Genomic DNA, 57,671 nt, shown 5'->3' on the forward strand with positions numbered 1-57,671 from the left:
CTTGGGATAGCCCGCCGCCGCGATCGCCGCTGTGATCGCCGGGTTGCCCGCCTTCGCGTCGGGATAGGCGATGTCCTTGCCGTTGACCATGACCTTTACGCCGGAGCCGGCCGCGCCGGCGCTCGTCGAATACTTGACAGACGAAGCGGCGAGGAAGGCGCGGGCAGTGTCGCAAGGCGCGGTGAACACACGGGTGCCGACCGGATTGAACAGGTCGCCGCAGCCCGCGGGATCGGCCACCACCTCGACCTTCGTGGCCTCGATCGCCTTTTCCAGCGCGGGGTTGGCGTTGCTGGAGATCATCTTGAAGATCGGGAAGAAGGTCAGCGCCGCGATCAAGCAGCCGCCGAGGATGATCGGCTTTCGGCCGATCTTGTCGGACAGGGCGCCGAACACGACGAAGAAGCCGGTGCCGAACAGCAGCGACCACGCGATCAGCAGGTTGGCGGTATAGCCGTCGACCTTGAGGATCGATTGCAGGAAGAACAGTGCGTAGAACTGGCCCGTGTACCAGACCACGCCCTGGCCCATGGTGCCGCCGAGCAGCGCCAGCAGCACGAGCTTGCCGTTCTGCCAGTTGGCAAAGGCTTCGGTCAGCGGCGCCTTGGAGCTCTTGCCCTCATCCTTCATCTTCTGGAAGATCGGCGATTCATTGAGGCGCAACCGAATCCAGACCGACACGCCGAGCAGCAGCACCGAAACCAGGAACGGGATGCGCCAGCCCCAGGCCGCGAAGTCCGGCTCGCCGGTCGCGGTGCGGGTGAACAGGATCACCAGCAGCGACAGGAAGAGACCCATGGTCGCCGTGGTTTGGATGAAGGAGGTGTAATAGCCGCGCTTGCCATTCGGGGCATGCTCGGCGACGTAGGTCGCAGCACCGCCATACTCACCGCCGAGGGCCAGGCCCTGCAACAGGCGCAAGGCGATCAGGATCACCGGAGCGGCAAAGCCGATGGTTGCCGCACTGGGCAGCAGGCCGACGATGAAGGTCGAGAGACCCATGATCAGGATGGTCACGAGGAAGGTATATTTGCGGCCGACGATGTCGCCGACGCGGCCGAACACGATTGCGCCGAAGGGGCGAACCAGGAAGCCTGCGGCAAAGGCCAGCAATGCGAAGATGTCGCGGGTTGCCGGCGGATAGGCCGAGAAGAACTGCGCGCCGATGATCGGGGCCAGCGATCCGTACAGATAGAAGTCGTACCACTCGAAGACGGTGCCGAGCGACGACGCGAGGATGACGAACCGCTCATCCTTTGTCATGCCGGTCGACCGAGCCGACGTTGCAGCCATTGTGGACATCGTGAATGCGCTCCCCGTATCTCGTTTCCTCGCGTCCCAGCTGTCCGGGCATGCCGGATCAACCCAGGTCTTGCGCCAAGGTAACATCGGCGTGAAACTGCCCCCAATACGACTTTCGGCCGTGCGCACTGACACGCAACTGACGATGCTGACCTATAGTGCAGCGTGGCTTCATATGGCTTGCGGATTAACCCCTTTCCGGCAAAGGAATAATGTGCCCTTGCATGCCACGGCCGGTCGGGGAAGAATTGACCATCGCGCCCGTCCGGATTACTGGCGCTGATGTGAACCACAGCAAGAGATCGATGAACGCTCCCTCCACCCATCTCGTCATTGCCGATGACCATCCGCTGTTCCGTGATGCGCTGCGGCAGGCGGTGGCGGGCGTCCTCTCCACGGCGAAGATCGACGAGGCCGGATCGTTCGAGGATCTGACGAAGCTCCTGGAACAGACCTCCGACGTCGACCTGGTCCTGCTCGACCTTTCGATGCCCGGCATCTCCGGCTTCTCCGGCCTGATCTATCTTCGCGCGCAATATCCGGCGATCCCGGTGGTGATCGTCTCGGCCTCCGACGACAGCGCCACGATCCGCCGCTCGCTCGATTTCGGCGCCTCCGGCTTCATCCCGAAGCGATTCGGCGTCGAGACGCTGCGCGATGCCATCCTCAAGGTGATGGAGGGCGACGTCTGGGTTCCCGCCGACACCGACCTGACGGCCGCCGCCGACCCCGACATGACCAAGCTGCGCGACCGCCTCGTGACGCTGACGCCGCAGCAGGTGCGGGTGCTGATGATGCTGTCGGAGGGGCTCCTCAACAAGCAGATCGCCTACGAGCTCGGCGTCTCCGAGGCGACCATCAAGGCGCATGTCTCGGCGATCCTGCAAAAGCTCGGCGTCGAAAGCCGCACCCAGGCCGTGATCGCCGCCGCCAAGATCGCCGGCGGTCAGTGGAAGCAGGGGACGCCTGCGGGGTAGGCCACCAGTGCCGGCGCTGGTCGACGGGCAAAGCACCCAAGCACTGGGTCAACCGGCATAGCTCAAAATATTCCACTTTACCGAAATTCGGATTTGTCGTGTTTTTCGCCCATCCTGATCCGGCGAAAAGGGGCGGTCGTACGTCGTCACGAGACGCGGATCGGGCTGCGGTGGACGCTGGGCGGCGCCGTCGCAGATGTGAGCGCAGGGCGATGTGTTTGCGGTTGAGAGGACCTTGCAGATTCCGCAATCGGATTTCCGCCAGCCTCACAACTTCTCACAAGTCCAAACGGGCTTTCGGCCGCTGGCGCTGCTAGGCAGTCGCGTGATCGCAAGGCTGCCGCCGATCCGATCGGATGGGGCCAACAACCATCAAGAAGGTACCCGACCATGACAGAGTTGATCGACCCGCATCGCCGCCAGTTCCTCGGCATCGCAGCCGGCACCGCCGCCGTCGGCCTCGGTATGATCGACCTGGCGCGCGCTGCAACGGAAGCGCCGCAGTCCTCGGCAACATCAGCATCTTTCGACACGATCAAGCAGATCAATGCTGGCGTCCTCAACGTCGGCTACGCCGAAGCAGGCCCTGCGACCGGCCCGGTCGCGATCCTGCTCCACGGCTGGCCCTACGACATTCACAGCTTCGTCGATGTGGCGCCGATCCTGGCGCAGGCTGGCTATCGTGTCATCATCCCCTATCTGCGCGGCTACGGCTCGACGAACTTCCTCTCCAGCGAGACGCCGCGCAACGGCGAGCCGGGCGCGCTGGCCTCCGACATCATCGCTTTGATGGATGCGCTCGACATCAAGAAGGCCGTCCTTGCCGGCTTCGACTGGGGCGCGCGTACCTGCGATATCATTGCCGCGCTGTGGCCGGAGCGTTGCCGTGCGCTGGTGTCGGTCAGCGGCTATCTGATCTCGAGCCAGGCGTCGGGAAGCGCGCCGCTGCCGCCGGCGGCCGAGCTGCAATGGTGGTACCAGTTCTATTTCGCTACCGAGCGCGGCCGCGCCGGCTACGAGAAGTACACCCATGACTTCGCCAAGCTGATCTGGAAGCTCGCTTCGCCGCAATGGAAGTTCGACGACGCCACCTTCGATCGCAGCGCGAAGGCATTCGAGAACAAGGATCACGTCGCGATCTCGATCCACAATTACCGCTGGCGCCTCGGGCTCGCCCAAGGCGAGGCGAAGTACGAGGAGATCGAAAAGAAGCTCGCTTCTGCTCCCATGATCAACGTGCCGACGATCACGATGGAAGGTGACGCCAATGGCGCGCCGCACCCGGAGCCCAGCGCATACGCCAAGATGTTCTCGGGTCGCTACGACTTTCGCCTGATCACCGGTGGCATCGGTCACAATCTGCCTCAGGAGGCACCGACGGCCTTTGCCAAGGCCGTCATCGACGTGGACGGGGCCGCCTGAGAATTGAGACCTGCCTTACTCCGCCGCCACCATCTGCTGCGTGCGCCACTGTCCGAGCAGGGCGCGCAGCGAAGCCGGCTTCACAGGCTTGTTCAGCACCGCGATCTTCTCGTCGCGCGCCGCGCTTTGCACGGCCGGGCTGCGATCGGCGGTGATCAGGATCGCGGGGATAGAGTCGCCGAAGCGGCGGCGGATCTCGCGGATGGCGGCGATGCCGTTGCCGCGGTCGAGGTGATAGTCGACGAGCAGCCCCGTCACACGCTTGCCGGCGGCCTCGATCGCAGCGATCGCGCCTTCGGGATCGGCGACCGCGATCACCTCGGCGTCCCAGGCTTTCAGCAGCGTCCGCATGCCGTCGAGGATCGCCGCGTCGTTCTCGATGCAGACGATCAGGGCGCCGGAGATCGGCGTGCGCGCCAGCGGCGTTGCGCTGGTCACCGCCGCGGTGAGCGTCACGGCTTTCGCCGTCGGCACCGTCACGGAGAACAGCGAGCCGCCGCTCGTGTTGGCGTCGATGGCGATGCTGTGGCCCAGCACGCGCGCCAGCCGCTCGACGATCGAGAGTCCCAGTCCGAGGCCGCGCGCGATCCGCGCGCCCTGCTCGAGGCGGTGGAACTCCTTGAAGATCTCGCTGCGCTTCGCCGCGGGGATACCGACGCCGGTGTCGTAGACGTTGATCGCGAGCGAGGCGCCGCGGCGGCGGCAGCCGACCAGCACCCGCCCGCGCGGGGTGTATTTGATCGCGTTCGAGATCAGGTTCTGCAACAGCCGCCGCAGCAGCAGCCGGTCCGACTCGACCGGCAGCGAGCAGGGCACGAAGGTGAGATCGAGGCCCTTGGCGCGGGCGATCGGGGCGAACTCGATCTCCAGCGAGCGCATCAGGTCGGCCATCTTGAAGCTCGAGATCGAGGTTGCCATTGCGCCGGCATCGAGGCGGGAGATGTCGAGCAGCGCGCCGAGGATCTCCTCGATCGCTTGCAACGATTCATCGATATTCTCGACCAGCCGCGTCTCCTCGCCATTGTGCTGGCGCTCGACCAGGCTCGTGACATAGAGCCGCGCCGCGTTCAGTGGCTGGAGAATGTCGTGGCTGGCGGCCGCGAGGAAGCGCGTCTTGGAGATGCTGGCGTCCTCCGCCGCGCTCTTGGCCAGCGCCAGCTCCGAGTTCAATCGCGTCAGCTCCTCGGTGCGGTCGCGCACGCGCTTTTCCAGCGTCGCATTGGCGCGCTCCAGCGCTTCCGCCGCCTCGAAGGTCGGCGTGACGTCGGTGAAGGTGATGACGAAGCCGCCGCCGGGCATGCGGTTGGTGAGCACCTCGATCACCATGTGGCGTTCCGGCAGGCGTTCGAGATAGGGTTCGCCGTCGGTGGTGTAGGCCAAAAGTCGCTGCTCGATCATCGCCTCGCGGTCAGACTGATCGGCGGGATCGCTCACGCCCATGAATTCCAGGATCTCGCGGAGCGGCGTGCCGAACTGGATGAAATGCGGCGGCACGTTGAGCAGGTCGCCGAACTGCCTGTTGGAGCAGATCAGCTGCAGATCGGCATCGAACACCGCGATGCCCTGGCGCACATGGTTGAGCGCGGTCTGCAGGATCTCGCGGTTGAAATGCAGGGCCGCGTGGGAATCGTCGAGCAGCTTCAATGCGGCCTTCGCGGAGACCGTGCGCTTGCGCAGCAGCAGCGACATCACGAGGCGGGAGGACGCGGCTCCGATCGAGGAGGCGATCAGGTGCTCGGCGTGCTGCAGCAGCTCGAAATCGGCGGGCGCCCCCGACTCCAGCCGCATATTGCGCCGCGCCGAGAAAGCTTCGAACGAGTGCTGGGCTCGTTCGGGCCCGAGATATTGCGCGACCGTGGCCTGGATGTCCTGCACCGTGATCGTGGTGCGCCAGCGGCGGAAGTTCGGGGCGATCGGGGCGAGCGTATTGGGCACGAACAGGTCGGCCTGCACCAGCTCGATGGACGAAGGCTGCCGCGCCAGCGACAGCAGCACATAGGTGAGGATGTTGAGCGAGAGCGACCAGACCACGCCATGCATCAGCGGCGACAGGTCGGCGCCGAACAGCGCCTGCGGCCGCAGCGCCTCGATGCCGAAGGGGCCGTGCTGGAGCAGCAACAGGCCTGATGTCGACGTGTCCATGAAGCTCGGCAGGAACAACGTGTAGAACCACACCGCGAAGCCGACCAGCATGCCGCCGATGGCGCCGCGCGCGGTCGCCCGCCGCCACAACAGTCCCCCGAAAAAGGCGGGTGCGAGTTGCGCAATGGCGGCAAAGGACAAGAGGCCGATCGCGGCGAGCTGGGCGTTGCCGAGCGCGCGATAGTAGAAATAGGCCATCACCATGATGGCGAAGATGGCAAGCCGCCGCGAGCGCAGCAGGAAGTCGCCGAAGTCGGTGCCGCCCGCGCGCCCCTCGGGTCGACGTTGCAGCACCAATGGCACCACGAGGTCGTTCGAAACCATGATCGAAAGCGCGACGCATTCGACGATCACCATCGCGGTAGCCGCCGACAGGCCGCCGACGAAGACGGCGACGCTGAGAAGTCCCGCGCCGCCCTCCATCGGCAAGGCCAGCACGTACATGTCAGGGTCGACCGCGCCGAACGGGAAGGTGATGAGGCCGGCGAGCGCGATCGGGATCACGAACACATTGATGGCGACGAGATAGAGCGGGAACAGCCAGCGCGCGCGGCTGACTTCGGCGTCGCTGGAGTTCTCGACCACGCTGACGTGAAACTGCCGCGGCAGCAGCATGATCGCGCACAGCGACAGCAGCGTCATCGTGAGGAAATTGCCGATCGACGGCGTATAGTCGATGGCGCGCACCGCCTCCGGCGTCTTCATCGCGCGCTCGATCAATTCGTGCGGCGAGAACATCCAGAAAGTGACGAAGATGCCGGCGGTGAGGAAGGCCGCCAGCTTGATGGTGGATTCGGTCGCAACCGCCAGCATCAGGCCGTGCTGATGCTCGGTGGCGTCGGTCTGCCGCGTGCCGAACAGCACCGCGAATGCCGCCATCGCCAGCGTCACCATCAGCGCGATGTCACCGAGGATCGGGATGTGGGAGAACGCCTGGTCCTCGCTCAGGATGACTTCGAGCGAGGAGGCGACCGCCTTGAGCTGCAGCGCGATGTAGGGCACCGAGCCGATGATCGCGATCAGCGCCACCGTTGCCGCCACGGCCTGGCTCTTGCCGTAGCGCGCGCCGATGAAGTCGGCGATCGAGGTGATGTTATGCGCTTTCGCGAGCTGGATCACGCGGCGCAGGACGCCGGCGCCGAGGCCGATCATCAGGATCGGGCCGACATAGATCGCAAGGAAGTCGGTCGAGGTGCGGGTGGCGAAGCCGACCGAGCCGAAGAAGGTCCAGGAGGTGCAGTAGATCGCCAGCGACAGCGGATAGATCAGTCCGGACGCGCGGCCGGGCTTGGCTGACGAGCGGCGGTCGCCATGGCTCGCCACCAGGAACAGGAAACCGATATAGCCGAAGGCGGCGGCAATCACGCCCCAATCGTGCAGCATGGCGAGCGTGCGTCTCCCTGGGCGCAAGGGCGCCCGATCTCATTTTCCCTGCAAATCTAGCGCGTTGGCGGGGTGGAGGCGACAGCGAAATGGCCGGCGAGGGCAGGAACTGGGGTTGTCGTTAAGCCAGGGGTGAGCTGCCTGCTCTCCCGCGCCCCGCAAGCGGGGAGAGGCGAAGGGAAACGCCTACTCCGCCGCCAGCGACTTCTCGCTCAGGGGCAGGCCGAGCCGGTCCCACACCTGCAACAGGGCCTCGGCAAGCTGATCGATCAGGCCGTCGTCGTGATAGGGCGAGGGCGTGATGCGCAGGCGCTCGGTGCCCTTGGCGACCGTGGGATAGTTGATCGGCTGGATGTAGATGCCGTGATCCTCGAGCAGCATGTCCGAGGCCTGCTTGCACTTCTCTGGATCGCCGACGAATAGCGGTACGATGTGGGTGTCGTTCGACATCACGGGAAGGCCCGCGGCATTGAGGATCGCCTTGACGCGGGCAGCGCGGTCCTGGTGACGCTCGCGCTCCCAGCTCGAGGTCTTCAGGTGCTTGATCGCGGCTGTCGCGGCCGAGCAGATCGCCGGCGGCAGCGCGGTGGTGAAGATGAAGCCCGGCGCATAGGAGCGCACGGCGTCGATGATGTGGCCGTTGCCGGCGATGTAGCCGCCGAGGCAGCCGAACGCTTTCGCCAGCGTGCCCTCGAGAATGTCGATGCGATGCATGACGCCATCACGCTCGGCAATGCCGCCGCCGCGCGGGCCGTACATGCCGACGGCGTGAACCTCGTCGACATAGGTCATCGCATTATACTTCTCGGCGAGATCGCAGATCTTGGCGAGCGGGGCGACGTCGCCGTCCATCGAATAGAGGCTCTCGCAGGCGATCAGCTTCGGCCGGTTCGGGCCCGCGGCCTTCAACTTCGCTTCGAGATCGGCGAGATCGTTGTGGCGGAAGACCACCCGCTCGCAGCCGGACTGACGGATGCCCTCGATCATCGAATTGTGGTTGAGCTCGTCCGACACGATCAGGCAGTTCGGAATGAGCTTGGCGATGGTGGCGATGCCGGTCTGGTTCGAGACATAGCCCGAGGTGAACAGCAGCGCGGCTTCCTTGCCGTGGAGGTCGGCGAGCTCGGCCTCGAGCTGCACCAGCGGATGATGCGTGCCGGCGATGTTGCGGGTACCGCCTGCGCCGGTTCCGACGCGGGTCGCGGTCTCGACCATGGCGCCGACCACTTTCGGGTGCTGGCCCATGCCGAGGTAATCATTGGAGCACCAGATCACGACGTCGCGCTTGCCCTTCGGCGAGTGCCAGACCGCGTGCGGGAACCGGCCGGCTGTCCGCTCCAGATCGGCGAACACGCGATAGCGGCGCTCGGTATGGAGACGGTCGAGGGCGGAATTGAAGAATTCAGCGTAATCCATCGGTGCAACCTGAGACGGAACTGACCAAAAGAGCGGATATCCTTAGAGCTTTTCCAGCTCTAATGTCTATGCGCTATCCCACATTTGGCCGTGAGGGGCATTTGGGCAAAATGCCCTATCGTGCGATCTGAAACTTGATCCCGATCAAGTTCGCGTCAGCGTCCAATGCTGCTCTGCAATATCGGCTGCTCTTCCAGGTGGTTCGGCCGGAATCCCGTCACCGGCCCGGCCAAGCGCCTTGGCGGTTAACCCCTAAAAGGACGTGTCCATGAAGCGCGTGATGATCCTCAACGGTCCCAACCTCAATATGCTCGGCATTCGCGAGCCGCACATCTACGGCGCGACGACGCTCGAGCAGGTCAATGCGAGTTGCGAAGAAGTGGCCACCAGGCTCGGGCTCAAGCTTGCCTTCCACCAATCCAACCACGAAGGCGTGCTGGTCGATCTGATCCAATCGGCGCGGCAGGATGCCGATGCCATCGTCATCAATCCAGCCGGCCTCTCCTTCACTTCGGTCTCGATCATGGACGCGATCAAGACGTTCGAGGGCCCGGTGCTGGAAGTCCACATCTCCAACATTCACGCCCGCGACGAATATCATCGCCACTCGAAGATCTCGTTCGTGGCGACCGGCGTGATCTGCGGCTTGGGCCCGTTCGGCTACATCGCGGCGTTACATGCGATCGCGAATATGAAGTGAGCCGGCTGGGCTTTGGCTCTCACGTCGTCCTGAACTGCAGCACGCCATCCTTGGTCTCGGCTGTCAGCCGGCCCTCGACGATCATGTAGTTGACGTGGGCGACGAGCTCGCCGGCGGCAAAGCCCATCTGGTGCTCGTCGAGCACGTGCTTGTTGAACACCACGGGCACCAGGGCGCGCGAGGTCTGCGGCACCTCGCGGCAGGCTTCCGCGATCAGGCGGCAGCGCTCCTCATGATGGTCGGCGAGCTGCTTGATGCGGGTCTTCAATCCATAAAACGGCACGCCGTGGCCTGGCAGCACCAGGAGGTCATAGGGCAGGGTGGTGGTGAGGCTCGCAAGCGAAGCCAGATATTCGCCGAGCGAGTTCTGGTCGGGCTCGACCGCCCACACGCTGACATTCGGCGAGATCTTGCTCAGCACCTGGTCGGCGGAGAGGAAAAGCTTGTCGTCGGCGCAATACAGCATCACCTGGTCGAGCGCATGGCCGCCGCCGGTGATGACCTTGAAGCGGCGTGTGCCGATCACGACCTCGTCGCCGTGCGAGATGCGGCGGTAGGACGGCGGCAGCACCGAGACGCGCTTGAGATAATCCTGGCCGCGGCCGAGCAGCTTCTCGGTCAGCGACTCGTCCATGCCATGGCGGCGGAAGAACAGCCGCTGCGCCTCGCGCCGCTCCTCGGTGCCGCGGTTCTGGTGATAGACCGATTGTAGATATTCGACCTGCGACATCACCAGCGGGCATTTGAACCGCTCGACGATCCAGCCCGCGAGGCCGACATGGTCGGGGTGCGAGTGCGTGACGATCAGGCGGGTGATGTTGACGCCCTTCAGCGGGCCCTCGAACAGCTTGGTCCAGGCCTCGATCGTCTCTTCGTTGCCGAAGCCGGCGTCGACCATCGCATAGCCGTCGCCGTCGGCGAGCAGGTAGATGTTCACATGGTTGAGGCGGAACGGCAGTTTCAGCCGCGCCCACAACACGCCGGGCCGGACCTCGACGACTTCGTCGTGGCCGGGATGCTGGTCCCAGGGATAGCGCAGGGCCTCGGCCGAGGACTGCACGGTGTCGGTTTTTGCGTTCATGCTACCGGCTTAAACCCAGCGCGGCCGCGGCGCCAGCCGAAAAAGGGCACGCAATAGTCTCCGCATGGCGGTCATACCGTGGCTTTTTTTCCGCAGCCCGGATTACTCGCTCCGGACTGGGCTACAGGTCGCTATCGCGGCTAAGCGGCGGTCGGGGCCGAACTTCACTGATCTCGCCCGCGATGATCGATCCAGAATTACGGTGACAGAGAATTACGGTGACAGTGCACTAAATTGGAATTACGGTGACAGTGCACTAAATTGACATTCCGCACATTCGCGAGCAGCATGCTGCCATGGCTCGTCTCGCTCGCGTCGTCATCCCCGGCCATCCCCACCACGTCACTCAACGCGGCAATGGCCGCGCACGCACATTCTTCGAGGATGGCGACTACGCGCACTATCGCGATCTGCTCGCTGCGAATTGTCGGGCCGCCGGGAATTACGGTGACAGTGCACTAAATTGACGCCGCCCGCATTCGCTGCCATGATGCGGCATGGCTCGCCTCGCCCGTGTCGTCATCCCCGGCCATCCCCACCATGTCACCCAGCGCGGCAATGGCCGGGCCCGCACGTTCTTCGGCGATGACGACTATGCGCTGTATCGCGACCTGCTCGCGGCGAATTGCAAGGCCGCCGGGGTCGAGGTGTGGGCCTGGTGCCTGATGCCCAACCACGTGCACCTCATCCTGGTGCCGTCCGATCCCGACGGGCTGCGCCATGCGCTCGCACGCGTTCACCGCAGCTACGCCGGGACCATCCAGGCGCGGCGCAAGCGCACCGGTCATTTCTGGCAAGGTCGGTTCGGCGCCGTCGTCATGGACGAACAGCATCTTGCGGCGGCGCTGCGCTACGTGTCGCTCAACCCTGTGCGGGCGCGCCGGGTGCAGCGCGCGCAAGATTGGCGCTGGTCGAGCACGCGTGCGCATTTGCGCGGCAAGGACGATGGCCTGACCGCGTTGGCGCCGATCCGCGATCGTTTTCCGGCGTTCGCCGACTTGCTGGCAACCGAGCCCGAGACCGATCTGTTCGACGCACTGCGGTCTGCGGAAAGCATCGGCCGGCCGCTCGGAGATAACCGATTTCTCGCCCGTATCGAACGCCAGACCGGGCGCGTCCTGAAGCCAGCCAAGCGCGGGCCCAAGCCGTCCGTGGAGGAAGACGGATGATCTATTTAGTGTACTGTCACCGTAATACGGTGCGGCCCCGAATGGGCATGATGGCATAATGCCACTGTTTTGCCCGACAGGTCAAACGATATTCGAAAAATACGAAATTGTATCAGCCCGAATCGCGCCCGACCTGACAGCGCGGCCGGTCACGAAAACGAATCCGCGCCGCCGATGTGGCGATCTTTGCCGGTTTGCTGCCGATTTGCTCGATGCTGCAATGACCTGACCGAGCAGCCCCCATACCGGCGAGCAATCGCGCTTCTACTGTGCATGGGGTTGTTTTGCAGTTTTTGCAGCAAGGCGGCTCGGCAAGGAGAGGGAGGGGGTGCAAGGCCAGAAGGCTCGTCATTCCGGGGCGCGCGAAAGCGCGAACCCGGAATCTGGAGATTGTTGCGCGAGATTCCGGGTTCGCCCCTTCGAGGCGCCCCGGAATGACAGCGAAATCTTACGCCGCCCGCATGTTGTTGAGGAACGCGTCGATCTCTCCGCGCAGCATGTCGGCCTCGCGGCGGAGCGCGTCCGATGCACTCAGCACTTCGGTCGCCGCGGCGCCGGCCTCGGCCGAGGCCGTGGAGACGCCGACGATGTTGCTGGAGACTTCGCTGGTGCCGCCGGCCGCATGCTGGATGTTGCGGGCGATCTCGCGGGTGGCTGCACCTTGCTCCTCGACTGCGGCCGCGATCGTCGTGGTGACGTCGTTGATCTCGCCGATGATCCGGCCGATGCCCTGGATGGCGCCGACGGCCGAGGTCGTGACCTGCTGCATGCTGGCGATCTGGGTGCGGATCTCCTCCGTCGCCTTCGCGGTCTGGCTCGCAAGGCTCTTCACCTCGGAAGCGACCACGGCGAAGCCGCGGCCGGCCTCGCCTGCGCGCGCGGCCTCGATGGTGGCGTTGAGTGCGAGCAGATTGGTCTGCGACGCAATCGTCTGGATCAGGTCGACCACGACACTGATGCGGCTTGCGCTGTCGGCCAGGCTCTGCACGGTGGCGTCGGTGGCGCCGGCCTCGTCGACCGCCTTCTTGGCGATCGCAGCCGAGGTGACGACCTGCTTGCTGATCTCCTCGATCGAGGACGACAGCTGCTCGGTGCCCGACGACACGGTCTGCACGTTGACCGAGGTCTCCTCCGCGGCGGACGCGACTGCGTTCACCAGCGCATTGGACTGGTCTGCGGTGGTCGACATGCTCTGTGCGGTGGCCTGCATCGAATTGGCCGATTGCGCGAGATTGTCGAGCGCGGAGCGCACCGTGCCCTCGAACTCGGCGATCTTCGCCTCCAGGTGCGCGGCACGCTCGGCCTTGACGACGCGATCCTTGTCCTGCTCGCTCGCAAGCGAGCGGGCTTCGATCATGCTGTCGCGGAACACCGTCAGCGTTTCCTTCATCGCGCCGATCTCGTCGTCCTGACGGGAGCGGACGATCTCGGTATCGAGGTCGCCGGCGGAGAGCAGTTGCATGGCGCGCTGCAGCTCACGGATGCGGCGCAGGATGTTGCGGCCGACATAGAGCCAGACGAACAGCGCCGAGCCGACCAGCGTCAGCCCGCCCAGCGCCAGCATTGCGGTGGTGGCAAGCGAGATCTCCTGGCGGGCCTGGAAGGTCGACGCGTTGGTCTCTTTCTGCACGCCGTCGACGAGTGCCTGCACGCTGATGCCGAGACCGACATTGAGCTTGCGGGTCTCGTCCAGGATGGTCTGGCCGTAGTCGATGGAGTCGAGCTCCTTCTGGCGGATCTTGAACACGCCGGTCTTGCCTTCGCCGAAGGCGAACAGCCTCTCCACCGCGCCGCGCACCGCCTGCATCGAGGGGATGTTCGGGAGGTCCTCGAGGTTGGACTTGACGCGGTCGCGGGTGGTCTTGAATTCCTTCTCGATCGCTTCGAGCGTGTCACTGCTGTTGGCCGAGAGCGCCGCCATCATGTCGGCGGCCATCAGATTGCCATTGGCGGAGATGGTCGAGACCTGGGCGACGGTGCGCGCGGCCTCGGTCGCGTCATCGGCCGACACTTCCGCCGAACCGAGGATCGCGTTCAGGCGTGTCTGAGTATCGAGCATCGCGGGGCCGGCGGCGCCGACGAACGCGATCTGCGCCTTGCGCAGCGCTTCATACTGCTTCTCGTGCAGCGCGCCAGTGTCGAGCCGTTCGCGCGCCGCCGAGACGAGGCTCTGCGTGGCGTCATCGATGCTCTTGGCGGTGTCGCGGAGCGCGTTCGCGGTCTGCTGGTCGGCGCCGAGCTCGATGATCTCGCCGAGCTTGGCCATCGCTTGCTGCTGGATGTCCTTCACGTTCTTGGTGCGGTCGTTCAGGGCGTCGTCGCTGGGAGAGGCGAGCAGGCCGGGGCCTTGTGCCGCGAGCGTCGCGCTTTGCGAGGCGAGCTGAAGGCTGGCGGCGAGGCGCGGGATGTCGCGGCCGCTCAAATCCATCATGGTCGAGCCGAGATGGTTGAACACGAAGCCGGCGCCGGCTGCGATCACGAGGCCCATGCCCGCGATCACGGCGAACGCCGCAATCAGGCTGCCACGCAATCCCCATTTCGGCATTTTGAAGCGCGGCTTGAAACGGCCCAAGCTCAGACGGATTGCCATCGAAAATTCCCCCACACCCGTGATCTCTTATTTTCGCCGCGCAGTATCCTCGGCCCGGGTTAAAAAATCGCAAGTTGCACAAATGCTTGGCAGTTCCGCAGGGCAAAAAATGAAAGGGCCGGCAGCGATGCCGGCCCTTGATAGCGGGAAGCGTTTATGAGGCGCGATCAGTAGCGCGCAACGACCGGGCTTGCCCAGTTGAAGCGGTAGTTAACGCCGGCCTTGAAGGTGTGGTCGTCGGTGGTGAAGTTGCCGGTGCCGACCAGCGGACCCGCGGTGAAGTGCGCGTCGCCGAAATTGTAATACTGGTACTCGGCCTTGGCCGACCAGCTCGGTGCGAACATGTATTCGAGACCGGCACCAACGGTGTAGCCGTTGCTGTGACCGCCAGAGATGATGAAGCCGGTCGGCACGCCGCCAACAGTCACCTTCTCATTGTTGTCGGAATAGGCGTAGCCGCCCTTCACGTAGACCAGGCCCGGGCCCCAGGTGTAGCCGACACGACCGGTGATCGAACCGAGGCCGCGCTGGTCGTTGGTGTAGGCCACGCCGCCCGGGAACACCGCGCCGACATTGCCGGAGAGCCAGGAATACTGGGCTTCGGCGCCGACCACGAAGTTCGGATTGACCTGCCAGTCCGCACCGGCCTGCAGGCCGCCGAGGAAACGGCCATTGCCGTTGTTGCCGGTCGAGAGGCCGTTGAAATTATTGTCGCTGGAGAACGCACCGCCGACATGCGCACCGATGTAGAAGCCGGTCCAGTTGTAGATCGGCGCGGCATAGGCCGGCGCAGCCTTGTTGTAATAGGGGCGGGCGCCGAGATCGGCACCGATCGCCGGCGCAGCCGCGCTCACCATGAGCAGCGCAACGGTTGCAAACAGAATCTTCTTCATAGTCTCGAACTCCAACACTTCAGGTCCCCGGCAGGCGCGCAATCCGCGCCGCGTTGGTTTTGCAGATAGCTCGCTTTTGATGAAAATGCTGTCACATGCGTGGCACAGCGGCGCCCAACCTAACTTATTGGGCCGCAAATGATTTTCGTGCTTAATGGCGTCTTAAGAAGTGGTGAAGGAAGGCTTAATCGGCCTGGCTTGCGGTAACCTCCCGCACGCGTTCCGTTAACCAAGACGCCGCCGCACCTCATCGCGCATCTGCGCGCGGAAGGCCGCGCGCTTGGCGGGACGGTCTTCCTCGCGCACGTCGTGGCGATCGAAGATGTCGAACTTCTCCAGGATCGGATACCGCTCGCTCGCCATCGCGAGTACGCGAAGCACCTTGGTCGCGGCAAGTGTCGGGCCGCTCACCTCCCAGCGCCGGATGGTGTCGGCGCCGCCGTGCTCCGGCAGCGCGCACAGCTTCGCCATGTCGGCCGCGGTGAGCTTCCGCTCGATGGCGTCTGAGAGGTCGTTGCGGAGCTGCTTCAGTTCGGGGCCGGTCATGTCACTCGCGTCCAGAGAGGTCAGTGCGATGCCCTAGCGCTGATTCGGGTCGATCCGAAGGCGAGGATCCCGCAGCGCCAGTCCGCGCGGCGCCCGTCTCCGCCACTATCGTGTGCGCACGGAGTTATGAACGTGTTCCTCTGGAAAATCGTCCGATGCATGAACAGATGGCAGGTGAGGCCCTGACGAGGAAGGGATCGGCCATGACAAGCATAAAATTCACAAGCATCAAACTCGCCGTTGCGGCGTTCGTCACCGCCGGCCTGGTGGCGGCACCTTTCGCGGCTGAAGCGAAGAAGCAGAGATCCAGCAGCCACTACAGCACGCGCGTGCTGGCTCCAACCTATGGCAGCTCGGGCGTGACGGCGGCACAGCCGAGGCCGTCCTATGGTTCATCAGGACAAACGGTGGGCACAGTCACGGCCCCATCGATCGGGACATATAGTTGGCCGTCAGTCGGCGTCACCAATTCAGTTCCGACCTGGAGCAATACCAATCCCAAGTGAGATCGGGCGCGAAAAGGCGGCTAGAGCGTTCCTGTCGCGAGGCCCGAGAGAAGATAGAGCGCGACCAGCAAGGTCGCGACCGATAGCATCGTCGTGACCGAGACCGTGGCCGCAACCAGCTTCTCCTCGACCTTGTGCTCGTGCGCCAGGACGTAGACGGTTTTCGCCGTCGGCACGGCCGCGCAGATGACGGCGGCGACGGTGTAAAGCGGATTGAGGCCTGTCAGCACGCAAAGGCCATAGACGATCAGGGGCATCACCACCAGCTTCACGGCCGCGAGTGCGAACGATGTGCTGAGACTGGATCGAAGGCTTTCGACCGACAGGCCGAGCCCGATGGCAAACAGTGCGCAGGGCGTCAGCGCCGCGGCGATCATGTTCAGATAGGTCGCCACAGTTGCCGGAATCGGCAGCCCCGTGATGGCCCAGACGAGGCCGGTGAGCGTCGACAGCACCATCGGATTGAGCAGGATCTGCTTTGCGAGCGCGGCGGCATGCGCAGTGCCGTGCGCGTCCCGTTCCAGCAGGATGACCGTGATCGGAAACATCACGGCGGCGACGAAGACAGTTGCCACGGCAGCGGGCAAGACAGCGGGCTGGCCGTAGATCGCATGCAGGATCGGTAGCGCCACGAAGCCCGTATTGGTCATCGCCGCCGCCATGCCCTGGATCGTGCTGCTGGCGAGATCGTGCCGTCCGCCAGCGCGGATGGCGAGGAAGACCAGCGCGAAGCAGATCAGCGATCCGCCGCCGAAGGCGAGCAGGAAGCGCCACTCCAGGAGATTGCGTGCCGGCTCCTGCGCGATCGTGACGATCAGCAGCGCCGGCATCGCGACATTGTAGGCGAAATGCACCAGCGCGTCGGCGAGAGAGCGGGAGAGATAGCCCGACGCCCCCGCGAGCCACCCGGTGACGATGATCGCGAATACGGGAAGAACGAGGCTGGCAACCTGCATCCGGTGTCCCCTCTGCCGAGCATGCTCGCCACTCTAGCTTGGCGAGGCCTGCTCGTCACGGTTCAACCGGATCGCGCAATCTCCAACGGGCGATCCTGCGCCGCTAAATTCCCCGGCCGTTCTGCTGACCGATCACGCAGCGCCAGGCGGCGAGGCGCTCGGCCGGATGCTGGTTCATCCAGTCGGCAAGCTGCGGCGCGCCCATCAGGCAGGACTGCACCGAGACCTGCGCAAAGTCCGAGCTGGTGACGAGTTGCTCGTGGCAATTGGATGGAGAAGCGAGGCTGCAAAGCACGGCGATGATCTTGATCATGCGAGGTTGCCCCTGTCGCCCTGCCGCGTGACAGCGGTCGACTGCTCGCCCGACGAATCCGCCGGGGGAAAAATACTGTCGTAGATCGCGCGCGCTTCCTGGATGAGGCGAAGACGCTCGCGCTCGGACTTCGAGACAAACTGAATAATCTGGCCCATATCGGCCTCCAATAGATGTTCGATCCATCATCAGATGATGGAAATCATTCCATTTGCATGTGGGGTGCCGGCTTCATCGTTGCAGCCGGGCCTGCGGTCACAAGGGATAAAATGCCCGTGACCGATCCGTTCCTAGGCGGACCGGAATACCGGATGGAACCGCGCCTCACGCGGCTGGTGCACGTTCCTTCTGCCCCGGCACCGCGGCCAGCAGCTCTCGCGTATAGGCGTGCTCCGGTGCAGCGAACAGCTGTGCCGTCGGCTTCAGCTCGACGATGGCGCCGCGCTGCATCACCGCGATGCGGTCGCAGATTTGCGCAGCGACCCGTAAGTCGTGGGTAATGAACAGCATCGAGAGTCCGAGGCGGCTCTTGAGGTCTTCGAGCAGCTTGAGCACTTGCGCCTGCACCGAGACGTCGAGCGCCGAGACGGCTTCGTCGGCGACGATGATCTCGGGCTCGAGCGCGAGCGCGCGGGCGATGCCGATACGCTGGCGCTGGCCGCCGGAGAATTCGTGCGGATAGCGATCGAGCGCGCCGGCGTCCAGGCCCACCATCTTGAGGAGATCGCGGGCGCGGTCGAACGCGTCCTTCGGATCAAGACCGGCCGCGATCGGGCCGTCGGCGATGATGTGGCCGATCTTGCGCCGCGGATTGAGCGAGGCGAACGGATCCTGAAAGATCATCTGGATGCGATGGCGCTCGGTGCGCAGCGCCTTGCCCGAGAGCTGCGTCAGATCGGTATCGCCGATCCGCACCGTGCCGCGGTCGGCCTCGATCAGCCGCATCACCAGCCGCGCCACCGACGATTTGCCGGAACCGGATTCGCCGACGAGGCCGAGCGTCTCGCCCTTGAGAATGTTGAAGTTGACTGCGCGCGCAGCATCGACGCGACGATCCTCGCGAAACCAGCCGCCGGACGTGACGTAGGTCTTGTCCAGCCCGATCACCTCGACGGCCTTGGCCTGGTCGTCGAGCGGCGCGCGCGGGGGCGGGTGCATCGACGGCACGGCGGCGAGCAGCGCCTTGGTGTAGTCGTGCTGCGGACCGTTGAACACGGTCGCGGCAGGGCCTTCCTCGACGACCTTGCCATGCCTGAGCACCACGACCTGATCGGCGATGTCTGCGACCACGCCGAAATCATGGGTGATGAACATCACCGCCATGTTGCGGTTGCGCTGGAGGTTGCGGATCAATTTCAGGATCTGCGCCTGCGTGGTGACGTCGAGCGCCGTGGTCGGCTCGTCCGCGACCAGCACGGCCGGCTCGAGCGCGAGCGCCATCGCGATCATGGCGCGCTGGCGCTGGCCACCGGAGAGCTGGTGCGGATAGGCGCGCACGATACGCTCGGGGTCGGGCAGGCCGACCTCACGCGCGAGCGATAACGCCTTGGCGCGTCGCTCCCTGGGCGTCAGCAGGCCGTGGGCCTCGAACATCTCGGCCATCTGGTCGCCGATCCGCATCAACGGATTGAGCGCGGTCATCGGCTCCTGGAAGATCATCGCGAGCCTGCGGCCGCGCAGGTCGCGCCAGCCGTCGTCGTCGAGCTTGAGCAGGTCGCGGCCTTCGAACTGGATCTCACCGGAGGTAACCGAAACGGTGTCCGGCAGCAGGCCCATCAGCGCATGCGCGCACATCGACTTGCCCGAGCCGGATTCGCCGACGACGCAGACGATCTTGCCGGGTCGCAAGTCCAGCGAGACGCCGTCGACTGCGAAGGGACGCTCGGCGCCCTTGGGCAGCGCGATCCTGAGGTTCTTGATCGAGACGGCGGGCGGGGCGGTCATCATCAGCGTCCCTCCCGCGAGAGCCGCGGATTGAGCGCATCGTTGAGGCCTTCGCCGATCAAATTGAGGCCGAGCACCGAGATCAGGATGGCGACGCCCGGAAACACCGTAATCCACCAGGCCTGGCGGATCACGGTGCGGCCGGCGCCGACCATGTAGCCCCAGGAGATCAGATTGGGATCGCCGAGCCCCAGAAAGGAGAGCGAGGATTCCAGCAGGATCGCGGTCGCCACCATCAGCGAGGCCAGCACGATCACCGGCGACAGCGCGTTGGGCAGGATCTCGCGCAGGATGATCCAGCTGTTGCTCTGGCCCGTGACCACGGCAGCCTGGACATATTCGCGCGTGCGCAACGACAGCACCTCGCCGCGGACGAGGCGCGCGACCGGCGGCCAGCTCACCACCGCGATCGAGGCCACGATCGAATAGATCGAGGGCTGCAGGATCGCGACCAGCACGATCGCCAGCGCGAAGCTCGGAATGGTCTGGAAGAACTCGGTGAAGCGCATCAAGGCGTCGTCGACCTTGCCGCCGAAATAGCCGGCCATGGCGCCAATGGGAACACCGACGACGAGCGCGACCAGCGTCGAGACGAGGCCGACCAGCAGCGAGACACGAGCACCGAAGATCATGCCGGCGAACACGTCGCGGCCGAGCGCGTCGGTGCCGAGCGGCACCGTGGAAAGCGTGAAGGGCGGCAGGAACGGCCGCTGCACCATGCGCCAGGGTGAGTTCGGGAATAGCAGTGGCCCGAACACGGCAACCGAGATCGCGAGCAGCAGGATGATGAGCCCGATGACGCCGCTCGGGCTCTTCAGCATCGATTTCCAGAACTGTTTCATGCGGCGAATTCGATGCGTGGGTCGACCAGTCGATAGACGAGGTCGGTGATGAGATTGAAGATCAGCACCATGACCGAGCAGGTCACGAACACACCGAGCAGCAGATTGTAGTCGCGCTGAAGCAGCGCGTCGTACATCAGACGCCCGATGCCTGGCCATGCGAACACGGTCTCGGTGATGACGGCGCCGCCGATCAGCGTGCCGGCGTGGACACCGGCGAGCGTCACCACGGGCAGCAGCGCATTGCGCAGCACGTGGCGGCGCTGAATGACGGAATCAGAGAGGCCCTTGGCGCGCGCGGTCTTGACGAAATCGAGCCGCTTCACCTCCAGCATCGAGGCGCGCGTCATGCGGGTATAGGTCGCCATGAAGAACAGGCCGAGCGTTATCGCCGGCATGATCAGGTGTTTTGCGACGTCGACCGCGTGAGCAAGGCCGGTGAGGTTGGCGCCGACCGTCTCGTAGCCGAAGCTCGGCAGCCAATCGACCGTGACCGAGAACAGCAGGATGCCCATCAGTGCCACCCAGAAGATCGGCATGGCGTAGAAGATCAGCGCAAAGATCGTGATCCCGGTGTCGAGGAGCGTCCCGGCAAACCGGGCGGCGAAGGTGCCGAAGAGAACGCCAAGTGCCAGCGAGATCGCGAATGCGGACATCGTCAATAGCAATGTCGCCGGCAGCCGTTCCGCGATCAGCTTTGCCACAGGTGCTTGCTGGCGGAAGGAAAAGCCGAGGTCGAGGGTGGCGATGCCCTTGACGTAGATGAAGAGCTGCTCGGGCAGCGGCTTGTCGAGGCCGAACTTTTCCCGGAGTTGCTTGACGAAGACCTGGTCGCTGGCGCCGGCCTCGCCCGCCATCACGATTGCGGGGTCGCCGGGTGCCAGCCGGATCAGGAAGAAATTGAGGACGACGATCGCAAGCAGGACGATCACGCCTTTCGCGACACGCTGAGCGACGAAAGAGAGCATCTAGATTTGCATGCCAGTTGATTGACGCGGTCTCGCCGCGAGGGACACCTCTCCCCAACGGGGAGAGGTGGGTACCGCCCTCACTTGTCGAGCCATGCGTCCTTGAAGCCGTCATTGACCCCGATCCCGGTGGTGATCAGGTTCTTGACCTTACAGCGCATGATGGTCGGGAATTGCAGCTCGAGCATCCAGGCGACCGGCACGTCCTCGACCAGGACCTTTTGCGCCTTCTCGTAGATCTCCTTGCGCTTGGTATCGGACGTTGCGACCGCGCCGTCGGCGAACAGCTTGTCGATATCAGGGTTGGAGTAGCCCTCGACGTTGTTGAACACCTGGCCCTTGGCGATGGCACTGGAGACGTAATTGCGCCCCACGCCCAGCGCGGGATCGCCGTACTGGTAGAGATAGGTGAAGGCGATATCGTAATCCCAGTCGCCGATCTTCTGGTTGCCGCCGGCAACGTCGGTCGAGATCGTCTCGATGTTCATGCCGACGTCCATCAGGTTCTGCTTCACCGCTTCACCCCAACGCTGCCATGTCTCGCCATAGGCGAGCGGCAGCAGGCGGATCTTCTCACCCTTGTAGCCGGCCTCCTTCAGCAGCGCCTTGGCCTTGGCCGGGTCGTAAGGATATTTCGGCACATCATCGGTGTAGTATTTGATGGTCGAGGCCGAAGGGCCGGTGGCGACCTTGCCGAGCCCGTTCCAGATCACGTCCTTGGCGAAATCGCGGTCGATCGCATACATGATCGCCTGCCGCACCCGCTTGTCGGCAAGCGGGCCCTGGCGGTTGTTGAGCCACAGCCAGGCGAGCGGCGAGAAGAACTCCCAGCCCGCGCCGGTGACGCAGGTGTCCTTCAGCTTGGACAGCCGCGGCACGTCGAAATTCTCGACCGAGCCGCCGGGCAGCACGTCGACCTTGCCGGTCTCGTACGCCACCGAGCGCGCGGCGGCGTCGGGGATGATCTGCCAGTAGATCTCGTCGATATAGGGCTTGCCCTTCTCGTAATAGTTCGGGTTCCTGACCAGCCGGATGTACGAGCCCTTCTGCCATTCCTTGAACATGAAGGGGCCGGTGCCGACGGGCGCGTTGTTGTAAGCGTTTGTCTTCCAGTCGGTGCCTTCATAGAGATGCTTCGGCACCATCGGCATCGAGCCGACCTCGAAGATGCCGAGGAACGGGCCGAACGGCTGTTTCAGCGTGAACACGACGGTGTAGTCGTCGGGCGCCTCGACCTTGTCGACCTGTGCAAGGTTGTTGCGGGCGCGCGCGTGGGTCTGCTTCAGCATCTCGATCGAGAACAGCACGTCGGCCGAGGTGAAGGGCTTGCCGTCATGCCAGGTGACGCCCTTGCGGAGCTTGAAGGTGTAGGTCTTGGCGTCCTCGCTGACGCTCCAGCTCTCGGCGAGCTCAGGCATCGGCTCGAGCTTGGGGCTGTAGCGCAACAGGCCTTCGAAAATGTTGCCCGACACCATCTGGGTCGGACCGTTCTGGATCATCGCCATCATCAGGCCGGGCGGCTCGGGCTGGATCACCGCGTTGATGACGCCTCCAGTCTTCGGCTCTTGCGCCAGAGCCGAGGCCGTGAGGGCGCAAGTCAGGAGGAGACCAAGCAACACTCGTTTCGACATGTCGTATCTTTCTCAAGCGCGACCGGCCGCAAACGCTTCGCGACGTCCTCGCGCGCAAAGCGACGGCCGACCCATCCCAGTCCCCATCCGGGCGCGAGGCTCACACGGTCCCGTTCCGCGCCGCAAGATGAAAGTCTCGACAGTGTCAGCACAAAAAATGTACAGCGCGTCCTGTTTTCACTTGATTCAATGTCGTGTCACGGAGACAAGTCGGCCATGGACAACGCCACACGCTCCGAACGATCCCGCAATGCTGCCCTCGAAGCAGCCATCGCGATCATCGCGCGCGACGGACCCGGCCGGCTGACGCTCGACGCGATCGCGCGCGAGAGCGGGCTGAGCAAGGGCGGCGTGATGCATCAATTCCGGACGAAGGAAGCGGTGCTGAAGGCGCTGCTCGAGCGGCAGATGGCGCATTTCGAGGAGTTCTCGACCGCCTACATGGCAAAGGCGAGCAAGATTTCGGCAAATCCCGAGCTCGCCACTCAGCTCGCGACGGTGCGCGAAGCCGCAAGCTCGCCGAATTCGGCTGCGCTTGCTCTGGTCGCGGCCATGGTCGAGAACCCCGGTCTGATGTCTCTGCCGCGTGATCGCGAGATGAAGCGGGTCGCAGCCATCAAGGCCGAGGCGGCCGATCCGGATCTGGCGCTGCTGCGTTGGGCCGCGGCGAGGGGCCTGCTGCTGAGCGGCCTGTTCGGGATGTCGCCGCTGAGCAGGGCCGAGCATGATCGCCTGTTCGCGCGTCTGCTTGACGACAAGCAGTGGAGCGGTCTCGAACGTCAAGCCGCAACGCGCCCCGCTAAATCTGCGGCGAAGCCCGCAGCTCCGCGCAAGCGCGTCTGATTCACTGTTAACGAATTCCACCCGGCCATCGCCCAAGGTCGCGCCTGCGGCCCAATGCGCCGCGACGTCACTTTCTCACTTTACAAACCAACTAGTCGGTTTTATAAATCGAAACACTGAGGCGGCCCAAGGCGTCTGACACGGCCCCGGACGATGCCTTGAGCCGACAAAGGTGAGCCCCGCAGCCGCGTCTGGTCCCGCACGCGGCTGCGGTCGCCCTTGCCCCTCGAAAAGACGCAAGAGGAGTTTCTGGAATGGATCGCTCGATCGCCCTGCGCGGTCTGGGAACGCTGATGCTTGGCGCCGCCGTGGCCGGCTGCGCTTCGGTCGCGCCCGTGCCTTATTCGGAGATGGCGTCCTCGGCCTACATGGCTCCCGACAAGTCGGATGCTTCGGGCCGCGTGCCCTACCGCTATTCCACGTCAGTCGATTGGCGTGCCTATAACAAAGTGATCCTCGAACCCGTCGTCGTCTATCGCGGCAGGGATCACCAGTTCGGCGACATGTCCGAAAAGGACAAGGCGACACTCGCGGCTACCATGCAGGGCAGCTTCGCCCAGCGGCTGCGCAGCCGCTTCGCGCTGGTGCGCGAGCGCGGACCGGAGACGCTGCGGATCAGGCTCACGCTGACCGGCGCGGTCGCCAACACGCCGGTGCTCGGCACGCTCTCGCGCTTCGACATGGCCGGTGCGGTCTACAACGGCGTGCAGGCCGCGCGCGACGGCGAGGGCATGTTGACCGGCTCGGTGATCTACGGCGTCGAGATCTTCGATGCTTCGACCGCGCGCCTGCTCTTGGCTTACGTCACCAAGCAATACCCCGGCGCCTACGACATCAAGGCCAGCGTCGGCGCGCTTGCCGCGGCCAACACCGGCATCGACAAGGGCGCCGATGCGCTGATGGCGCAACTGAACTGACGCCGCAATCTTCTCAACGAAAGTCGCCGCTGATGAATTTCCTGCTTCGCTTCGTGCTGCGTATCGCGATCACCATCGCGATGATGATCCTTGGCGGTCGCGCCGTCGCCGCCACGCCTACTGACCCCAGCGGCACCTGGCTGGTCGAGGACGGCCGCGCCCGCGTCAGGCTGGAGCGTTGCGGTCCCTCGCGCGACCGGATCTGCGGCTTCATCGTCTGGATGAAGGAGCCGGCCGACAAACGCGGTCAGCCGTATCGCGACAAGGAAAATCCCGATGCCGATAAGCGCGCTCGCCTGTTGCTCGGCCATCAACTGATCATGGGCCTGCAGGCGACGTCCGATGGACGCTTCGCCGGCGACATCTACAACGCCGAGGACGGCAAGTCCTATTCGGTCTCGCTGTGGCGCGAATCCGCCGACCGCCTGATGCTGAAGGGATGCCTGATCAAGCTGCTCTGCCAGACCCAGACCTGGCAGCAGACCCTCGACGTCCAACCCGGTCAGCTCGTCGGCCTCGCCGGCGATCTCAACGGCCCACGGGCCGACAAGGAATGGGCGCAGGTGCCGCCGCCGAGGCCGGTGCAGGCGAAGGCGAAGGCGAAGTAGCTGCGCCGATTATCGCAGTCCCGCGCGCCGAAATCCTTCCAGATAATGCTCGCGATCCGCATCGTTCGCCCAGGGCAGCTGCGTCGCGATCCAGTCCAGTGAGATATTGGGCTGGGTCCGGCGGAGCTCGCCCAGCGCCATGACCGCCAGCACGCTGTCGCCGGTCATGCCGGCGGAGACGGCGAGCACGCGATAGGCGCCAGTGAGATCGCCGCGGTGGCGGATCGCCTCGCGCGCCAGTGCAATGGCCTCGTCATAGTGCCGCTCGGTGAAGCGTGCATAGCCGGCGATGCCGTAATAGATCGCCAGCGACGGATCGCGCGGTGAGAGCCTGATCGCCTTCTTCGCCGCCTCGAACGAGTCGGAGGGGCGCCCGGCATAGGAAAGCGCGAGCGCGTAATAACCCTGCGCCAGCGAGAAGTTGGGATTGAGCGCGAGCGCCTGTTCGAACTCGGAGAGCGCGTCCGCAAGGCGGCTGGTCGAGAAGCAGACGCTGCCGAGCGCGGCATGGGCCCAGGCATTCTCATGGTCGCAGCGCATCGCGGCGAGCGCGGCGTCCTCCGCGATCGGCGCGGTGGTGGCAAGCTCCGCCCAGCCCAGATGCACGCCGAACATGTGGCTTGCCGCCAGCACCGCCAAAGCCTGGCCGTAATCCGGATCGATCGCGATCGCGCGCTCGAGCAGTTTCTGCGCAGCGGCGTGGTCCTGCGGCGTGATCCGCCAGTAATGCGACAGCGCCTGCATGAGGAGGTCCCAGGCATCCAGGCTCGCTGGCGGTTTCCGATGCGTGCGAAAGCTCTCCGCGGCGTGGATCTGCGGCTCGATCGCCGCGACGATCCGTTCGGTGATCTCGTCCTGCACGGCAAAAACGTCGACCAGCTCGCGGTCGTAGCGCTCGGCCCAGAGATGGCCTCCGGTGGTGGCGTCGTTGAGCTGGGCGGTGATGCGGACGCGGTTGTCGACCTTGCGTACACTGCCTTCGACGATGTAGCGAACGCCGAGCTCTTCGGCGATCTGTTTGATGTGAACTGCGCGTCCCTTGTAAGTAAAGGACGAGTTGCGGGCGATCACGATGAACCAGCGCTGCTTCGACAACGCGGTGAGGATGTCCTCGCTGATACCGTCGCCGAAATAATCCTGGGCGGGGTCGCCGCTCATGTTCTCGAAGGCGAGCACGGCGATGCCCGGCCGTTCGGTCGCGACGCGCGCGGAACTGGGCGCCGCCTCGGCCGCTGCTGGCCTGGTTGCCACCTCTTCCCGGACGTCGCCGACGAAGCGAAACCCTTTGCGCGGGATCGTCTTGATAAGACGCTGCGTTGCGCCGTCGTCTCCCAGCGCCTTGCGTGCGGCATTGATCCTGCTGTTCAGCGCGGAATCCGAGACGATGCGATTGCTCCAGATCTGGCTGATCAGATCGTCCTTGCTGACGACGCGGGCGCGCTCCGCGACGAGGTAAAGCAGGAGATCGAACACCTGCGGCTGCAGCGCCACGGTGGTCCCGGCGCAGGTCAGTTCGCGCAGGTCGCCGTCGAGCACGTTGTTTTCAAAGAGGAATCGCACGTTTTTGTCGTCTCAAGTAAAAATCAAAGTCGTCTCAGGCGAAAATCAACCGTCCGCGAAAGTCTTCGTTCGTCCGCTCCGGCATGGTGCGGAGACCAAACAGTGCCGATGCCTCGGCACAACGGAGCTTTCTATGACCCAACTCGATCATCAGATTCATTCCATCGGCCCGGAGGTTGCGGGCTCACGTATTTTCAAGTTCATCGCCTTTCTTTACGGAATTGCGGCGTATCTCGTTTTTTTCGTTACGATTGTCTACGCGATCGGCTTTGTAATGGGGCTCGTGGTACCGAAGACCATCGATACCGGAGCCGACACGCCGGCCGCTGAGGCCGTGATCATCAATCTGCTGCTGATGGCGCTGTTCGCCGTTCAACATAGCGTGATGGCGCGCCAGCGCTTCAAGGCGTGGTGGACGCAATTCGTCCCCAAGCCGGTCGAGCGCTCGACCTACGTGCTGTTCGCGAGCCTGTCATTGCTCCTCCTGTTCTGGCAGTGGCGGCCGTTGCCGTCGATCGTATGGGACGTCGCCAGTGCCGATCTTGCCGTGACGCTGGTCACGCTGTCGTTCGCGGGCTGGATCCTTGTGTTCACCTCGACCTTCATCATCAATCATTTCGAACTGTTCGGATTGCATCAGGTGACGAACCATCTTGTCGGCAAGCAGGCCGAGCCGCCGCGGTTTAAGACGCCGCTGCTCTACAAATTCGTTCGTCATCCGATCTATCTCGGCTTCATCATCGCCTTCTGGGCGGCACCGACCATGACTGTTGGCCATCTGCTGTTTGCGGCCGTGACCACGGCCTACATCTTCGTCGGTATCGCGCTGGAGGAGCACGATCTCGTCGACCTTTTCGGCGACGATTACCGGCAGTACAAACAACGGGTGTCGATGCTTATTCCCTGGCGCCGGTCAGTCTAGCGGTCGCATGCTCCGCCACGCGTCCGCCGAACGGAGGATGCGTGGCGGGCCTTCATTTGTAACCCGAGAACTTCTATCCCAAGAATTTCTATCCCTAGAATTTCTATTCCAAGCCATCTCAGGAGAAACCAAGATGAAACATGTCGGACACTGCTTCTGCGGCGCGGTCACCATCGAGGTGACGGGCGAGCCGGCCGCGATGGGCTATTGCCATTGCCGCTCATGCCGCTCCTGGTCGGGCGGGCCGGTGAACGCCTTCAGCCTGTGGAAGCCGGAAGCCGTGCGCATTACCGAGGGCGCACAGAATGTCGAGACCTTCGCCAAAACGCCGCTGAGCCAGCGCAAATATTGCCGGAAGTGCGGCGGTCATCTGATGACCAATCACCCGCCGCTCGATCTGATCGACGTCTTCACGGCGACCATCCCGACGCTGACCTTCGCTCCGGGCGTCCACGTCAACTATTCCGAGACGGTGCTGCCGATGCGCGACGGCCTGCCCAAGCTGAAGGATTTTCCCGCCGAGTTCGGCGGCAGCGGCGAGATGATGCAGGAGTAGGAGAGCTCCGCTTCACGCAACATCTCTCCCCGCAAGCGGGGAGAGATCTTCACTACCTCATCCCCGCGCGCCGGAATCCTTCCAGATAATGCGCGCGGTCCTCTTCGCGCAGCATCGGCAGCTCCCGCGTGAGCCAGGCGAGCGAAATGCCGGGCTGCGTGCGGCGCAAGCCTTCCAGCGCGGAGGCGGCCAGTAGCGGATCGCCGGACATGCCGGCGGCTGCCGTCAGCACGCGGTGCGCGCCGACGAAATCGGCCCGCTGCCGCATTGATTCCCGCGCCATCTGCATGGCGTCCTCGTAGTTGCGGCCGATGAACTGCGCATAGCCCGCAACACCGCAATAGATTGCCGCGAGCGGATCGCGCGGGCTGAGTTGCAGCGCGCGGCGCGCCGCGGCATCGCCGTCCTGCCATCGTCCAGCATAACACAGTGTAACGCCGTAGAAGGCGTGCGCCATCGCGAAATTCGGATTGAGCATCAGCGTCAGCTCGAACGCCGCCAGCGCGTCGTCGAAACGGCGGCGGAACAGATAGGTATAAGCGAGGCCGTGATGGGCCCAGGCATCGTCGCGATCAGCCTCCACTGCGGCAAGCGCTGCGGCTTCCGCGATGGGGACGGTCCCGGCCATATCGGCCCAGCCCATATGCGCCCCAAAAATGTGGCTGGTCGCGAGCAGGCCCAGCGCCTTGCCGTAGGCGGGATCGATCGCGATCGCCTGCTCGAGCAGCTTTTGCGCCGATGCATTGTCCTCGCGCGTGATGCGCCAGTAATGCGACAGCGCGCGCATCACGAAGTCCCAGGCATCGAGACTGCCCGGCGGCTTTTGCTGCGCGCGAAAATTTTCCGCGGCGTAAAGCTGCGGCTCGATCGCGGCGACGATAGCGTCGGTGATCTCGTCCTGCACGGCAAAGATATCGGCGAGCTCGCGGTCGTAGCGCTCGGCCCAGAGATGACCGCCGGTCGAGACGTCGTTGAGCTGGGCGGAGATGCGGACGCGACCACCGCTTCGCCGCACGCTGCCCTCGAGCACGTAGCGCACGCCGAGCTCGCGCGCGATCTCGTTGAGATGCACGGCCCGTCCCTTGTAAACGAAGGATGAATTGCGCGCGACGACGAAGAACCAGCGCAGTTTCGACAGCGCGGTGATAATGTCTTCGCTGATGCCGTCGGAGAAATAGTCCTGCTCGCGGTCACCGCTCATATTGGTGAAGGGCAGCACGGCAATGGCCGGACGGTCGGGTAGCGCGGGCATCGCGTGCGACGCCGTGACGCTGCCGCGCGGTTCCACCATTGCACTTCCGGACTTGGTCTCGACGTTGCCGACGAAGCGAAAGCCTTTTCGCGCAATGGTGCGGATCAGCGACTGGTTCGCGCCGCTGTCGCCGATCGCCTTGCGCGCGGCGTTGATCCGGCTGGTCAAGGTCGATTCGGAGACGCTGCGGCCGTGCCAGATCTTGTCGATCAACTCGTCCTTGCTGACGACCCGGTCGCGATTCTCCATGAGGTGGACCACGAGGTCGAAAACCTGCGGTTCCACGGAAACGGGAACCTGCTCGCGGCTCAGTTCGCGCAGGTCGGTGTCAAGAAGGTGGTCCCGGAACAGAAACTGCACGTCGAAAACTCAGAGCTCACAGCGACTTCGGACAACGATGAAATCAAAATGGATTTCGACTCGAAGTCTGTGAGTCCGCCGGGAGGTCAATACGGTTCACCGCGACACCGGATGGCTGCTATGCCATTTGCGCGGAGGAATACAACCTGAGTTAGAAATCGCCGAGGCGGCGGCGCACAATCTCGCGTCGTCGTCCTGGCTTTCGCCAACACGACATTGGTGTGTGTCGAGCCGTGAATGTCCATTGCCGAACACTGCCGCCTGCGTAAGCTGCCTCCCACACAACAACAGCCGCAAAGCAACGCCCATGCCCCTTCCCGCCTCGACCACCGTCCTCGACTCCATGCTGTTCCGCGATGCCTTCGGCACGCCGGCGATGCGCGCCGTGTTTTCCGACGTTGCGCTGGTCGCGCGCTATGCGGAGGTCGAGGTGGCGCTGGCGAAGGCGGAGGGGCGATGCGGTGTGATCCCGCAGGATGCCGCCGACGAGATCGCGGCGCGGACCAACGTCGCCGCGCTCGACTTCGATCTGTTGCGTCAGGAGACCGACATCGTCGGCTATCCCATCCTGCCCCTGGTGCATCAGATGGTGAAGCAATGCGGCGAGGCCGGCCGTTACGTGCATTGGGGCGCCACCACGCAGGACATCATGGATACCGCCGTGGTGCTGCAGCTGCGCGCGGGCCTCGAGATCATCGAACGCGATATCGCTGAGCTGCGAAGGATCCTCGCGGACCTCTCGCAGCGTCATCGCGACACGCCGATGGCCGGCCGCACCCATCTCCAGCAGGCGCTGCCGGTGACCTTTGGCTACAAGACCGCGATCTGGCTTGCGATGTTCGACCGCCATGCCGAGCGTCTTGCGCAACTTAAGCCGCGCGTCCTGGTCGGCCAGTTCGCCGGCGCCGCCGGCACGCTGGCCTCGCTCGGCGACAAGGGATTCGAGGTGCAGGAGGCGCTCTGCGCCGAGCTCAAGCTCGGTGTTCCCGCCTCGACATGGCATGTCGCGCGCGACGGGTTTGCGGAGGCCGTGAATTTCCTCGCGCTCGTCACCGGCTCGCTGGGCAAGATCGCGCTCGACATCATGATCATGGCCTCGACCGAGTTCGCCGAGGTCTACGAGCCCTTCGTCAAGGGGCGCGGCGCCTCCTCGACCATGCCGCAGAAGCGCAACCCGATCTCGTCGGAGCTGATGCTTGCCGCAAGCAAGGCGGTACGCCAGCAGGCGGGCCTGATGCTGGATGCCATGGTACAGGATTTCGAGCGCGCCACAGGTCCCTGGCACGCCGAATGGATCGCGATCCCCGAGAGCTTCGTACTGACCGCAGGCGCCCTCCACCAGGCGAAGTTCGCGCTCGCCGGCCTCATCGTGGACGAGGCCAGGATGAACGACAACCTCGCCCTTAGTCGCGGCCTGATTGTGGCCGAAGCGGTCATGATGGGGCTGGCGCCGCAGATCGGACGGCAGGAGGCGCATGACGTGGTCTACGATGCCTGCCGGCTGGCCAATGAGAAGGGCCTGACCCTTGCGGATGCGCTTTCGTCCGATAGCCGCGTCTCTGTCAGAATCGATCGTGCCACAATCGAGGCCCTCACTTCACCGAAAAATTACCTCGGCCTTGCGCCTGAAATGGTCGATCGGGTGCTGAGATCGGCAACGCGTTGAAAACCAAGATGCGTGAAACCGCGTATCTTTAAGGTCTCGCAAGGCGCTCGCACACTTGTGTCTCGTGATGCTAGACTTAGATTGAACGAGAGAGATTCCGACAGAGGGCCCGGCATGACCGATCAACGCAATTCCGCGACTTCCATCGATCCCGTGAAACTCGACCGGCTGGCCGAGGTGGCGGTGAAGGTGGGACTGGGCTTGCGGCCGGGACAGGATCTTCTTCTGACGGCGCCCGCGATCGCGCTGCCGCTGGTGCGACGAATCGCCGTCCACGCCTACAAGGCCGGCGCCGGTATCGTGACGCCGATCCTCTCCGACGAAGAGATGACGCTGGCGCGTTACCGCTACGGCCAGGACAACAGCTTTGATCGCGCCGCCAACTGGCTCTACGAGGGCATGGCCAAGGCGTTCTCGGACAACACCGCGCGGCTCGCCATTGTCGGCGACAATCCGATGCTGTTGTCGGGCGAAGACGCTTCCAAGGTCGCGCGCGCGAGCAAGGCCAATTCCATCGCCTATCAGCCGGCGCTGGAGAAGATTGTCAATTTCGACACCAACTGGAACATCATTGCCTATCCGAGCGCGGCGTGGGCCAAGCTGGTGTTTCCGGACGATCCGGAAGAGGTTGCGATCGGCAAGCTTGCGGACGCGATCTTCGCCGCGTCCCGTGTCGATCGCGAGGATGCGCCGGCCAACTGGGCAAGCCACAATGCGGTGCTGCGCGAGCGCACCAACTGGCTCAACGGCCAGCGCTTCCGCGCGCTGCAATATTCGGGTCCCGGCACCGACCTCACCATCGGGCTGGCCGACGGCCATGAATGGGAAGGCGGAGCTTCGCTCTCCAAGAACGGTATCAGCTGCAACGCCAACATTCCGACAGAAGAGGTCTTCACCACGCCGCATTGTCGGCGGGTCTATGGCCATGTCGTGAGCTCGAAGCCGCTGTCCTACCAGGGCACGCTGATCGACAACATCGCGGTGCGCTTCGAGGACGGCAAGATCGTCGATGCCAAGGCTTCGCGCGGCGCGGAGGTGCTGAACAAGGTACTCGACACCGACGAAGGCGCACGTCGGCTCGGCGAAGTGGCGCTGGTGCCGCATTCCTCGCCGATCTCGCAGAGCGGCCTGTTGTTCTACAACACGTTGTTCGACGAGAACGCGGCATCCCACATCGCGCTCGGCCAGTGTTATTCGAAGTGCTTCGTCAACGGTGCTCAATTGACGCCGCAGCAGATCGCCGCGCAAGGCGGCAATCAGAGCCTGATCCATATCGACTGGATGATCGGCTCGGCCGAGACCGACATCGACGGCATCCTGGCCGACGGCAGCAAGGTCCCGGTGTTCCGCAAGGGCGAGTGGGCGAAGTAAGCCAGGTCCGTGCCCCCGGAGTTCTTCACCTCTCCCCGGTTGGGAGAAGTGAACAACTAGCCAGTGTCGTAGCCTCTTAAGCCGCCGCGTTGCGCAGCATCGGGTTGTTGTCGATGCTGAAGCGGTTGAACAGTGTCGTAAACGGGCTGCCGTCCGTGGCCCGCACGATGGCGTCGGACGCCGCGACCGCGTCGTAGAGCGCGCCGACCGGATCGTCCGCCTCCGGCAGGTCGAGGCGCGATCGGATTTCCTCTCTCGCCTCGTTGATGTCGTCCTCGTCGTCGAGTGTCGCCTCAAGTGCATCCGCCGCGCGCCGCATCTCCCGGAGATCGCCACCGGCAGAGAATTTGAGGATGTCGAGCCAATAGGGGCGCGCAATGACGAGCTGGATGAACGCCTCGAAGTTTTCGGCGATGACGCCCGCGCGTCCCTCCGATGAGACGTAGAGCACTTGTTGCGACGGCAGCAGCACCAAGGCGCCGCCTGAGGCGTCAATTCCGATCTGTCGGGGACTGTCGATGCCGTCGATGGTGAACCAGGGCTCTTCGTCCGGCGCGAACGAGACATCGAGGCTGCCGAGCCAGGCGACGACCTCGCCTTGGGCTGTCAACACCTCCGGGGTCAAGGACATCATGGACTCCTTTTCGATCTTTCCGCGCACTTTGTCGCACCCCGGAAAAGACGGGTTCATGTGCACGAATTTGCAGGGGAATCGCGACGTTAACAGGTTCGCATCTGCAACTTGCGGTGGATTGTCGGTCCCTGCGTAAGGAAGAATTAAAAGCCGGCTATTAGCGTTCCAACATCGAAACAGTCCGGGATTAAGCCCCGGTTAATCATATTGTACCTCCTGGGGAAGCAGATGTCGCGGGCATTGATTGAAATTGGTAGTTGCAACGTGGATCTGGAGCTGCGGCCGATCGAGCCAGCCTGGATCATCGAAGGCAACCCGGTGTCGCGCTCGCACATCCTCTCGACCAGCTCGGACGGCACCTCCTCGACCATCATCTGGTCCTGCACCGAAGGCCGCTTCAACTGGTACTATGATTTCGACGAGACGATCATGATCCTGGAAGGATCGATCGTGCTCGAAAGCGACGGCATGCCGCCGAAGCGCTACGGCGTCGGCGATGTGATCTTCTTCCGCGACGGTGCGCATGCCAAATGGCATGTCGAAGGCCATGTCAAGAAGATCGCCTTCTGCCGCAAGACCAACCCGGCCGTGATCGGCTTCATGATCCGCGTCGTCAACAAGCTCAAGCGCATGTTCCTGTCCCCCGGCGAACGTCGTCCAGCGACGCTTATGGGTGCCGGCTAATCCTCATCAAATTCAAGGACGCTTCCCAGCGGCCACGACGAAAGAGGGGCGGGGATCAACATCCCGGCCCCTCTTTGCATCATGACGGCAGTTCGAGCCGGTAAAAGTCCTTCGCAGTCTGGGAGAACAGTGCGGTCTTCTCCGCATCGCTTAAGGGAGCCGCGATGCGCTTGAAGGCGTTGAAAATCACCTGATAGCTGCACTGGCCTTTATCGGGCGGGAAATTGCTTTCGAACATCGCACGCTTCGGCCCGAACGCCTCGATGCAGGTCTCGACATAAGGCTTCCACGCCGCGGCAAGCTCCTCCGATGACGGCGGTCGCTCGCGCAGATGGAAGTCGTAGCCGAGCAGGCACATCGCGAGCCCGCCAAGCTTCACCACCACGTTCTCGCAACGGGAGATCTCCTGGATCGAGGCGCGCCACTCCGGAAACACCGCTTCGCGCCGTCCGGCAAAGCGGCCGACCCCGGCGGGCCCGCCGCAATGGTCGAGCACGATCCTGGTGTCGGGGAAGGCGCGCGCGAGTTCAGTGAGCTCGCCGATCTGCGGATGAAACAGCCAGGCGTCGAAGCTGAGGTCCAGCGGTGCAAGACAGGCAAAGCCCTTGCGGAAGGTCGGATCCTGCAACAATCCCTTCGGCCGGTTCGCATACATGCCGGCGACGACGGGGTCCTGGTCCCAGGCGGACGAATGCCTGATGCCGCGGAAGCGGCCATTGCCGGCGGCGATCTCCGCCTCGAGCACGGGCCTCGCCGCATCGCCGAGCAGCAGGTTCACATGGCTGACGATGCCGGCACAGATCGCCGCCCTGCCGTAACCGCCGCTCGCACTCATCGCCGCGACGCCATTGGCGAACTCGACCTCGCCGACGGGCCGGAACGCCTCGGGTCCGTGTGCGCGGTACATCGAGCGGCAATCGACATAGACGGTCGCGATGACGTTGTGGCCGGAGGCGATGTCGGCGGCCATCTCCTCGATAAGATAGCGATGGCCGCGATTCCACAGATGATGATGCGGATCGACGATCGGCCTGGAGGGATCGATGATCTCTTCCTGATGTTGCGCGAGCCAGTCCTCGCGCGGTTCAACGAAGAGCCCGCTGGTGTTGGCGGGCAGACCGCTTGCAGCCATCGACATTCGCTCCCTCATGTTTTTATGGCGGGAGCCTAGCACCTCATTTGGCTGCGCGGCAGCGCGCCTTGTGCAACCGCGCCCTCCGTCGCGAGCACAACGGCGTTGGCGTCAGCCCTTGCCTCGCGTCGCTCTCACATCGACCACCAGCCGCCAATCGGTCGCCGCCGCGTTCTTGACCTCGCCGAGCCAGTGGAAGGAGTCCGCGGTGATCTCGGTAAAACTCCAGCGCGTGAGGTCGCCGGCTTCGGTCGTGCCCTCCTGCACGATATCTTCGCCACGCGGACGGCCAATCTGCTGACGGAACACACAGCGCCCAGGATCGACCCAGGAAATCCGCCACGCGGAAATGCTGGGATCGTAGACCCGCAGCGTCGTGCCGTACCAATTGCCGGCGATCGGAAAGGCGGGGCTGCCTGCGGGACGGGGAATGATCCAGACATCCTGCACGGCGCGCCCCTCCAGCACCCAGCCGAAATGGATCTCGCCGGGCGCGGTGTGCTTCGTTCCATCAGCGCCTTGGGCCCTAATCTCGGCGTCCCAATCGCCGACGAACCGGCCATAGAGCTGAAGCGCCGCCGCGTGTTCAGGGTTGGGCCCGTCCGCGTGCAAAAATCGCGCAAAGTCGGTCATGTCGATCTCCTGTCTGCCAAGGAGACCAGCACGATCGGCCGGCAGCCGGCTTGGAGAAAATTGCGCGTCAGACCCCGTCGAGGATGATCACCGTCGGCGTCGTCGGCAGCGTATCCCGCGAGATTCGCAAGGAGCGCTCGGTGCGGCGGTCGATCTCGAATTGCTTGCCGATGCGTTGCATGAACTCGGCGAGCGGGGTGGCGAAGCGGTGCATCGGCAGCACCACGGAGGCGCGCAAGCGCCTGGTGATGTCAGAGACGCCATCGAGCGACATGGTGTATGTGCCATCGATCGGCACCATGACGATGTCGAGCCGGCCGATCTGGGCAAAGTGGCTGTCGTCGAGCTTGTGGTGGAGATGTCCGAGATGGCCGATGCAGAGGCCCGCCACCTCGAAGATGAAGATCGAATTGCCGTCGCGGATCATGTCCGTGCCGGAATCGTCGCCGAAATAGCGGCGGATGTCGGTGGTGACGTTGCGGATGAAGGTGTCGCCGATGCGCTCCGAAATGGCAGCCGGCTTGCCGTCCTCGCCCCAGCCATGCAGAACGTGGGGAATGCGCTTGTCCGGATTGAGGGAATAGTGCGTGCTGTGCGCCCGGTTCATGGTGACGACGTCCGGCAGCCGGCCGACCTGATAGGCGCCGCTGTAATCGGTCGCGATGCGCACGCCGCCCGGCGTATCGATGAAATAGGTGGAGTGGCCGGCATAGGTGATCTCGACCTCGGGCGCGGCAGCCGCCTGCCGGAACGCGACCGGCATCGCGCGAGGCGCGGCGTTCGCCATCGCCAGGCATTCGCTGCGCTGAGGCGGCTGCTGGGCGAGGGCAGGTGAGAGACACGCGCTCAACAGCGCAAATGCCGCCGAAATCAATCGCCGCATGATCCCGTCCCCGATGACTTCAAGGCAAAGTCTAGCGTGCAATCCAGCGTGTCGCCAACAGGACGCGATCAACAGCGCGTCAGTGTCGCACCGTTGCTGCCGCCTTTACTCGTGCTTTGGGCTGAATTTCCAGGTCATCGCGACCAGGCCGGCGGTAATCAGGCCGCTGACGATGCCGGCGGTCGGCAGCGTCAGCAGCAGCGCGGCGGTGGCGGCCCAGCCGATCGAGGAGAAGGCTTCGGCAAAGGTCGCAAGCCGCGACGAGGTCTGGCGGCGGCGGAACTGGCTGCGCCGGGCCTGGACGCGGAACCAGAGCTGGATCGCGGTGGCCGAGGCGGCGCTGACGATGATCATGGCCGCCGTGATCGCCGCCTGGAATGGCGAAGCGAAGACCAGCGCGGTCACCAACGGGCAGAAGATCATGGCGATCGCGATCAGCACCACCTCGATCTTGGCGCGGATGACGCTCGTCGGCGTCAGCGGCGCGGTCGCGACCAGGTCAGGCGCGTCCTCGCCCGAGATCGTCAGCCAGGCCAGCCCGCCGGCGAGCTGTCCTGCCGCCATCACGATCACAGGCGTGATCAGCGTCAGCGCCGCCGAGCTGTCGCCAAAGCTGCGCCACAGCAGCAGCGCCGGCGGCACCAGATACAGCAGTTGCATGAGGGTCTGCGAGATCAGCCAGGGATCGCGACAGAGCAGCACGAACTCCTTGCGTCGCAGCGCCTGTTGTCGCGAGCCGCCGCGGAACGGACGTTCCTTCGCGCGCTTGCGGCTGGATGTGCCGTAGGCGGCGGCGTCGATCGCGGTGTCGGCGAAGCGGCCTGAGAAGATCGCCATCACGCATCCAAGCAACATGAGCCCGAGGGCGAGGAGCAGCAGCAGCGCCTCGACGTCACCCATGATGGCCCGCGCCGGCCACCACCAGATGCTGTCGATATCGGGCGCGTGCGCGGCGAGGGTGCCTGAGGTCAGGATGGTGAAGCGCGACAGCGTGCCATAGGAGATGATCGCCGCGACCTGGAGCGCGATCACGAAGCCGGCGCCGATGATCGCGGCCAGGATCTGGGCGACGAAGCGCGTCCGCGCCGGGCCGATCAGGCGAAACAGCAGGATGGTGACGGCAATCGCGATCGCCGCCGCCGACAGCCCCATCGCGACGACCACGCCGAAGGCCGCAAGCCAGCGCACGCCGCCGCCGATCAACAGCACGTCGATGAACGGCGTCGAGAACAGTAGCGCCATCACCGTGACGGTGAGCGCGATCGCTGCGATGCGCACCGAGAACAGATTGGCGAGCGTTGCCGGCGACGACATGATGAGGTCGAGATCGGCGCGGGCGTAAAACACCCGTGTCACCGATTCGATCGCCTGCGACAGCATCAGGGTCCAGGCGAGAAAGATCGTCGCCGAGATCACGATCAGTGAGGATTTGTCGAGCGGCAATTGCAGATTGGCGAAACGGCCGATCACCGCCCAGGCCGGCACATGCAGCAATGCGGCGAAGAACAAGAGGCCAATCACAGCGGCGCGGGCGCGCCGACGCCGGCCCCCCGTCATCATGGCGAACCATTCGCGCCAGGCGAGGCGGAGCTCGTGACGGGCAAACCAGGAGAGCGCGGTCGCCGAGCTCATGCGGCGTCCTGGAGCGTCACCAAGGCGATGAAGAGATCTTCGAGACTCGTGTCCGCATGGCCGTTCTGCTGGCGCAGCTCGGTCAAGGTGCCCTCCGCGACGAGACGGCCCGCGGCAATCACGCCGATGCGGTCGGCCATACGCTCGGCGACCTCGAGAATATGCGTCGTCATGATCACGGTGCAGCCGGCGTGCACGCGCTCGCCGAGCAGTCCCTTCACATGGCGGGCCGAGACCGCGTCGAGTCCCGTCAGCGGCTCGTCGAGAATGATGAGGCGGGGATCGTGCACCAGCGCGCCGGCGAGCGCCACCTTCTGGCGCATGCCCTTGGAGAAACCTTCGCAGCGCTCGTGCCGGTGCGGCTCGAGCCCGAGCGAGCTCACCAGCTCCTCGGCGACCGGTTTCGAGATCGCGGGCGCAATCCCCCAGAGGCCGGCGACGAATTCGAGATATTCGAGCGGGGTGAGCTTGTCATAGATCATCGGCTCGTCCGAGACCCATGCCATCACTTGCTTGGCTGCGACGGGATTGGCGAGCGCGTCGATGCCGAAGATCGAGACGCCGCCGTCATCGGGCCTGAGCAGGCCCGCGACCATGCGCAAAGTGGTGGTCTTGCCGGCACCGTTGGGCCCGACCAGCGCATAGAACTCGCCGGCATGAATGGTGAGATCGAGGCTATCGACCGCCACGCGGTCAAAACGCTTCGTTAACCCTCGGACTTCGAGCGCCGAGCTATCCCGCTTCATGACGGCCACACTAACAGGTTTTGCATCGGTCGCGACCATGACCCGAACATGTTTCGGCCTCGTGAATCGCGCTGCCGCAAATGCGGTCACCTGCAAATGGGAGCCTAGAGCATGATCCGGAAGAGTGTGAAGCGATTCTCCGAAAAGATCATGCTCAAACAAAGAGCTAAAGCGCGACGACGATTCAGCCCAATCTCATCGCGCTTTGGCGGCGATCCGTAAAGAGCGGCTACGATCCCCCGCCCGCGGTGCCTGAGTTCACCGGCGCCAGTTCGTCTTCCCGGCAACGCCAGCCGTCGGCTGCTTTCACGAAGGCAAAGGTGCGCTGGATCCGCAGGCGGCGCGTGACGTTGAAAGCGGCTGCGGAGCGCTCCCTGTTGGCGGCGCCGGGTTGCGGGAGGCCGGTGCTGGCGTCCCAGCAGGTGCCGGTGCAGGTGGACGCGACCTTGCTGCAGGTGGTGAAGGGCGCCAGCACGACCATCTCGATCTCGCCGGTGACTTGCGCCTCCTGGTCATTCACCTGGCTGTCGAGTGCGTAGACGCGGTTGATGCGGAGGAAACTGCCGCACGAATTGGCGGCGTGGATGCGCGCGGCGCAGAAATCGACGGCGTCGGTGTCGGGCTCCTTGGCCGCGACCTGCCGGCCGAACACCTTCTTCGGATCGCCCTTCGCGGCGGCGATCTCGTCGGTCTTCTGCTTCAGATAGTCGGCGAGGCAATCTTCCGCCGAGCCGAGCTCCTGCGGCGGCACGTTCTCCTTGCCGACCAGATTGCACTTGCGGTCGCGCTCGCGCGTCCAGCGGCCGTATTCCGCAAAGGCAAAGCGCGCCGCGGTCGGGTCCAGCCTGCCGATCAGTGCGAGCACCTGGCTGTTGAGCTCGGTCTCGGTCAGCGCCAGCGACGGGTCCGCACAGATCAGCGCGCCGGCCGCGGTGTTGGCGGCGAGGCAGTCGAAATCCGGATCACGCACGATCGCCGCGCGATCCTCGGTCACCTTGAGCAGGCAGGCCTTGACGCGTTCGAAATCGTCATCGCGGATCGCGGTCTGGCCGACGATCCCGCAGCCGAGATTGCGCTGGCGGATCCAGATCGCGTTTTCCTCGATGGCGGGCAGGCGATCGGGCAGGCGGGCGAGCCGCGCCTCGACGGCGGTCGAGAGCTTCTCGGCGGCGGCGGAGAGTTCGGCGTCACCGCAGAACAATTGATTGCCGGGATCGCGGATCTGCAGGCAATTGTTGTTGACGAACAGGGGCAGCCTGTCGGCGATGGAGGGAGCGGTTGTGCCGGATTGCGCCAAACCCGGTGCCGCCGGTAACGCCAGCAGCGCCAGCACAGTCAACACGATGAACCGCATTCCAAATGTCCTCAGCATGGTTGCAGCCATGCTAGCAGTTCCAGGCTGCGTGACGGAATGGGGTGTGGCGGAACGGTTGACGTGAAGGGCCGGAGCCCCGATGGATCAATGCGCCCCGGTCGACACGCGCTGGCTGTCGACACCCGCGAGCCGCACGGGTTCGCCGACATATCTCAGCACGGCTGACTGGTAGAGCACGAACAGCGGCTGATAGTTGCGCGCGTCGTCATCCTCGACCATCGCCATGCGGCGGTTGTCCAGCATCAGCCAGTGGCCGTCGAGCCTTGCGGAGGCAATGGCGTGTCCTTCGCCGTTGCGGATATCGCGCACCACGACGAGGCGGAGGTCCTCGGCGGCGACACCGGCAAGCCGCAACGCGGCCAGCTTGGCGATGGCGTAATCCTCGCAATCGCCGGCGCCGCGCTGGAAGGTCTCCAGCGGCGAGCTCCAGATATCTTCCGCGCCGTCACTTTCGGCGCGGATGGCGAGGTTGATGGCGCGGTTGGCCTCGCCGAGCCGCGCGCGGCCGTCGCGGGTGCGGGCCTCGTCGACGATGGCGAGCAGCTTCAGCGCCGCGGGCGATGCGCAATTGTCGCGGTCGCCGTCGCACAGCGCAAGCTGCACCATGTCGTCGTCGAGCTTCTCCTTCAGTCCAAGCCATTTCTGCCGCATGCCTCCGCTGGAAATGGCGAAGGCGAACACACCGAACGGCTCGGCAGATTTGCGTATGAGCGCGCCTGCGCCCGGTGACAGCAAACTGGCTGCGCGAAGATCGGCGGCCGATCCGAACAGGATCAGTCCGCACAGCACTAGGATAGCGCGCCAGGCGCGCGAGCGAGCAGCGGTCTCCATCTGACATCCCCTATCCGGCTTCGCCAGGTCCCCCTCGACCTGAACGTGCCGGGATTGTTGCTTTCGCGGAGATAGTGCGAGACGGGCCGTTTTGGTCTGCTTAACGCGCGCGGCAGGGGGCCGACTAGCGTGGGGCACGCTCAACCGCCCCTTCCCGGACTCCATAAAATTTTACAGGCCGGCGAAATCAGGGGCGCTGCCGCGAGACTGACGGGATTGCAGTCGGAAGTTGTGGGACGCGATTCTGCTTCTATGGCTAATGACCAGCAATTTCACGGGTTCTGTTAGCTGGGTCACAGATTTAGCTCCGTATTTGCCGCAGTATGGCGCGGGGTACTACGAAGAAAAGATGACACAAGTATCCGACGAATGGTTAATATGTTGGAATACGTAATCTAGTGGAAGATAGACTTGAGAAAGCGACGATTTACGCGAAATCTCTGCAAGATATACTTCAGTTTATCTTTGGATGTCGCCGTAGGCATAGGCTTCCACCGCCAAGTGATACGAAATCACACAAGCAATAGATGGTTTCGCTAGGGACTTGGTAATGCTATGCAAGCTTAGGCGATCGATACTTACTTAGATTTTAACACTTTTCACGGTGCCCGGTTGAATTACGCTGGCAAATTTGACGCCGCGCTCACCTTGGATGGCCAGGGCTTTCGTTCGTCCGCCTCTGATCACGTCGATTCGTTTACCGCCAAGGCACACGGCCACGTGCCTGACGGCGCGGTCGTCATCGCCGACCCCAATCTGATCTTCCACGGCGAGTTCAAGCGCGCGGGCCTCGATCTCGTGCTCTCGCACGACGGCCACGATGTCGTCGTTCACGATTATTTTAGGGGCGACAAGCGCGCGGCGATCGCCTCGCCCGACGGCGCGCATCTCACCGGCGACATCGTCAGCGCGCTCACCGGCTACGTCCAGGTCGCGCAGGCTGCGCCCGGTGCCGCCGTGGCGCAGGTCATCGGTCATGTCACCAAGCTGACCGGCAGCGCGACCGTGGTCCGCAACGGCGTCTCGGTCATCCTCAATAACGGCGACAACGTCGAGAAGGGCGACGTGGTCTCGACCGGCTCGGACTCAACGCTCGGCATCACCTTCATCGACGGCACCGTGTTCGGCCTGTCCTCCAACGCGCGGATGGTGCTGAACGAGATGGTCTACGACCCCAACGGGTCGAACAATTCCTCGCTGCTCAGCCTGGTCGCGGGCACCATCACCTTCGTCGCCGGCGAGACCGCCAAGCACGGCGACATGAAGATCGACACGCCGGTCGCCACCATGGGCATCCGCGGCACGGCGGTGCTGACCGAGATCGCTTTCGTCGTTCCCGCGGGCGGCGGTGATCCGCAGCCGCAGGCGAACTTCCAGGTGCTGGTCGAGCCGAACGGCACCACCGGCTCCTACATCCTGTTCGACAAGCTGACGCTGCTGCCGATCGCGACGGTCAACCAGGCCGGCCAGATGATCCAGATCAGCGGCGGCAACGTCTCGGTCACCAATGCGCTGCTGTCGCCTGACGTGCAGAAGCTGATCAACGACGTGTTCACGCTGAAGTTCACCGACAACAACACCAACACCAAGCTCACCAACAACTCTACCGACTCGATCACGCAGAACGGCGACATTGTCCTGATCAAGACGGACACCGGCGCCACCGCGACTGCGACCTTCGTCAATCCGGTCAACACCGGTGGCAATTTGGCGCAGGGCGGGTCGGACAAGGGGGTCGACCGTATTCCCGGCGCACCCTTCGCGAGCGTCCTCGATGGCAACGGCAACGTGGTGACCGCGTTCGCCGTGACGGAGCACGCGCATGCGACCGGCGACCGCGCCGACACCACCGGCGATGCCGTGCCTGCCGACACCATCATCTTCCGGGTCAACTTCGTCGACCAGAACCTGGGCGACCGGCCGACGGTGTCGGTGGACCTCGATCCATCAAAATTAACCTATACGGACTCCGCCCATCACGACGTCACCGCCTCGCTCACTGCGCTCCAGAAGCAGGATATTGCGGCGACGCAGATCAAGATCGCTGTCGTCGCCGACGGCGGCAACAACAACAACGGTTCTGCGACCCTAACCTACACGATCCCCGATCACGCCTTCGACTTCCTCGCCGACGGCGAAACGCTGACGGTGACTTACATCGTCAGCGTCAACAACAATTTCTCGGTCCAGCCCGAAACCAGGCAGCTCCCGATCACCATCACGGTCACCGGCACCAACGACAAGCCGGTGATCACCACCAGCGTGCCGACGATCACCTTCTCGGGTGGCACCAGCGTGCCGGGCGGGCCGCTCACCACCAACGTTCCGACCACTGGCACCCTCACCTTCACGGATGTCGACCTCACCGACACCCACACCGTATCCGTGGCGCTGACCGGCGCGAGCCTGCCGGACGGCACCACCGTGCCGCCGGGGCCGCTTGCCGCGTTCCAGAGCGCCATGTCGGTTGCGATCGCGGGCGGCCTCGATTCAACCGGCACTGGCACCGGCACCATCAACTGGTCGCTGGCCGATCTGCCCGTCTACCTCGCCGACTTCATTCCGAAGGGCGAAGTGCTGACGCTGGTCTACACCGTGACGGTCGCTGACGAGCACAATGCGACCTCGCAGCAGACCATCACCGTCAAGATCACAGGCACCGACGCCCCGGCGGTGGTCTGGATCGCGACGAACCAGCCCTCGGGCGGTTTCTGGAAGGACGCCGCGAACTGGGAAACCGGCACGGTCCCGACCAGCAACGACGATGTTATCGTCATTACCGATCAGCTGCATGGTCTGACGCCGTCCTATCCCGTCACGATCGACGTCGCGGCCTTCGGCAAATCGCTGACGATGGACGATTACGACACCACGGTGGACCACACGGCGCCGCAGGTGATCAACCACGGCACGTTGACGCTCGCGGGCGCGCTCACGCTCAATGCCGATGCGAAGTTCACCAATGCGGCAGACGGTACCGTTTTCGTCGGCGGGGCGATCGATGTCGAGACGATCACCAGGCCGAAGACCGGCGTGGTCGTTACCAATACCGCCACGATCACCAACGCCGGCACGCTGACGCTGGACGCGGGCGGTGTGATCGACACGCTGACCACCATCGTCAATTCCGGCACCGTCAACCTTTTCGGCGGCACGCTGACGCTGGATACCGGCATTGCCAATGCCGGCGGGACCGTGCAGGTCGGCTCCCTCGCGACGCTGGTCGCGAACGCCGTGACGATCGACGGCGGCACGGTCAATGTTTCCGGCACGCTGGAGCTCGACGGCATCAACCTGATCGAGAACGGCACGCTGAACAATTCCGGCGTGGTCAACGTCAAGGGCGCGGTGGAGTTCGCCAGCGAAACCGGTTTCAACAGCGCCGGCGGTCTCATCGAAGTATTTGCACATGACGCGCTGACGATCGACCAGGGCTCCCGGATCAACAATGCCGGCGACGTCAAGATCGATGTCAGCAGCAAGCTGACTATCAATGGTGCAACGATCGACGGTAGTGCGATTACCATCCTCCCGGGAACGCCGGTGGTCCATGCTGAGAGCGACAGCGGCGGCGGTACGCTCACCATAACGAGCATCCCCAAGGGTGGTACCGTCACGAACAATGGCGAGATCGATCTCACCGGCGACGGGGTGCTGAGCAACGGCAAGCTGACGAACAACGGTACCCTCAACGTGACCGGCACCGGCAATGCGCTGAACGGCGAGGCCGTCACCAATGCCGGCACCATCGAAGTGCTCACAGGCGCACTCGCGATCGGTCCGGGATCGACTGTCGATAATTCCAGCGGCGACGTCATTGTCGATGCCGCGTTGACCCTGAACGGCGCCACGATCAGCGGCGGCACCGTCAAGGGCGCCGGCAACATTGATGTCACCGGCGCCAGCAAGATCGACAGCGGCGCCACGCTCAGCATTGCCACAGTCACGGCCGATGCCAAGCTGACGCTGGACGGCATCACGGTCTCAGGCTCCGTCATCACCGACAATGCCAGCATCGAGCTCGACGACATCGTCAAGCTGCAGGGCGGTGCCAAGATCCAGGGCGGCCCCGTCACCAACAACGGCACGCTGGAGATCGCGGGCGCCGCGACACTGCTCGACGACGTCGTGACCAACCATGGTACGGTGCAGGTCGACGGCAGCCAGACATTGACGTTGTCGAACACCGAGATCTCGGGCGGAGCCATTGACGGCGCCGGCACAATCGACGTCACGGTCGCGAGCACGATCGACGGCGGTGCCACGCTGAGCACGAGCGCGGTCACGGCCGATGCAAAGCTGATGCTGGACGGCATCACGGTCTCGGGCTCTGTCATCACCGACAATTCCAGCATCGAGCTCGATCACACCGTCAAGCTCCAGGGCAGCGCCAAGATCCAGGGCGGCCCGGTCACCAACAACGGTACGCTGGAGATCTCAGGCGCGGCGACACTGCTTAACGATGTCGTCACCAACCACGGCACGGTCAAGGTCGACGGCGGTCAAGCGCTGACGTTGTCGGGCACGGAGATTTCAGGCGGCGCCATCAACGGCACAGGTACGATCGACGTCACCGGTGCCAGCAAGATCGACGGCGGCGCGACGCTGAGCACGAGCACGGTAACAGTCGAGGCGGGCACAACCCTGACGCTCGATACCGCGACGGTCGATGGCGCGACGATCTCGGACAAGGGCAGCATCATGATCGGCGGCACCGTGAAGCTGACCGGCGGTGCGGTGATCCAGGGTAGTTCGAGCGTTTTCGCTCCCAAGGGCGGAAGTCCCGCCACGGTGGAGTTCAACTGGGGGCAGCTCGGCACGTCATTCACCGTGCTCGGCAGTCCGCAGCAGGTCGTCGCGACCGACGGCACCGGCGGCACGGTCTCTTCCGCTGGCGGTTCCTTTGAGCTGCGTGACCAAGGCTATGGCTGGTTCGGGAATTTTGCGCCTGGAACCCATCTGCTGTGGGATCGTGGGGCCGGCCCCGACATCACCATTAAGTTCGCCGCGCCGGTCTCTTCGGCGGGGGCGCAAATCCAGGCCGATTACTACGGAAGCTTCACCGCCGAGATCATTGCCTATGATCTGGGCGGCAACGTAATCGGTACTGTTAGCAAAGACGGCGTAAGCAACGGTAACAGCGACGGGTCGGCGATCTTCATCGACCTGGTCGGCAGCAGTGCTGACATCGCCATGGTCAAGTTCATCCTGACCAGCGCGAGCTATTCGCTGAACGATTTTGCCCTCGGCCCGGTGCAATTCTCGGAGGGTTCCTCCGTCGGTGGAAGCGGCCCGATCGTCAATAACGGCACGCTAGAGATCGAGGGCGCCGCGACGCTGCTGGATGATATCGTCACCAACCACGGCACGGTGTCGGTCGATGCTGGTCAGACGCTGACAGTGTCAGGCACGGAGATCAGCGGTGGCTCGATCGCCGGACCCGGTACGATCGACGTCACCGGCGACAGCGCGATTGACGGCGGGGCAACGCTGAGCGCCGGCTTCGTCACGGTCGAGAACCTCCAGGCTCTGATGCTCGATGCGATGACGGTCGATGGCACAGCCATCACCGTCAAGGGCAGCATCGAGCTGGACGATACCGTCAAGCTGCAGGGCGGCGCGAAGATCCAGGGTGGCCCGGTCACCAACAACGGCACGCTGGAGATCTCAGGCGCGGCGACGCTGCTTAATGACGTCGTTACCAACATCGGCACGGTGCAGGTCGACGGCAGTCAGACACTGACGCTGTCGAACACCGAGATCTCGGGCGGGGCCATCGACGGCTCGGGCACCATCGACGTCACGGTCGCGAGCAAGATCGACGGCGGCGCGACGTTGAGCACGAGCGCGGTCACGGCCGATGCGAAGCTGACCCTGGACGGCATCACGGTCGCAGGCTCGGTTATCACCGACAATTCCAGCATCGAGCTGGACGATACCGTCAAGCTGCAGGGCGGCGCGAAGATCCAGGGTGGCCTGGTCACCAACAACGGCACGCTGGAGATCGCGGGCGCCGCGACGCTGCTCAACGATGTCGTGACCAACATCGGCACGGTGCAGGTCGATGACGGCCAGATCCTGACCCTCGCGGGCACCGAAATATCCGGCGGCGCCATCAATAACTACAGCGGCCCGTCGGGCGGCATGATCAACGTCACCGGCGACAGCACGATCGACGGCAACGCGGCCCTGAACAAGGGCACTGTGGCGGTTGCGAGCGACATCACGCTGACATTCGACGATGCGACCGTGTCGGCAAGCGAGATCACGAACAACGGCACCGTCAAGGTCGAGGCCGACAAGAAGCTGACGCTGGTCGGCGCCACCCTGACGGGCGGCGCGCTCACGATCGCAGGGACGCTCGCTTCGTCCGGCACCACAGCGGTGACCGACGCCAACATCTCGAACAGCTATCTGCTGGAATCGACGCTCGGCGGGCTCTTGACGCTGCTGGCGACGGGCTCCACCCCCAAGATCAGCAATGACGGCGGCACGATCCGGGCCAACAATGCCGAGCTCGACATCAACACCGAGGCCGTCACCAATACCGGCACGCTGGGCGCGATCAACGACGGCACGCTGAAGCTGATCTCGACTGACGTGACCAACACCGACGGGGCCGTGTCGATCGAGTCGGGCTCGACGCTCGATCTTTCCGCCGCGACGATCGACGGCGGCACCGTGACGCTTGCCGGCACGCTGGAATCCTTCGGCACCAGCGCTATCAGCAACGCCGACATCACCAACACCGGCACGATCACGGTCACCAGCGGCACGCTGACGATCGATCCTGCTATCGTCCACACCCTCGCCAACCACCAGCTGCTCCAGGCAAATGGCGGCGAGCTGGACATCTCCGGCGAGCAGATCGTCAACACCGCCGATATCAAGGCAATTGGCGGCGGCATTCTGAAGCTGACGTCGCTGACCGTCGCCAACGACGGCGGGACTGTGACGGTCGATGGCAGCTCGAAGCTCTATCTGTCCGATATCGTCACGATCAACGGCGGTCAGCTGAGCAACTCCGGCCATATTTTCAGCGTCTCCAACGCCAACACGATCTCGGGCGTCGTGACCAACACCGGCTTCATCGAGGTGCAGGCCGGCACGCTGAACCTCTCCGGCGGGCTCACCGGCGTGGGCCAGCTGATTATCGACGACAAGGCGACGCTGGAGCTTGCCGGTGCTGACGCGCAGACCGTCACCTTTGCCGGCGGCGCCGATACGCTCCAGCTCGACAAGAGCAGTCTCGGCTTCACCGGCACCATTACCGGCCAGTCGTCGACCGGCGGCACGTTCACGGTCACCGGCGCGGCCGACATTACGACCTCGATCAACGACGCGCTCGACTTCACGGCGTCGGGCGGCACATCCCTCAAGCCCGCGAGTATCGTCCTCACGCCGACCGGCACGCTGAAGGGCGCGGCCAACGGCATCGTTGTCATTCAGAACGGCACCGGCGACATCTCGCTGACGGCGACAAAGGACGTCACGGGCCTGGCCGGCAACGGCATCACGCTGCGCGACAGCGCGACCGGCGTAGGCGACATCACGATCGACAATCTCACCGGTAAGGCGACGGGCACTGGCGCGAATTCGGAAGGCATTCTGGTCGAGAATCTGAATGCCGCGAACGCCGGCGACATCTCGATCACCCAGCTTGGCGGGGCGGCCGGCGGTGCCTTCGGCATCGATGCGACGACACAGGGCGATGGCGCCATCAGCATCGACGCCGGCGGCAACGTCACGGCGAGCTCGACCTACGGCATCCGTGCGCGTAGCTATGGTGCCGGTGACATCGCCGTCGCGACCGAGGCCGGCAGTGTCGTGACCTCGGGAAGCTCCGGTATCGTGGCCGTCAACCGGGCGACCTCGCTCGACAGTGGGAACGACAGCACCATCACTGTCAACGCGCATGGCTCGATCCATTCTGGCGGCACGTCAAACCTGGCTGGCAATCCGCCGGCTGGCATCCAGGCCGGCTATACTGGCTCGACGAACAGCACCGGTGCCAATACCGCCGTTACCGGCACGGTCGTTGTCAATAATTACGCCGACATTACCGCCGGGGCGGGCTCGGGCATCGACGCCTACAATTACGGGAACGGTAACGTCACGGTGACCAGCTTCGCCGGCACCACGATTTCCGTGTCCGGAACTCAGAGCTACGGCATCGAGGCCTCCGCCCTCAGCGGTGGCACCGGCGACATCACGGTCACGCTGGGCACAAGCGTCACGATCTCGGGTGCAACGGCCTACGGCGTCAAGGCCTACAGTATCGATGCCGGCGACATCGCCGTCACGCTCGCGACGGGCGACAGCATCACGTCGGGCAGCTCGGGCATCGTCGCAGTGAATTATGCGACAGCGATCGGAAGCGATCTGCACAGCACGATCTCCGTCGAGGCGCATGGCACGATCCATTCCGGCAGCACGCTGAACAACGATGGCGCCACGCCGGGCGGGATCATCGCCGGCTACAAGCCGGGCGGCGACGCCACCTTCTCGGGCGCGGTCAATGGCGATGTCATCGTCGACAGCGATGCCACGATCACGGCCGACGCTGGCTTCGGCATCGAGGCATTCACCTGGGGCGCCGGCAACGTCACGGTCTCGACCGGCAAGGCCTCGTCGATCACTGCCGCCGGCAACGCGATCCGTGCCTCCGATCACGGCGGCGGCGATGTGAGCGTCACCAACGAGGGCTCGGCCACAGGCGCGGTTGCTCTGGGCGTCGTGGCGACCGGCAAGAGCAACGTCACCATCCTCAATGACGGCGAACTCACCGCCACGGGAACGGCCGGCATCGTCGTCACCCAGAACGATGCAAGCGCGACCGGCTCGACACATATCACCAATACCGGCTCGGTCGTGGGAGCGAGCGGTCACTACGCGATCTTCGTCCAGGAGAACACGACCGGCGCGGCGGTGATCGACAATACCGGCACGATCGGACCCGATGCCCCCGGCAGCGTGACCTCGACAACCTACGCTATCGCCGAGACCGGCGGCGCGGTCACGATCAACAACAGCGGGCACATCAACGGCAACATCTCGGTCGCCAGTGCCACGTTCGACAACAACACGGCCGGCACCTGGACCGTCTCCGGCACCAGCGTGTTCGGCACGCTGTCCAAGATCGACAATGCCGGTGAGATCGACCTCCACGACGGTGCTTCGGTCTCGAGTGCGGACGGGGTGGCGTTTGGCATCACCAACTCCGGCAAGATCGAGAGCTGGGGCTCCGCCTCGATCACCGGCAATATCACCAATACCAACACGATCGAGATCCACACCGACGGGACGCTGTCGCTGTTCGGGTCGCTGTCAGGCTCCGGCTCGGTCACCATCGACACCGGCGCGACGCTCGTGGTCGACGCCGCGGTGTCGCAGACGGTCACCTTCGGCGGCAGTGGCGCCGAGCTCGATATCCAGACCACGGATTTCGGCGGATCGATCGCGGGATTGGCGTCGACAGACAAGATCGACCTGTCGAGCATCGACTATGGCCTCGGCACCAGTGCGGCCTACGTGGCCAACGACGACGCCAGCACCGGCGGCACGCTGACGATCACCGACGCCGCGGGGCACCACATCAGTCTGACCCTGACCGGTGCCGACTACAGCCACGCGACCTTCGCGGGCAGCAATGACGGCACGGATCATACGCTGATCACGGTCAACGCCGCCGACGACGCGCCCAAATTCACCACCGATGGCGCGACGCTGACCGCGAGCGTCTCCGAGCTTACCGACACCACGGGCGTCTCCACGACATACGATCCGTCGCCTGCCGCGACCGGCTCGATCGCCTTCACCGACGTCGACCTGACCGACCGGCCGACGGCGATGGTCACCCATCAGGACGTGACCTGGCTCGCCGCCGACCACACCGCTCTGACGCTGACGCCGGACGAGATCAGCGCGCTCGAACACGCGCTGTCGCTGCAACTGACCGGCAAGAACAACGGCACCGTCGGCTGGAGCTATTCGATCGCCGACGGCGCGCTGGATTTCCTCGGGCAGGGCCAGACCGCGACGGTGGTCTCCACCATCACGCTTGACGACGGCCACAAGACCGACACGACCCAGGTCACCGTCACGATATCAGGCGCGAACGACGCCCCGGCGATCGCGGCCAAGGCCGGCGACAGTGCCGGCGCCGACCTGAGCGAGACCAATTCGGGGCTCGGCGCGACCGGCACGCTCACCGTGTCCGACGCCGACGCCACCGATCACGTCACGGTCGCGCTCGATCACCTCTCGGTCTATCTCGACGGGACCTTGCAAACCGACGGCATCGACGGGCTGTCGAACGCAGACCTCCTGAACTATCTCACCGTGCAGTCCGGCGACATCCTGAACGGCACGGCAACCCACGCCCAGTTCACCTGGGACTTCAATTCCAGCAGCCAGGCCTTCGACTTCCTGGCCGCGGGCCATACGCTGTCGCTGCAATACACCATCGTGCCCGACGACAGCCATACGCCGACCGGCACCGGCAATGGCGTCGTCACGATCAACATCGCCGGCAGTAACGACGCGCCGACGCTCGACAGCACCACGCTCGCCTCCGTCGCCGGCAACGAGAGCGATCCGGCCGGAAGCGCCGTCAGCGACCTCTTCGCAGGCAAATTCCACGACGTCGACGACGGCTCGAGCTTCAAGGCCATCGCGGTCACTTCGGACACGGCATCGTCCGCCGACGGCGTCTGGCAGTACGAGCTCGCCGGCACCCATCAGTGGGTCGACATCGGTTCGGTCAGCGACACCCATGCGCTGGTGCTGGGCACCGATACGCTGATCCGCTTCCTGCCCGCCGATGGCTTTAGCGGCACGCCGGCCCCGCTCGGCGTCCACGCCCTCGACGACACCTATACCGGGGGGATCACGACCTCCGCTTCGCCGGCGACGACTGACATCACCGCGATGAGCACCGACGGCACCGCGCCGGTCTCGGACAAGGCCGCCACGATCTCGACCAGCGTGACCGCGCCCCCCGGCGGACCGGTCATCGACACCGATCATTTCTACGTCTCGCACAATGGCGGGGAAGGCACCGACACCATCTTCAATCTTTCGGTCAGCGACACCGATTCCAGCGCGTCGACGGATGAGTTTACGGTCGCGGCGTCGACCTTGCATGCGCCGGGCAGCAGCGTCGATCTGTCGCCGGCGTCGGGCTCGCTCGACGACATCAACACAGCGTTCGAGAATGGTGTGACCTACTCTCCGGGCGATCCGGCACCCGACCAGGACCGGATCGCGCTCACCGTGACGGACAAGACCACCGGTGCTTACGACACCGTCAACTTCATCTTCGACGAGGCTGGCGACACCAGCCAGGGCATCACCCTGACCGGCACCGGCGGCAAGGACGTGATCTTCGCGCCGACGACCGGCGACACGCTGACCGGCGGCGGCGGCAAGGATCAGTTCGTGTTCGCGCCGGGCTTCGGCGGGGGCGACGCCTCGCACACCATTACCGATTTCATCGAGGGCCTGGACAAGATCGACCTGCGCCAGTTCTCGGATGTCGGCTCCATCGGCAATCTCACAATCGTGCAGCAGCAGGGCACCGGCGACACGCTGGTCACCTGGCATCAGCAGATCAGTCACCCCGAGGGCGGACCGATCACGGAGAACGAGCAGCTGTTGCTGAAGAGCGTTATCGCCGCAAATCTCAAGGCCAGCGATTTCATCTTCCACATCACCTGATGAACGCCGGACCCGCCCGGCCCGGAACGCGGAGCTTGACCGCGGCAAAAAATCCATAATCCTCCGCCATCAGACAATGGCCAACCGCGCGGAGAGGCTCCATGATCGCTCGAACGGACGCGATGCGCGGCAGGAAGCGCGACTGATATGAAACGTCTCAAGATCCTGCGCCGGTGGTTCACGCGAAAGTTCGGCTTGGCGCGGCTGCTGTGCCTTGCGCTGCTGGTCGTGTTCGCAGGTCTGCGGGTCTGGGATCCGCCGCCGGTGCAGGAGCTGCGGCTGCGCACCTTCGACATGTTCCAGCTGGTCGACCCGCGCGACAAGAAGGGGGTGAGGCCGGTCACCATCGTCGACATCGACGACAAGAGCCTTGCCAAATTCGGCCAGTGGCCATGGCCGCGCACGCGGGTCGCCGACATGATCGCCAACCTCACCAGTCACGGCGCGGTGGCGATCGGTTTCGACGTGGTGTTCTCGGAGCCCGACCGGCTCAATCCTGACCTGGTCGCGGGCCAGATGCGCTATCTCGACGAGGCCACCCGCACCAGGCTGCGCGAATTGCCGAGCAACGACGAGATCCTTTCGGAGGCGATCAAGCGCTCGCGCGTGGTGTTGGGCGAGACCGGGCAGTCTGCGATCACTTCGGAGATCGACAAGGCGCTTCCCTTCACCGGCGTGGCAACGGTCGGCGAGGCGGGGCCCGAGCGCTTTCTGTTCGAATTCCCGGGTCTGTTGCGCAACGTGCCTATCATCGAGCGGGTCGCCGCGGGCCGCGGCCTGTTCACGATCCAGACCGAGCGCGACGGCCTGATCCGGCGCGTGCCGATGATCATGCGCGCGCAAGGCCAGATCATGCCGTCGCTCAGTCTCGAGATCCTGCGCGTCGTCACGGGGACGCCGACGCTGTTGGTGCGCACCGACAAGAGCGGCATCCGCGCCGTCCGCATCAAGGGCGTCGAGATTCCGACCGACGAGAACGGCCAGCTCTGGGTGCACTATGCCCGCCGCGACCCCTCGATCTACGTCTCGGCGGCTGATGTGCTCGACAACACGGTGTCGCCGGGCAAGCTTGCCGGCAAGCTGGTGCTGATCGGGACCTCCGCTGTCGGCCTGAACGACATCAAGACCACGCCGGTATCGCGCGCCATGCCGGGTGTCGAGATCCATGCCCAGGTGCTCGAAAGCGTGCTGACCGGCGCCGCGATTTCGCGGCCGAACTACGCGCTCGGCCTCGAATTGATCGTCGCGATGATCATCGGCATTCTCGTCATCATCTTCACGCCGAATCTCGGACCGGTGCGACTGGTGCTGGCGGGCGCGTTGTTCGCCGCTATCCTGATCGGCGTGTCCTGGTTCTTCTACGCGAAATACCGCTACCTCATCGACTTCACCTATCCGCTGCTGTCGACCACGGCGATCTATTTGACCTTCATCTTTGCAAGCTTCGTGCGCGAGCAGCGCCAGCGCGTGCAGATCCGCGGCATCTTCGCCCAATACATGTCGCCCGTGCTGGTCGAACAGCTCGCGCAATCGCCGGAGAAGGTCGTGCTCGGCGGCGAGGAGCGCGAGATGACGATCATGTTCTCCGACGTGCGCGGCTTCACCACGATCTCGGAAAGCTACAAGCACGATCCGCAAGGCCTGATCACGCTGATGAACCGCTTCCTGACGCCGCTCACGGACGTGATCATCGAACAGAAGGGTTACGTCGACAAATATATGGGCGACGCCATCATGGCGTTCTGGAACGCGCCGCTCGACGATGCCGAGCATCAGGTCCATGCCTGCGAGGCAGCGATCCAGATGCTCGAGAAGATCGACGTCGTCAACAGGGAGCGCGAGCAGGAAGCCGCCGATGGCGGCCACGTCTACATTCCGCTCAATGTCGGCATCGGCCTCAACACCGGCATCGGCGTGGTCGGCAACATGGGCTCCGACCTGAAGAAGAACTATTCGGTGCTCGGCGACAGCGTGAACCTCGCCTCGCGCCTGGAAGGCCAGACCAAGGAATACGGCTTCCCCATCATTGTCGGCTCGCGGACGGCGCTCGCCGCCAAGGACAGATTCGCGATCCTCGAGCTCGACTTCATCATGGTCAAGGGCAAGACCGAGCCGGAGGTGATCTATGCCATCGCCGGCCGCGAGGACGTGATGCAATCGGGCGCGTTCCAGCGCCTGCGCAACGTCACCATCGAGATGCTCGGCTGCTACCGCAACCGCGACTGGCAGGGTGCACTCGACGCCATCGAGCGCGGCCGTCGCAGCGAGGACGCCGACACGCTGGAAAAGCTGTTCAAGCTGTACGAAGCGCGCATCGGGGAGTTCAAAGCCAATCCGCCGCCGGAGGGCTGGACCGGGGCGTATGCGCTGCTGACGAAGTAGGGGGGCTTTGTAGGGTGGGTTAGCTCAGCGGATGCGCGAAGCGCAATCCGTTGAGCGTAACCCGCCGACTCCGGTCGGTGTTTGCGGAAGCATGGTGGGTTACGCCTTCGGCTAACTAACCCACCCCACGGCAGCTGTGTCCGCGGCCTTCACTCCACCCCGATCGTGGTCAGATCCTGGAACCAGTGCTGGGCCTGCACGAACTGCTTGATCTTCGGCGACAGCGCGTGCGGGTTGGTGTCGTGGACGACCCAGACCAGCGCGGCATCGTCGACGATGAGCGCATGGGCCTTGGCGATCAGCTCGTCCTGCTGGGCGGTGTCGAAGGTCTGCTTGGCCTGGTTGATCAGGGCGTCGACCTCGGGGTTCTTGTAGCCGCCCCAATTGACGCCGACAGGCGCGATCTGGTCGGAGGCGAAGAAGCGCACGATGGCGTAGAGCGGATCCGACGTGACATAGGCGATGTTGTTGGCGGTGATGCCGGCATTCATCTCGTCGGCCGCGCCCTTGCGCCAATGCGTATAGAGCGTCTCGAGTTCGACCACCTTGAAGTCGATGTCGATGCCGATCTCCTTGAAACTCTGCTGCAGGAATTCGTTCATCGGCAGCGACAGCATCTGGCCGGTGCCGCCCTGCGCGATGATGAAAGTGGTCTTCAGCGGTTTTTCTTTTGAATAGCCGGCTTCCTCCACCAGCTTCTTCGCCGCAGCAAGATCGTACTTCAATTCAAAGCTCGGCTTGCCGAACCACGGGCTCGACGGGTCGACCTGGCCCTTGGCCGGCTTTGCAAGCCCGTTCATCAGGCCGACCACCTCGTCGCGGTTGATGGCGAGGTTCAGCGCCTTGCGCAGGCGGATGTCGGTCCAGGGCGAGCCCGGCAGCACGCTGAGGTGATAATTCCAGACATGCGGCGTGACGTTGTCGACGAGTTTCATGCCGGCAGCTTTCAGCTGCGGCACGGCATCGGGCGCCGGAGTCTCGATCAGGTCGACTTGCCCTGCGAGCAGCGCGTTGGTGCGCGTCAGCGCTTCCGGCATCGGCACCAGCACGATCTTGTCGACCTTGGGAATCCGCTTCGGATTCCAATAGTCCGGATTCTTGCTGAGCTCGGCGAGCTCGCGCGGCACCAGCTTGGTCAGCTTGAACGGGCCGGTGCCCGACGGCTGGCTTGCGAACTTGTCCCAATCCTTGCCGAGTTTCTCATATTGTGCCGGGCTCGACACCAGGAACCACAGCATCTGATACGGGAAAAAGGAATCGACCGTCTTGGTGGTGATCTCCACGGTGAAATCGTCGATCTTGGCGTAGCTGGCGACCGAGGGCAGGCGGGTCTTCACCTGCGCGCTCTGCCGCTTGTCGAATTGCGGCGCCTTGTCGTTGAGCACCTTGTCGAGATTCCAGATCACCGCATCGGCGTTGAACTCGCTGCCGTCGTGAAACTTCACGCCCTTGCGAAGGGTGAAGCGCCACTTGGTCTTGTCCGTGTCGTCGACCTTCCATTCGGTCGCGAGCCCCGGCACCAGTTTGCCCGGCCGATCGGCGACGTCCATCTCCCACGCCACCAGCGGATCGTAGATGGTGTAGGCCGTGAACTGATAGGCTCCGGCACCGCGATCGGGCTGGCCTGATGTCAGCGGAATATCCGCCATCGAGATGCCGTAGCGCACCACCGTTTCGGCGCGCGCCGAGAGTGCTGATATCGCCAGCGCAAGCGCGGCGAGACAGGTCGTTAAGCGAATACGCATGGCCCAAGCTCCCAGGAAAAGGTCGGGCTCAAACGTTGCAATCTTGATGCCAGAATAGGCAGCACGATGCCCATGCACGCGCACGATCACAAGGACTTGTCGTCGCAGGGGCAATTTGCAGAATAAGTTTCCCCGGATGGCATAGCCATTGCATACGTTTGCATCAAAATTAGTCATCGATATCGGGAAAAGGATTGAGGCGATGCTTATCAAGACAACCGCGCGTGCAGCATTGATCGCTGCACTTGCCGTGGCGGCTGCGGCGGCGTGGCCGCGCGCGGCCAGCGCCGAAACCGTGCTGCGCATCGGCATGACCGCGGCGGACATTCCGCGCACGCTCGGTCAGCCCGATCAGGGTTTTGAAGGCAACCGCTTCACCGGCGTCACCATGTATGACGCGCTCACCGGCTGGGACCTGTCGTCCGCCGACAAACCGAGCG

Annotated in this window: 42 protein-coding genes (2 of these 42 cut by a window edge); 17 read left to right on the forward strand and 25 right to left on the reverse strand. The window is 64.2% G+C overall.

Features of this window, described 5'->3' with window-relative positions:
• Nucleotides 1–1,263, reverse strand: the 5' portion of a protein-coding gene (locus L6637_RS12860) for an MFS transporter (RefSeq protein WP_237864364.1). 363 nt of this gene lie to the left of the window's left edge; 1,263 of the gene's 1,626 nt are visible here — the first part of the coding sequence; it begins with the start codon at nt 1,261–1,263; its stop codon lies beyond the left edge, outside the window.
• Between the two features lie 344 nt (nt 1,264–1,607).
• Between L6637_RS12860 and L6637_RS12865 the strand changes: the two genes are divergently transcribed.
• Both L6637_RS12865 and L6637_RS12870 read left to right on the forward strand, forming a co-directional pair.
• Nucleotides 1,608–2,279: a response regulator gene (locus L6637_RS12865; RefSeq protein ID WP_237864082.1), complete on the forward strand. Its 672-nt coding sequence runs from the start codon at nt 1,608–1,610 to the stop codon at nt 2,277–2,279.
• A 390-nt stretch (nt 2,280–2,669) separates the two neighbouring features.
• On the forward strand, nt 2,670–3,701 hold the full coding sequence (locus L6637_RS12870; protein ID WP_237870832.1) for an alpha/beta fold hydrolase: 1,032 nt from the start codon (nt 2,670–2,672) through the stop codon (nt 3,699–3,701).
• Nucleotides 3,702–3,716: 15 nt separating this feature from the next.
• On the opposite strand, the gene L6637_RS12875 is transcribed toward L6637_RS12870, so the two are convergent.
• Together L6637_RS12875 and hemA are read right to left on the reverse strand one after the other, a co-directional pair.
• On the reverse strand, nt 3,717–7,226 hold the full coding sequence (locus tag L6637_RS12875; protein ID WP_237870833.1) for a PAS domain-containing hybrid sensor histidine kinase/response regulator: 3,510 nt from the start codon (nt 7,224–7,226) through the stop codon (nt 3,717–3,719).
• Nucleotides 7,227–7,412: 186 nt separating this feature from the next.
• Complete coding sequence (gene hemA / locus L6637_RS12880) at nt 7,413–8,642, reverse strand: 5-aminolevulinate synthase (protein WP_237864079.1); 1,230 nt, start codon at nt 8,640–8,642, stop codon at nt 7,413–7,415.
• A 268-nt stretch (nt 8,643–8,910) separates the two neighbouring features.
• Between hemA and aroQ the strand changes: the two genes are divergently transcribed.
• Nucleotides 8,911–9,342 carry a type II 3-dehydroquinate dehydratase gene (aroQ, locus tag L6637_RS12885; RefSeq protein WP_237870834.1) on the forward strand — a complete coding sequence of 144 codons (432 nt, stop codon included), beginning with the start codon at nt 8,911–8,913 and terminating at the stop codon, nt 9,340–9,342.
• A gap of 19 nt (nt 9,343–9,361) precedes the next feature.
• On the opposite strand, the gene L6637_RS12890 is transcribed toward aroQ, so the two are convergent.
• The gene (locus tag L6637_RS12890; protein ID WP_237864077.1) at nt 9,362–10,423 is read right to left on the reverse strand and encodes an MBL fold metallo-hydrolase; all 1,062 of its coding nucleotides are present in this window, start codon (nt 10,421–10,423) and stop codon (nt 9,362–9,364) included.
• A 296-nt stretch (nt 10,424–10,719) separates the two neighbouring features.
• Between L6637_RS12890 and L6637_RS12895 the strand changes: the two genes are divergently transcribed.
• A complete protein-coding gene (locus L6637_RS12895) occupies nt 10,720–10,890 on the forward strand; it encodes a hypothetical protein (protein ID WP_237864076.1) in 171 nt (56 codons plus the stop codon).
• A 30-nt stretch (nt 10,891–10,920) separates the two neighbouring features.
• Nucleotides 10,921–11,592 (forward strand): transposase, encoded by a 672-nt coding sequence (locus L6637_RS12900; RefSeq protein ID WP_237864075.1) that lies wholly within the window; start codon nt 10,921–10,923, stop codon nt 11,590–11,592.
• Between the two features lie 448 nt (nt 11,593–12,040).
• Here L6637_RS12900 and L6637_RS12905 read toward each other — a convergent pair whose 3' ends face one another.
• From L6637_RS12905 to L6637_RS12915, 3 genes are all read right to left on the reverse strand, one after another.
• Nucleotides 12,041–14,182 (reverse strand): methyl-accepting chemotaxis protein, encoded by a 2,142-nt coding sequence (locus tag L6637_RS12905; RefSeq protein WP_237864074.1) that lies wholly within the window; start codon nt 14,180–14,182, stop codon nt 12,041–12,043.
• Between the two features lie 167 nt (nt 14,183–14,349).
• A complete protein-coding gene (locus L6637_RS12910; protein WP_237864073.1) occupies nt 14,350–15,075 on the reverse strand; it encodes an outer membrane protein in 726 nt (241 codons plus the stop codon).
• Between the two features lie 225 nt (nt 15,076–15,300).
• Nucleotides 15,301–15,621 carry a hypothetical protein gene (locus L6637_RS12915; protein WP_237864072.1) on the reverse strand — a complete coding sequence of 107 codons (321 nt, stop codon included), beginning with the start codon at nt 15,619–15,621 and terminating at the stop codon, nt 15,301–15,303.
• Nucleotides 15,622–15,824: 203 nt separating this feature from the next.
• Here L6637_RS12915 and L6637_RS12920 point away from each other — a divergent pair, with 203 nt between their 5' ends.
• Complete coding sequence (locus L6637_RS12920) at nt 15,825–16,127, forward strand: hypothetical protein (protein ID WP_237870835.1); 303 nt, start codon at nt 15,825–15,827, stop codon at nt 16,125–16,127.
• 20 nt (nt 16,128–16,147) lie between these two features.
• Here L6637_RS12920 and L6637_RS12925 read toward each other — a convergent pair whose 3' ends face one another.
• The 7 genes from L6637_RS12925 to L6637_RS12955 all read right to left on the reverse strand — a co-directional run bounded on the left by L6637_RS12925 (nt 16,148) and on the right by L6637_RS12955 (nt 22,781).
• A complete protein-coding gene (locus L6637_RS12925; RefSeq protein WP_237870837.1) occupies nt 16,148–17,083 on the reverse strand; it encodes an AEC family transporter in 936 nt (311 codons plus the stop codon).
• Nucleotides 17,084–17,186: 103 nt separating this feature from the next.
• Nucleotides 17,187–17,396 carry a hypothetical protein gene (locus L6637_RS12930; protein WP_237864069.1) on the reverse strand — a complete coding sequence of 70 codons (210 nt, stop codon included), beginning with the start codon at nt 17,394–17,396 and terminating at the stop codon, nt 17,187–17,189.
• Nucleotides 17,393–17,554: a hypothetical protein gene (locus tag L6637_RS12935; protein ID WP_237864068.1), complete on the reverse strand. Its 162-nt coding sequence runs from the start codon at nt 17,552–17,554 to the stop codon at nt 17,393–17,395. Before L6637_RS12935 ends, L6637_RS12930 begins: the two co-directional genes overlap by 4 nt.
• A gap of 166 nt (nt 17,555–17,720) precedes the next feature.
• Complete coding sequence (locus tag L6637_RS12940; protein WP_237870955.1) at nt 17,721–19,340, reverse strand: ABC transporter ATP-binding protein; 1,620 nt, start codon at nt 19,338–19,340, stop codon at nt 17,721–17,723.
• 2 nt (nt 19,341–19,342) lie between these two features.
• Nucleotides 19,343–20,182, reverse strand: coding sequence for an ABC transporter permease (locus tag L6637_RS12945; protein ID WP_237864067.1), 840 nt, complete (start codon nt 20,180–20,182; stop codon nt 19,343–19,345).
• Nucleotides 20,179–21,150 carry an ABC transporter permease gene (locus L6637_RS12950; RefSeq protein WP_237870839.1) on the reverse strand — a complete coding sequence of 324 codons (972 nt, stop codon included), beginning with the start codon at nt 21,148–21,150 and terminating at the stop codon, nt 20,179–20,181. Before L6637_RS12950 ends, L6637_RS12945 begins: the two co-directional genes overlap by 4 nt.
• Before the next feature lie 80 nt (nt 21,151–21,230).
• The gene (locus tag L6637_RS12955) at nt 21,231–22,781 is read right to left on the reverse strand and encodes an ABC transporter substrate-binding protein (RefSeq protein ID WP_237870841.1); all 1,551 of its coding nucleotides are present in this window, start codon (nt 22,779–22,781) and stop codon (nt 21,231–21,233) included.
• 216 nt (nt 22,782–22,997) lie between these two features.
• On the opposite strand from L6637_RS12955, the gene L6637_RS12960 reads away from it, so the two are divergent.
• The 3 genes from L6637_RS12960 (at nt 22,998) to L6637_RS12970 (ending at nt 25,149) form a co-directional block, all read left to right on the forward strand.
• On the forward strand, nt 22,998–23,624 hold the full coding sequence (locus L6637_RS12960; RefSeq protein ID WP_237864064.1) for a TetR/AcrR family transcriptional regulator: 627 nt from the start codon (nt 22,998–23,000) through the stop codon (nt 23,622–23,624).
• Between the two features lie 254 nt (nt 23,625–23,878).
• The gene (locus L6637_RS12965; RefSeq protein ID WP_237870843.1) at nt 23,879–24,541 is read left to right on the forward strand and encodes a DUF3313 domain-containing protein; all 663 of its coding nucleotides are present in this window, start codon (nt 23,879–23,881) and stop codon (nt 24,539–24,541) included.
• Between the two features lie 32 nt (nt 24,542–24,573).
• Entirely contained in the window at nt 24,574–25,149 is a 576-nt protein-coding gene (locus L6637_RS12970) for a DUF2147 domain-containing protein (RefSeq protein ID WP_237870845.1), read from the forward strand.
• Nucleotides 25,150–25,158: 9 nt separating this feature from the next.
• On the opposite strand, the gene L6637_RS12975 is transcribed toward L6637_RS12970, so the two are convergent.
• Nucleotides 25,159–26,709, reverse strand: a complete 1,551-nt coding sequence (locus L6637_RS12975) for a winged helix-turn-helix domain-containing tetratricopeptide repeat protein (protein WP_237864061.1) — start codon at nt 26,707–26,709, stop codon at nt 25,159–25,161.
• A 133-nt stretch (nt 26,710–26,842) separates the two neighbouring features.
• On the opposite strand from L6637_RS12975, the gene mddA reads away from it, so the two are divergent.
• Together mddA and L6637_RS12985 are read left to right on the forward strand one after the other, a co-directional pair.
• Nucleotides 26,843–27,631: a methanethiol S-methyltransferase gene (gene mddA / locus L6637_RS12980; protein ID WP_237870847.1), complete on the forward strand. Its 789-nt coding sequence runs from the start codon at nt 26,843–26,845 to the stop codon at nt 27,629–27,631.
• 133 nt (nt 27,632–27,764) lie between these two features.
• On the forward strand, nt 27,765–28,187 hold the full coding sequence (locus L6637_RS12985) for a GFA family protein (RefSeq protein WP_237870849.1): 423 nt from the start codon (nt 27,765–27,767) through the stop codon (nt 28,185–28,187).
• 52 nt (nt 28,188–28,239) lie between these two features.
• Here L6637_RS12985 and L6637_RS12990 read toward each other — a convergent pair whose 3' ends face one another.
• Nucleotides 28,240–29,799: a winged helix-turn-helix domain-containing protein gene (locus L6637_RS12990; protein ID WP_237870851.1), complete on the reverse strand. Its 1,560-nt coding sequence runs from the start codon at nt 29,797–29,799 to the stop codon at nt 28,240–28,242.
• Nucleotides 29,800–30,106: 307 nt separating this feature from the next.
• Between L6637_RS12990 and pcaB the strand changes: the two genes are divergently transcribed.
• Nucleotides 30,107–31,465 (forward strand): 3-carboxy-cis,cis-muconate cycloisomerase, encoded by a 1,359-nt coding sequence (gene pcaB, locus L6637_RS12995; RefSeq protein WP_237870853.1) that lies wholly within the window; start codon nt 30,107–30,109, stop codon nt 31,463–31,465.
• A gap of 114 nt (nt 31,466–31,579) precedes the next feature.
• Entirely contained in the window at nt 31,580–32,836 is a 1,257-nt protein-coding gene (locus tag L6637_RS13000) for an aminopeptidase (protein ID WP_237864056.1), read from the forward strand.
• Nucleotides 32,837–32,912: 76 nt separating this feature from the next.
• On the opposite strand, the gene L6637_RS13005 is transcribed toward L6637_RS13000, so the two are convergent.
• Nucleotides 32,913–33,467, reverse strand: coding sequence for a hypothetical protein (locus L6637_RS13005; protein ID WP_237870855.1), 555 nt, complete (start codon nt 33,465–33,467; stop codon nt 32,913–32,915).
• A gap of 231 nt (nt 33,468–33,698) precedes the next feature.
• Between L6637_RS13005 and L6637_RS13010 the strand changes: the two genes are divergently transcribed.
• The gene (locus tag L6637_RS13010; RefSeq protein ID WP_237864054.1) at nt 33,699–34,154 is read left to right on the forward strand and encodes a cupin domain-containing protein; all 456 of its coding nucleotides are present in this window, start codon (nt 33,699–33,701) and stop codon (nt 34,152–34,154) included.
• Between the two features lie 79 nt (nt 34,155–34,233).
• On the opposite strand, the gene L6637_RS13015 is transcribed toward L6637_RS13010, so the two are convergent.
• The 7 genes from L6637_RS13015 to L6637_RS13045 all read right to left on the reverse strand — a co-directional run bounded on the left by L6637_RS13015 (nt 34,234) and on the right by L6637_RS13045 (nt 41,386).
• Entirely contained in the window at nt 34,234–35,286 is a 1,053-nt protein-coding gene (locus L6637_RS13015; protein WP_237870857.1) for an amidohydrolase family protein, read from the reverse strand.
• 111 nt (nt 35,287–35,397) lie between these two features.
• Nucleotides 35,398–35,919, reverse strand: a complete 522-nt coding sequence (locus L6637_RS13020; RefSeq protein WP_237870859.1) for a hypothetical protein — start codon at nt 35,917–35,919, stop codon at nt 35,398–35,400.
• 67 nt (nt 35,920–35,986) lie between these two features.
• Nucleotides 35,987–36,802 (reverse strand): MBL fold metallo-hydrolase, encoded by an 816-nt coding sequence (locus tag L6637_RS13025; RefSeq protein WP_237864051.1) that lies wholly within the window; start codon nt 36,800–36,802, stop codon nt 35,987–35,989.
• A 105-nt stretch (nt 36,803–36,907) separates the two neighbouring features.
• Nucleotides 36,908–38,434: a permease gene (locus tag L6637_RS13030; RefSeq protein ID WP_237870861.1), complete on the reverse strand. Its 1,527-nt coding sequence runs from the start codon at nt 38,432–38,434 to the stop codon at nt 36,908–36,910.
• The gene (locus tag L6637_RS13035) at nt 38,431–39,180 is read right to left on the reverse strand and encodes an ABC transporter ATP-binding protein (RefSeq protein WP_237864049.1); all 750 of its coding nucleotides are present in this window, start codon (nt 39,178–39,180) and stop codon (nt 38,431–38,433) included. The genes L6637_RS13030 and L6637_RS13035 overlap by 4 nt, the downstream gene beginning before the upstream one ends.
• 229 nt (nt 39,181–39,409) lie before the next feature.
• Nucleotides 39,410–40,534, reverse strand: coding sequence for a lysozyme inhibitor LprI family protein (locus tag L6637_RS13040; RefSeq protein ID WP_237864048.1), 1,125 nt, complete (start codon nt 40,532–40,534; stop codon nt 39,410–39,412).
• Nucleotides 40,535–40,639: 105 nt separating this feature from the next.
• Nucleotides 40,640–41,386 carry a transglutaminase-like cysteine peptidase gene (locus tag L6637_RS13045; protein ID WP_237864047.1) on the reverse strand — a complete coding sequence of 249 codons (747 nt, stop codon included), beginning with the start codon at nt 41,384–41,386 and terminating at the stop codon, nt 40,640–40,642.
• A gap of 612 nt (nt 41,387–41,998) precedes the next feature.
• Here L6637_RS13045 and L6637_RS13050 point away from each other — a divergent pair.
• Both L6637_RS13050 and L6637_RS13055 read left to right on the forward strand, forming a co-directional pair.
• Nucleotides 41,999–53,104, forward strand: coding sequence for a hypothetical protein (locus L6637_RS13050; RefSeq protein WP_377802827.1), 11,106 nt, complete (start codon nt 41,999–42,001; stop codon nt 53,102–53,104).
• 147 nt (nt 53,105–53,251) lie between these two features.
• Entirely contained in the window at nt 53,252–55,486 is a 2,235-nt protein-coding gene (locus L6637_RS13055; RefSeq protein ID WP_237864045.1) for a CHASE2 domain-containing protein, read from the forward strand.
• A gap of 149 nt (nt 55,487–55,635) precedes the next feature.
• On the opposite strand, the gene L6637_RS13060 is transcribed toward L6637_RS13055, so the two are convergent.
• Complete coding sequence (locus L6637_RS13060; RefSeq protein ID WP_237870865.1) at nt 55,636–57,231, reverse strand: ABC transporter substrate-binding protein; 1,596 nt, start codon at nt 57,229–57,231, stop codon at nt 55,636–55,638.
• Nucleotides 57,232–57,433: 202 nt separating this feature from the next.
• Between L6637_RS13060 and L6637_RS13065 the strand changes: the two genes are divergently transcribed.
• Nucleotides 57,434–57,671: the 5' end (the start) of an ABC transporter substrate-binding protein gene (locus L6637_RS13065; RefSeq protein WP_237870867.1), read on the forward strand. The gene runs 1,421 nt beyond the window's last position; 238 of the gene's 1,659 nt are visible here — the first part of the coding sequence; the start codon lies at nt 57,434–57,436; its stop codon lies beyond the right edge, outside the window.

This window comes from Bradyrhizobium zhengyangense, assembly GCF_022012435.1.
In the GTDB taxonomy this organism is placed as follows: Bacteria; Pseudomonadota; Alphaproteobacteria; order Rhizobiales; family Xanthobacteraceae; genus Bradyrhizobium; species Bradyrhizobium zhengyangense.

Bases quoted from the DNA above. Each gene is read 5' to 3' on its own strand.
- L6637_RS13020 (WP_237870859.1), bottom strand. From the start codon at position 35,919: ATGACCGACTTTGCGCGATTTTTGCACGCGGACGGGCCCAACCCTGAA.
- L6637_RS12965 (WP_237870843.1), top strand. From the start codon at position 23,879: ATGGATCGCTCGATCGCCCTGCGCGGTCTGGGAACGCTGATGCTTGGC.
- L6637_RS13025 (WP_237864051.1), bottom strand. From the start codon at position 36,802: ATGCGGCGATTGATTTCGGCGGCATTTGCGCTGTTGAGCGCGTGTCTC.
- L6637_RS12985 (WP_237870849.1), top strand. From the start codon at position 27,765: ATGAAACATGTCGGACACTGCTTCTGCGGCGCGGTCACCATCGAGGTG.
- L6637_RS13045 (WP_237864047.1), bottom strand. From the start codon at position 41,386: ATGGAGACCGCTGCTCGCTCGCGCGCCTGGCGCGCTATCCTAGTGCTG.
- L6637_RS13055 (WP_237864045.1), top strand. From the start codon at position 53,252: ATGAAACGTCTCAAGATCCTGCGCCGGTGGTTCACGCGAAAGTTCGGC.
- L6637_RS13005 (WP_237870855.1), bottom strand. From the start codon at position 33,467: ATGTCCTTGACCCCGGAGGTGTTGACAGCCCAAGGCGAGGTCGTCGCC.
- aroQ (WP_237870834.1), top strand. From the start codon at position 8,911: ATGAAGCGCGTGATGATCCTCAACGGTCCCAACCTCAATATGCTCGGC.
- L6637_RS12945 (WP_237864067.1), bottom strand. From the start codon at position 20,182: ATGAAACAGTTCTGGAAATCGATGCTGAAGAGCCCGAGCGGCGTCATC.
- L6637_RS13000 (WP_237864056.1), top strand. From the start codon at position 31,580: ATGACCGATCAACGCAATTCCGCGACTTCCATCGATCCCGTGAAACTC.
- L6637_RS12960 (WP_237864064.1), top strand. From the start codon at position 22,998: ATGGACAACGCCACACGCTCCGAACGATCCCGCAATGCTGCCCTCGAA.
- L6637_RS12890 (WP_237864077.1), bottom strand. From the start codon at position 10,423: ATGAACGCAAAAACCGACACCGTGCAGTCCTCGGCCGAGGCCCTGCGC.
- L6637_RS12870 (WP_237870832.1), top strand. From the start codon at position 2,670: ATGACAGAGTTGATCGACCCGCATCGCCGCCAGTTCCTCGGCATCGCA.
- L6637_RS13035 (WP_237864049.1), bottom strand. From the start codon at position 39,180: ATGAAGCGGGATAGCTCGGCGCTCGAAGTCCGAGGGTTAACGAAGCGT.
- L6637_RS12920 (WP_237870835.1), top strand. From the start codon at position 15,825: ATGACAAGCATAAAATTCACAAGCATCAAACTCGCCGTTGCGGCGTTC.
- hemA (WP_237864079.1), bottom strand. From the start codon at position 8,642: ATGGATTACGCTGAATTCTTCAATTCCGCCCTCGACCGTCTCCATACC.
- L6637_RS12970 (WP_237870845.1), top strand. From the start codon at position 24,574: ATGAATTTCCTGCTTCGCTTCGTGCTGCGTATCGCGATCACCATCGCG.
- L6637_RS12875 (WP_237870833.1), bottom strand. From the start codon at position 7,226: ATGCTGCACGATTGGGGCGTGATTGCCGCCGCCTTCGGCTATATCGGT.
- L6637_RS12940 (WP_237870955.1), bottom strand. From the start codon at position 19,340: ATGACCGCCCCGCCCGCCGTCTCGATCAAGAACCTCAGGATCGCGCTG.
- L6637_RS13010 (WP_237864054.1), top strand. From the start codon at position 33,699: ATGTCGCGGGCATTGATTGAAATTGGTAGTTGCAACGTGGATCTGGAG.
- L6637_RS12955 (WP_237870841.1), bottom strand. From the start codon at position 22,781: ATGTCGAAACGAGTGTTGCTTGGTCTCCTCCTGACTTGCGCCCTCACG.
- L6637_RS12915 (WP_237864072.1), bottom strand. From the start codon at position 15,621: ATGACCGGCCCCGAACTGAAGCAGCTCCGCAACGACCTCTCAGACGCC.
- L6637_RS12950 (WP_237870839.1), bottom strand. From the start codon at position 21,150: ATGCTCTCTTTCGTCGCTCAGCGTGTCGCGAAAGGCGTGATCGTCCTG.
- L6637_RS13040 (WP_237864048.1), bottom strand. From the start codon at position 40,534: ATGCGGTTCATCGTGTTGACTGTGCTGGCGCTGCTGGCGTTACCGGCG.
- L6637_RS12910 (WP_237864073.1), bottom strand. From the start codon at position 15,075: ATGAAGAAGATTCTGTTTGCAACCGTTGCGCTGCTCATGGTGAGCGCG.
- L6637_RS12925 (WP_237870837.1), bottom strand. From the start codon at position 17,083: ATGCAGGTTGCCAGCCTCGTTCTTCCCGTATTCGCGATCATCGTCACC.
- L6637_RS12900 (WP_237864075.1), top strand. From the start codon at position 10,921: ATGGCTCGCCTCGCCCGTGTCGTCATCCCCGGCCATCCCCACCATGTC.
- mddA (WP_237870847.1), top strand. From the start codon at position 26,843: ATGACCCAACTCGATCATCAGATTCATTCCATCGGCCCGGAGGTTGCG.
- L6637_RS13060 (WP_237870865.1), bottom strand. From the start codon at position 57,231: ATGCGTATTCGCTTAACGACCTGTCTCGCCGCGCTTGCGCTGGCGATA.
- L6637_RS12865 (WP_237864082.1), top strand. From the start codon at position 1,608: ATGAACGCTCCCTCCACCCATCTCGTCATTGCCGATGACCATCCGCTG.
- L6637_RS13030 (WP_237870861.1), bottom strand. From the start codon at position 38,434: ATGAGCTCGGCGACCGCGCTCTCCTGGTTTGCCCGTCACGAGCTCCGC.
- pcaB (WP_237870853.1), top strand. From the start codon at position 30,107: ATGCCCCTTCCCGCCTCGACCACCGTCCTCGACTCCATGCTGTTCCGC.
- L6637_RS12935 (WP_237864068.1), bottom strand. From the start codon at position 17,554: ATGGGCCAGATTATTCAGTTTGTCTCGAAGTCCGAGCGCGAGCGTCTT.
- L6637_RS13015 (WP_237870857.1), bottom strand. From the start codon at position 35,286: ATGGCTGCAAGCGGTCTGCCCGCCAACACCAGCGGGCTCTTCGTTGAA.
- L6637_RS12930 (WP_237864069.1), bottom strand. From the start codon at position 17,396: ATGATCAAGATCATCGCCGTGCTTTGCAGCCTCGCTTCTCCATCCAAT.
- L6637_RS12895 (WP_237864076.1), top strand. From the start codon at position 10,720: ATGGCTCGTCTCGCTCGCGTCGTCATCCCCGGCCATCCCCACCACGTC.
- L6637_RS12905 (WP_237864074.1), bottom strand. From the start codon at position 14,182: ATGGCAATCCGTCTGAGCTTGGGCCGTTTCAAGCCGCGCTTCAAAATG.